Source organism: Flavobacterium frigoritolerans (assembly GCF_025847275.1).
GTDB classification, from domain to species: Bacteria; Bacteroidota; Bacteroidia; order Flavobacteriales; family Flavobacteriaceae; genus Flavobacterium; species Flavobacterium frigoritolerans.
Map to the genome: position 1 here is coordinate 1 of NZ_JAOZEV010000011.1, position 57,671 is coordinate 57,671.

Below are 57,671 nucleotides of genomic sequence, written 5' to 3' on the forward strand. Positions count from 1 at the left end.
CTATCATTTACTTGATAGGGATTTTTTTTTGCCTTATTTTTTGGATAATTAAGGAAAAAGATTTTATCGCAAAGGGCGCAAAGTTAAAAAAACGCAAAGCGCGCAAAACTTTGTAAACTTAGTGTAAATCTTAGCGCCCTTTGCGGTTAAAAATCTATGGAGTTACAAAAAAAGGATCAAACGCAAAAGTTGGGGATTATCCAAAAAGATTGGATAATTTGAATAAGAAGGAATCTACTTTTCGTACTCCTCTAAATTGACTTCTAAATCTAGTAATTAGGTATCGCCTATATTTGTTGTGATTAGTTATATTTTATTTTTATCAATTCGCTCAAAAAAAGCTTCTTTATATGTTGCCCCAATAGGCAATTCTTTAGTATTAATAAAAACAGAGAAGCTATCGGTAGATTCAATTTGTTTAAAAGCGACTACATAGGATTTATGAATTTGAATGAAATCATTTTGGGGTAAAGATTCAATTATATTTTTTAAAGAGGAATGTGTTATAATTTGTTGTTTTGCTGTATGAATGCAAACATAATTTTGTAGGCTTTCTATATACAAAATGTCATTTAAAAATAACTTATGAAATTTATTTTTACCGTCAGTTTTTATAAAAATAAAGTCAGATGAGTTATTATTTAAGGATTCTGTTTTCGAATCAGAATTTAATTTAGAAACTGCTTGATAAAAACGTTCAAAAGCAATAGGTTTCAGTAAATAATCAACCGCATTCAATTCAAATCCTTCTAATGCAAAGTCTGGATATGCAGTTGTAAAAATTATTTTAACATCTTTAGAAATGATTCGGGAAAGTTGCAATCCTGTGAGTTGAGGCATTTGTATATCTAAAAATATTACATCAACCTTATTTGAATTTAGGAACTCTAAAGCTTTTAAGGAATCATTAAAAACGCCTATTTCTTCGAGAAAAAATACTTTTTCAATATACTTTTTTAAAATACGAGTTGCTGGTGGTTCATCATCGACAATAAGGCATTTAAATATCATAAATTATTTTTTAAAGGTATTTTTAAGTAGGTTTTAAAGGTATTGTTTTCTGATGTTTTATTTAATGTGAAATTGTTATTATAAGTGTATTCTAATCGCTTGATTAGATTTTTAAAACCAATTCCAGTTGAAGAATAATTTTCGCCTTCTACGAAGTGATTAAAGGTAGAAATCTCTAGGTAATCATTATCAATATTTATTGAAATAATGGCTTTTTGATTTATATTGTTCATTTTTCCATGTTTAAAAACGTTTTCAATAAAATGAATTAAAACAGATGGAAGTATCTTTTCAATAGTACAATCTCCCTTTATAGAAAAATCTAAATGAAGCTGATCCTCAAATCTTTTTTGCTGTAAATGAATGTAGTTTTTGATAAATTGAATTTCTTTTGAAAGTAAAGCTTCGTCTTTATCCGTTTCGGTTATTACATAGCGAAGCAAATCAGACAATACTAAAATATCTGAAGCTATTTCGTCATCTTTACCTATTAACTGACTGTAAAATGAATTTAAAGTGTTAAATAGGAAATGCGGACTTACTTGAGATTTTAGCATTTGGAACTCTGCTTTTTTATTCTCTAAGAGCAATTGTTGGTTTTGTTTTTGTGTTTGTTGAAACTGCCAAATTAAAAAGATTAAAGAGCTCAGAATTACAGCTGGTAATCCAAAGAAAAAATTATCCCGAATGTAGTATGTTATTTCTCTTGTTGTTTCGGCATAATTATGAATTCCTGTAATTTGAAAAATAATGACTTCCTGTAGAAGATAGCGTACCCCTGCGAAGATTAGTAATGTAATAGGGATGCTTATTAAATACAGGAATATTTTTTTCTTATTCAAAAACCAATTGCAAAAGATGTAAAAATTTAGAAGATAAACGATGAAAATTGCTCCTATAAACCCCACATTAAATAAAAAATATATTTTATTGAAAATGAATTCTAATTTTTGGTTGTTTATTCCAAAATCCCATAGGTTAAAGAGTAGAAATAATCCTAAAAAAAGAATGATATGGTAGTAAAACGGAATCTTCAGCTTCATAGTTAGGGATTTGTTATTTCAAAAATACAACTATGGCTTTGAAAGATAATTATATTTATACAAAACCTTTATTTCTCAGGATGAACTGCTGAAAATAGTACATGAATATTTTTAAGGATAGATTCGAAACGTTTTGTAATCTGAAATTTACTGTTTGTCAAAAAATAAAAATTATTCTTAAACGCAACTCTATTTTTGTGATGAATTTAAAATAAATCATCATGAAAAAAATCTCTTTGTTGCTTGTCTTTTTAGTTGTATTCAGTAGTTCTTTTGCTCAAACTAAGAAGAAGCAAATCTTATTAATTGGAAGTTTCCATTTTGCAAATCCTGGACTAGACGTTGCCAAAGTCAATACTTTTAATGTTATGACAGATAAAAGTAAGAAGGAACTGGTAAGTATTACTGATAAAATTGTAGAGTTTGGTCCGAATAAAATTTTTGTAGAATGGAATTATAAGAAACAGGATAAGCTAGATAAGTTTTATGCAAAAAACACAGATAGTTTGCTAAATAATAAGGCTGATGAAATAGTGCAATTAGCATTAAGATCCGCTAAAAAATTGGGGCATAAGAAACTTTTTGCGATAGATTATAATCAGACTTCTTTTCCTTATGATAGTTTATTGAAAGGGATGAAAGAAGCAAATCAGTTGGATTTATTAAAAAGTAATGAAATAGAAATGGTAAACTATGAGAAAAGTCAAAATGAAAAAATTTCGAAATACACTTTAACTAAGCTTCTTTTGGATTTGAATTCAAAAGAATCGATCAAGATTGATCGAGAATGGTATTTAGGAATAGCTAATAGAGTTGGAGCAGTTGACAATTTTGTGGGTGCCTATTTGGTTTCAGAATGGTATCGAAGAAATCTTTATATGTATTCTTTAATTCAAAAGCTTACAGAAGCCAAGGATGATAAGATAATGGTTTTGTTGGGAGCAAGTCATGCTGCAATAATAAGAGAATTTGTTAAAAATGATCCTAATTTTGAAATAGTAGAGTTGGCTGCGATTTTAAAGTAGACGTAAGTTTAAAGTAAAAAAAAATCCTAAGCATAAGCTTAGGATTTTTTGTATATAATTGTTTTCTTAGATAATTAAGAAAGTGCAGCTTTAACTTGGTCAGCAGCTTCTTGAAATTCTACAGCTGATAAAATTGGCATACCAGAATTGTCAATTAGTTCTTTTGCAATAGCAGCATTTGTACCTTGTAAACGAACAATGATTGGCACTTTAATAGCGTCTCCCATGTTTTTGTAAGCATCTACAACTCCTTGAGCTACACGGTCACAACGAACGATTCCTCCAAAGATGTTAATCAAGATAGCTTTTACGTTAGGATCTTTTAAGATGATACGGAAAGCAGTTTCAACACGCTTAGCATCAGCAGTACCACCTACGTCAAGGAAGTTTGCAGGTTCGAAACCAGCATACTTAATTAAATCCATAGTTGCCATTGCTAATCCTGCACCATTTACCATACATCCTACAGTACCGTCAAGATCTACATAGTTTAAACCTACTTCTTTTGCTTCAACTTCGATTGGGTTCTCCTCACGAATATCGCGCATTTCAGCATATTTTGGTTGTCTGTATAAAGCATTATCGTCAATATTTACTTTAGCATCAACAGCCATGATTTTATTATCAGATGTTTTTAATACTGGGTTGATTTCAAACATAGAAGCATCAGAACCAATATATGCATTGTATAATGAGTCAATGAATTTAACCATTTCTTTAAAAGCATTTCCAGAAAGACCTAAGTTAAAGGCAATTCTTCTTGCTTGAAAACCTTGTAATCCTACAGATGGATCAACCTCTTCTGTAAAAATTAAATGTGGTGTATGTTCAGCAACTTCTTCAATATCCATTCCTCCTTCAGTAGAATACATAATCATGTTACGACCTGTACCTCTATTCAATAAAACAGAAACGTAGAATTCAGAAGTTTCGCTTTCACCAGGATAGTAAACATCTTCAGCAACTAAAATTTTATTTACTTTTTTACCCTCAGCAGAAGTTTGAGGTGTAATCAATTGCATTCCGATGATTTGTTCAGCTATTTCTTCAACTTGTTGTAAGTTTTTAGCTAACTTAACTCCACCACCTTTTCCACGTCCACCTGCGTGAATTTGTGCTTTAATAACGTGCCATCCTGTACCAGTCTCAGCAGTTAATTGTTTTGCAGCAGCCACAGCTTCAACCGCATTATTAGCCACAATTCCGCGTTGAATGCGTACTCCGTAACTAGCTAAAATTTCTTTTCCTTGATATTCGTGTATGTTCATAATATAGAATTTGTCTGGTTCTGAATTAATTTCAGAATAAAAGTGGGACAAAAATAACAAAAATCAACTTTAAAAAGAAATCTTTTTAGAATAAAAAGCAAGACTTATTTTGCTTTACGATTTCTTTAAAATTAATTAGAATTTTGAGTTAAATAATTGTGTAAGGAATGTTAATTTAAAGACACTATATCGTTTGAGGTTTAACATAAAATAGTGCATATTTTGATGCATAATGTGGATTTTGTTTCTAAAAATGAAATTTGAATTATGATTTTGTCAATTCGGGGTGGGTTAAATAATGTTATTGACAATTTAGGATTGTTTTTCTAATATTACTATAAAAATGTAAGCGATACGGTTTGTTTGATACATTATGTTTAACGGAATCTTTATTTTTGTAAAAAAAATATCAAGAATGAAAGTTAAAGAACAAGGGCTATATCTGCCCGAATTTGAACACGACAATTGTGGTGCAGGATTTATTTGTAATTTGAATGGTATTAAGTCTAATGACATCATTCATAAAGCATTGGATATCTTAATAAAATTGGAACATCGTGGTGCAGTTAGTTCTGATGGAAGAACTGGAGACGGTGCTGGAATTTTATTTGATATCCCACATGATTTTTTTAAAAAAGTTTGTGATTTTGAAATCCCTGAAACACGTGAGTATGGAGTAGGAATGGTTTTTTTACCTAAAAGTAAAAACCAAGTTGCATTTTGTATTAATGCATTTGAAACAACCATAAAAGAACAAAACCTGACTATACTTGGCTGGAGAGACGTCCCAGTTGATGTTAATAGTTTAGGAGAGATTGCGGCAGAAAAAGAACCGACTGTTAAACAGGTTTTTGTTGGTAAAAATGGACAGGAGCTAACAGAACAACAATTTAATGCGAAGTTATTTGCAGCACGTAAAATAGCAGAACATGCTGTCAGAAATTCTAAAACTTCTGAGAGTCATATGTTTTATTTTTCTAGTTTATCTACAACAACCATTATATATAAAGGTTTATTGATGCCAGAAGATATTAGTGGTTATTTTATCGATTTAAAAGATACCGATTTAGTAACACGTTTAGCATTAGTGCACCAACGTTTCTCTACAAATACTTTCCCTTCTTGGGAGTTGGCTCAGCCATTTAGATACATGTGTCACAATGGAGAAATCAATACGCTTCGTGGTAACATTAGCAGAATGAGAGCTCGTGAAGAATTGATGCAAAGTGATATTTTTGGAGATGATATTAAAAGGTTATTCCCTATTATATTAGAAGGAAAATCAGATTCAGCTTCTATGGATATGGTGGTTGAATTACTGTTAATGACAGGAAGATCGCTACCAGAAGCAATGATGATGGTTGTGCCAGAGGCTTGGGAGAAACATCAAACAATGTCAGAAGATAAAAAAGCATTTTATGAATATAATGCTTGCATTATGGAACCTTGGGATGGACCGGCTTCAATTCCGTTTACTGATGGAAACGTAATTGGTGCTTTACTTGATAGAAATGGATTACGACCTTCTCGTTATACATTAACAAAAAGTGGTTTTGTAATCATGTCATCAGAGATTGGGGTTCTTGATGTTAATCCTGAAGATGTAGTACAACACGGTCGTTTAGAGCCAGGGAAAATGTTCTTGGTTGATATGAACGCAGGTCGTATTATTGAGGATGAAGAGATTAAAAATTCTATTGTAACAAAACGACCTTATAAAGAATGGCTTAATGAAAATTTGTTGCCATTAGCAAAAGTACCATATACTAATAATCCAACTCCTGTAGAAAGTATTGATTTTGAAACAAGACAACGATTATTTGGTTATACAATCGAAGATTTAAAAACAATAATCAATCCAATGGGATCTCAGGGTGCCGAAGCGATTAGCTCAATGGGTAATGATACGCCATTGGCAGTTTTATCGGAGCAACCGCAATTATTGTATAATTATTTCAAACAATTATTTGCTCAGGTAACTAATCCGCCTTTGGATGGTATTCGTGAAGAGATTATTACAGATATCAGTTTAGCGGTAGGAGGCGATTTTAATATTTTCGAAATTGAATCAAAGCAATGCAAAAAATTAAAAATCCAAAATCCAGTTATCTCTAAAGAGGATTTAGATAAAATTAAAAATATAGATCACGCCGATTTTAAAACAGCAACTATTTCTACTTTATATAAAATAGAAAAAGGAGTAAATGGGTTAGAACGTGCTTTAGAAAAATGTGTTCAGGCAACTTACAAAGCTGTAAACGAAGGACATAATATTATTATTCTTTCAGATAGAGGAGTAAGCAAAGAATTGGCGCCAATACCAATGTTGTTGGCTTGTTCTTATGTTCACCATTCATTGAATATTTTACAGGTTCGTTCTAAATTCGGAATTATAATCGAATCGGCAGAACCTCGTGAACCACATCATTTCGCCTTATTATTTGGTTATGGCGCTAGTGCTATCAATCCATATATGGTAAATGAAATTATTCATAATCAGGTTGAGCAAGGTTTTATTACTGGAATAAAAGCCGATTATGCGATTGCAAATTATAATAAAGCTATTGCAAAAGGGATTCTTAAGATTATGAACAAAATTGGTATCTCTACATTACATTCGTATAGAGCAGCACAAATTTTTGAAATCTTAGGATTAAATAAGACATTTTCAACTAAATATTTTCCATACACACCATCTCGAATTGAAGGAATTGGTTTGATGGAAATTGAAAAAGAAGTTAAGAAAAGATATCAAAAAGCATTTCCAAATTCTAAAATTGCTAATTTATTGCCATTAGAAATTGGAGGAATTTACAGATGGAGAAGGTCAGGTGAAAAACACATGTTTAATCCAACTACAATTGCGAAATTGCAACAAGCAGTTCGATTAAACAGCCCTGAAAGTTATAAAGAATACTCTGACATGGTCAATGAGCAAAGCTCGAATCTTATGACAATTAGAGGTTTGTTTGAATTCAATAATTTGGATCCAATTTCTATTGATGAAGTAGAACCTTGGACAGAAATTGTGAAAAAATTCAAAACAGGAGCAATGTCTTATGGATCTATCAGTAGAGAGGCACATGAGAATTTAGCGATTGCAATGAACAGAATTGGAGGAAAAAGTAATTCTGGTGAAGGAGGAGAAGATCCAAAACGTTTCCAGAAAGAAATTAACGGAGATTCTAGAAATAGTGCTATTAAGCAAGTTGCTTCAGGAAGATTTGGTGTTTCAATCAATTACTTGACAAATGCTAAAGAGATTCAAATTAAAATGGCTCAAGGTGCAAAACCTGGAGAAGGAGGACAATTACCAGGTGAAAAAGTAGTGCCTTGGATTGCAGAAACTAGAAATTCAACACCTTATGTTGGTCTTATTTCTCCACCACCTCACCACGATATTTATTCTATTGAAGATTTATCTCAATTGATTTTCGATTTAAAAAATGCCAATCGTGAAGCACGTGTAAATGTGAAATTAGTTTCAGAAGTTGGAGTTGGAACAATCGCTGCCGGTGTTGCAAAAGCAAAAGCCGATGTGATCTTGATTTCTGGTTATGATGGAGGAACTGGAGCTGCACCATTAACATCTTTACAACATACGGGTATTCCTTGGGAACTTGGTTTGGCCGAAGCACAACAAACTTTAATCTTAAATGATTTAAGAAGTCGTGTTGTTTTAGAGTGTGATGGTCAGTTAAAAACAGGTCGTGATGTAGCCATTGCAGCTTTATTAGGAGCAGAAGAATTTGGTTTTGCGACTGCGCCGCTTGTAGCTTCAGGATGTATCATGATGAGGGCTTGTCACTTAAATACTTGCCCAGTTGGTATTGCAACTCAGGATCCGGAATTAAGAAAAAATTTCAAAGGAACGCCAGAGCATGTAATCAACTTCATGTATTTTATTGCAGAGGAGTTAAGAGAAATCATGGCACAATTAGGATTCAGAACTTTAAAAGAAATGGTAGGGCAATCACAAAAATTAAATGTGAATAAAGCGATCAAGCATTATAAAGCAAATGGATTAGACTTGTCTTCGATTCTTTACAAACCAGAAAAGGCAAAAACAGTTCCGAATCACAATACAACTACACAAGATCACGCTTTAGAAAACGTATTGGATTTTGCAATTATAAAAGAAGCAATTCCTTCTATTTATAGAAAAGAAAAAACAAGAGTTAATTTCAAGATTAAGAATACAGACCGTTCAGTAGGTGCAATTTTAAGTAATGAAATTTCAAAAATATATGGTGCACAAGGATTACCTGAAGATACTATATTAGTCGATTTTGAAGGCTCTGCAGGACAAAGTTTTGGAGCATTTGCTACAAATGGATTGTCATTTAAAATTCACGGAAACTGTAATGATTATTTAGGGAAAGGACTTTCTGGAGGAAAACTTATTATTAAAGTTCCACCAACGGCAACTTTCAAACCTGAGGAAAATATTATTATTGGTAACGTTGCTCTTTACGGAGCTATTACTGGTGAAGCTTACATTAATGGTATGGCCGGAGAACGTTTTTGTGTGAGAAATTCTGGAGCAACAGCAGTTGTAGAAGGAATTGGAGATCACGGTTGCGAATACATGACTGGAGGAACGGTTGTTATTTTGGGTAAAACCGGAAGAAATTTTGCTGCAGGAATGAGTGGTGGTGTTGCTTACGTTTACGACAAGAATAAAAAATTTGATTCTACTTTATGTAACATGGAAATGGTTGCATTCGACCCAATGGAAGAGGATGATGTTATTAAGTTGAGACGTTTAATCAAGAATCACTCGTTGTACACCAATAGTCCATTAGCAAAAAGACTTTTGGCTGACTGGGAAAACGAACAGGAACATTTCATCAAAGTAATGCCAACAGATTATAAAAAGGCATTACAAAGAATAGCAGAAGAAAAGAAAATCGAAGAACTAATAGCTGATTAAAAGGTTCTGAGTTACAAAGGTGCAGAGGTACTAAGTTTGAGTTTTTCAACTTAGTTCTCACATCTAATATCTCACAACTAAATTTAATAAAAATGACATGGGTAAGATAGGTGGATTTAAAGAATATAATAGAGCAGACGAAAGTAATATTGCTGTTAAGGAGCGTGTCTCAAACTATAATGAGTTTACGATAACCTTAGAAAAAGATAAGATTAAAGAACAAGGTTCAAGATGTATGGATTGCGGTATCCCATTTTGCCACAGTGCATGTCCGTTAGGAAATTTAATTCCAGATTTTAACGACATGGTACATCAGGAAGAGTGGGAGAGTGCTTTAAAGATTTTGCAATCAACAAATAACTTTCCAGAATTTACAGGTCGTTTATGTCCGGCTCCATGTGAGAAATCATGTGTGTTAGGAATTATTAAAGAACCTGTTGCGATTGAAAATATCGAAAAAAACATTATCGAAAGAGGTTTTGCTGAAGGTTGGATTAAACCACAACCACCAAAAAAGAGAACTGGAAAAACAGTTGCAGTTATTGGTTCAGGTCCTGCAGGTTTGGCAGCGGCACAACAATTAAACAGAGCTGGACATACCGTTACCGTTTTTGAAAGAGACAATGCAATTGGTGGATTACTACGTTACGGAATTCCTAATTTTAAATTAGAAAAAGGAATAATCGACAGACGTGTGGTAATCTTAGAAGCTGAAGGGATTGTATTTAAAACCAATGTAAATGTTGGAGTAAATTACAGTATCGAAGAACTAAATACATTTGACTCAATTGTTTTATGTGGAGGAGCGACTGAAAGAAGAAGCTTGCCGACAAAAGGAATCGAAAGCAAAGGAGTTGTTCAGGCAATGGATTTTTTAACACAACAAACAAAAGTTTTATTTGGGGAAGAAATTCCTAATCAAATAAAAGCAACTGGTAAAGATGTTATTGTTATTGGAGGAGGGGATACAGGATCAGATTGTATCGGAACTTCAAACAGACATGGAGCAAAATCGGTTACTAATTTTGAGATTTTGCCTAAACCACCAGTTGGAAGAAGCGAATCTACACCTTGGCCATTTTGGCCGTTGCAACTTAAAACATCATCTTCACACGAAGAAGGTTGTGACAGAAACTGGTTAATTAATACCAAAGAGTTTCTTGCAAACGAAAAAGGAGAATTAGTAGGTTTAAAAACCGTTGAAGTAGCTTGGAAAATGACACCAGGACAACGACCAGAACTTATAGAAAAAGAAGGTTCAGAGAAAATTTGGCCATGTGATTTAGCATTATTGGCACTTGGATTTACTGGACCAGAAAAAACTTTAAGCGATCAATTAGGTTTACAGTTGGATATGAGAAGCAATTACAAAGCGACAAATTATCAAACAAATGTGCCACATATTTTTACAGCTGGTGATATGCGAAGAGGGCAATCCTTAATTGTTTGGGCAATTTCAGAAGGCCGTGAGGCTGCAAGAGAAGTAGATTTATATTTAATGGGATCTACAAATTTACCAACAAAAGGAAGCGGGGACTTACCAAGTCTATAATTTTTAAAGGTTCTAAGATACTAAGTCGCTAAGGTTCTAAGTTTTATTTTAAACACAAGAATCTTAGCGACTTTTTTATGTAATTCGTGGCAAAAAACTTAGTATCTTAGAATATTAGCGACTTAGTACCTAAAGAGGATTTTATATAAATTTAAAATAACGCATAAATTGTTTGATTTTAAACAAATTGTTATAATTTGTTATTATTTTACATTTTATTGGTGGGTATACAAAAGAGTAATAAATTTGTCAAAAATAGTTTAACAATGCAATCAAAAGATTTACTGCAATTAGCAGACCAATTTGGAAGTCCATTATATGTGTATGATGCTGAAAAAATCCAATCACAATACAACAGGTTAACTAAAGCGTTCTCTAAAGTAGAACATCTTAGAATTAACTATGCCATGAAGGCTTTGTCTAATGTTGCCATACTTCAGTTGTTAAAGGATATGGGGTCTGGATTAGACACAGTATCTATTCAAGAAGTATTACTAGGACTTCACGCTGGATATGAGCCTGAAAGAATTTTTTATACACCAAATGGAGTTTCTTTAGAAGAAATTGAAGAAGTTGCTGCAATGGGTGTACAAATAAACATCGACAATTTATCTATTCTGGAGCAATTCGGAACTAAATATCCAAATACACCAGTTTGTATTCGTATTAATCCGCATGTAATGGCAGGAGGAAATGCAAATATTTCTGTAGGACATATTGATAGCAAATTCGGAATTTCGGTACATCAAATACCACATTTATTGCGAATTGTTGAAAATACAAAAATGAGCATTGTGGGAATTCACATGCACACAGGATCTGATATTTTGGATATTGAAGTATTCTTGTATGCTGCAGAAATCTTATTCGATACAGCTAAAAACTTCAAAAATTTAGAGTTTTTAGATTTTGGAAGTGGTTTTAAAGTACCATACAAAAAAGATGATATCGAAACTGATATCGAAGAATTAGGTAAAAAATTATCAAAAAGATTCAATTCTTTCTGTGCAGAATATGGTAAAGATTTAACCTTGATTTTCGAACCAGGTAAATTTTTAGTGAGTGAAGCAGGATTCTTTTTAGCAAAAGTAAATGTTGTAAAACAAACAACATCAACTGTTTTTGCTGGAATCGATAGTGGTTTTAATCACTTAATTCGTCCAATGTTATATGGCTCTTCACATCATATCGAAAACATCTCAAACCCAAAAGGGAAAGAGCGTTTTTACTCTGTAGTAGGGTACATTTGCGAAACTGATACATTTGCGAATAACCGTAGAATTGCACAAATTACCGAAGGTGATATTTTATCTTTCAGAAATGCAGGTGCATATTGTTTCTCAATGGCCTCAAACTACAATTCAAGATACAAACCAGCCGAAGTTTTATGGATGAACGGTCAAGGAATATTAATTCGCCAAGCCGAAACATTCGAAGATCTTCTTAAAAATCAAATTCCGTTGCCACAAGAAGTTGCTGCAGCAGTTTAAAATAAAAAAAATGTCAATTATAGAAATTCCAATTTAGAAATAGATTGGGATTTTTTGTTTTATATTGACTCCAACTGTCAGGCAGAGCGGAGTCGAAGCCTCAGTGCAATCTTTAATCAACTAGTTTAACTTCCGAAACTTTTAATACTTCGTTCGTGTTCCTTCGGGTCAGGCTTCCAGCTTTATCTTTTACTCCGTCCCGATAACTAATTTATAAAAAAAGCATGCCAATTTTAAAAATCTTATTCCTTATAGAGTTTTTGCACAAACTTGTCATAAATGACAGGATTGTGGATATTGGGACTTGAAATTTTCACCAACTACTATTTTTTTAAAGAATTTTAAATACCTTTGAATTATGAGCACAGCAACTAAACCAAAACACATTGGCAGAAATATAAGCCGAATTAGAGAGCTTCGTGGTATTAAACAAGAAATGCTTGCGGATGCTATTGGAGTGAGTCAGCAATCAGTTTCTAATATTGAAGCAAGCGAGACAATTGATAAAGACAAACTTATTGAAATTGCAAAAGCACTTGGAGTAACTGTAGAAGCTATTGAAAATTTTTCTGATGAAGGTGTTATAAATTATTTCAATACTTTTAATGAAGCTGTTTCACATAGTTTTGTAAATAATACTGCTTGTACATTTAACCCTTTAGATAAAGTTGTTGAACTTTACGAACGTTTGGTTCAGGCTGAAAAGGAAAAAGTAGAGTATTTAGAAAAATTACTAAAAGAGAAATAATAGTCTCTAAAGAGAGTTTTTTATAAAGAAAAATGCGCAAATGTCTTTTTAGATTTTGCGCATTTTTTTGTCGATATCAAAGCCAACCTAATCAAAGCTTCATTTTTAATTTGTATTTTCGGCGAACTAAAAAAATAAAAAATGAAATTACAAATCCGTATTCTTGCTTATTCAATATTATTCTTTACCTATAGCTTTTCAACTTCATATTTATTGGCATTAGGCGAAAAATTAAAAGATCATAGATTTATAACTTTAGGTTGTGGTTTTCTTCTTATCAATCTTATTTTCTCTTTCTTGGTATTAAAATGGAAACCTTTATTAAATATAGTGTACTCTGCTATAATTGCATTTTTAGCTTTATACGTAGCACTGAAGTTTGGAGATTTACATCTATTTCCAAAATATGATGCTCACGGAATCAAAACTGCATTAATGGCGAATGCTGTTTTATCTATACTGTTTTGGGAAGCTGCTTATCAAATAAGAAGTAGAAAAAAATTAAAATAGTAACTATTTGTTAGACGTACAGCAGTGCATCTCCATTTTTATGTCAGTTAGATTGTATTAGCAAGGTAAATTCAGTTGAAAGTTTTTACTTCTTAAATTTAAAATTGAGTTACTACTTATCTGAATCAATCTAAAACTGATATATTTGCACTTTAAAATTTATAAAATGAAAAAGATTACTCTACTTTTTTCAATATTGTTCTTAGCACTTTCTTCATGTGGTGTAAAAAGCACTCAATCAATGCTAAGTGATGGTAATTATGATGGGGCTATTGATCGTGCGGTTGAAGGATTAAGAACCAAAAAAGATTCTAAAGGAAAACAAGATTATGTTTACTTGTTGGAAGAAGCTTTTGCTAAAGCTAAAGACAGAGATTTACGCAGTCTAGATTTGATGGCAAAAGAGGCTAATCCAGCTAACATTGAGCGTGTTTACAATACGTACATGCAATTAAATAACCGTCAGGAAAAAATACGACCATTGTTGCCATTGCAATTAATGAAACAAGGAAAGAATGCCTATTTTCCGTTTGATAATTATTCTTCGCAAATTGTAAGCAGCAAAAATGCATTGTCAAAATATTTATATGAAAATGCTTCGGCACTTTTAAAATCCAAAAACAAGCTTGATTTTAGAAAGGCATACGATGATTTTGCTTATCTGGAAAGTATCAATCCGGGATATAAAAACACAAAAAAATTAATGGATGAAGCTCTTTTTAAAGGTACCGATTTTGTGGATGTTTATGCTAAAAACGAAACGAACATGGTTATTCCAAAACAGCTTCAAAATGATTTATTAGATTTTAGTACGTACGGATTGAATGATAAATGGACGGTTTACCATAGTGTTAGACAAAAAAGTGTTGTTTACGACTATAGTTTAATTTTGAATTTTAGAGAGATATTTATTTCGCCAGAGCAAATTAAAGAAAAAGAGTTTATTAAAGAAAGACAGGTTAAAGATGGTGTAAGAACTCTTTTGGATGGTAGAGGTAAGCCAGTTAAAGACAGTTTAGGCCGAGAAATAAAGGTTGATAATTATAGAACGCTTCGAGCTAATATATATGAGTTCAGACAATTTAAATCTTGTCAGGTAACTGCAAAGGTAGATTACGTTGATTTAAAGACCAATCAGTTAATGCAATCGTTTCCTGTAACCAGCGAATTCATCTTTGATTATGTTTATGCTACTTACAAAGGGGATAAGAGTGCTTGCGAGGATAGTTATATGACTTATTTTAATAAACGTGCTGTGCCATTTCCTAATAATGAACAAATGGTTTATGACACTGGCGAAGATTTAAAAGCTAAACTTAAAGATATTATTGTAAGAAATAGATTTAGAGGATAAACTCTATATTAGGATGTTTTAAAAACAGACTGTTCGGAAAGTATTTTTCGGACAGTTTTTTTTTAGGGCAGTTTAGAAAAGAAGATTGATAATTGCTCCAGCGGAGCATCCTATTTATAGCAAATTAAAAGGGGGTTGGATTGAAGCTACAACGTAGCGATATTTTGGTTTTTCTTCAGATTCCTATATATATATCATCCCAATGGGGTTTTGTAAAATGGTTTTATGAATTGCTATAAATATATCGCCCTCTGGGACTTAGAAAGGCATCAACTTGATGTCTGATTATCGAAATGGAGTTATGGGTACGGAAAGTATTTCCGCACTATCGTTATAGCTATTAGAGCAATTTGAATAAGATTGTTTAAATAAAAAGAGGATGCCTGAAAATTACTTTTCGGACATCCTCTTTATGTGTGTTAAGAAGAAATTATTTTTTATCTAAAACTTCTTCAAGAACATTTGCTTCTGTTCCGTTCGGGAACGTTACTTTTATTTTTTGTGCAATTGTTGGAGCAATTTGAGTAATCACTTTTTTATTATATGATTCTCCTTTTTTAATATTCCATCCGTAAAAAATTGCTGGTACGTGTGTGTCATAAGTATAAGGCGTTCCATGAGAAGTTCCTGTTCCCATATATTCGATATAACCAGGTTTGTCCAGAACAATTAAATCTCCGTTTTGAGTCACATCGTATCCTTTAACAATGAAATTTAAATAGTAATCATTACCAGTAGCATTCAAAATGTCTTCTTCAGTATATACTCTTTTTACGTAATCCTGAGCCATTAAATAGTCTTTGAAAGCTTGTTTTACTTTAGTTAATTCCAGTTTTTTAGTTTTGATGATTTCTTTATTCAAAAATAAATTGAAGCTTGAATAATTTAAAACCAAATCGGCACCAAAAGTTTTTACTGAAAAATCTTTTAAGTTTTTGCGGATATCTTTAGGGCTAATACTATTTACATTGTATTTATTGTCTTTAAGATAATTTACATTCTCAGCTCCAGCATGATCAGCAGTTAAGAAAAGTAAGTAATTATCTTTACCAACAGTTTTGTCAAGGTAAGCTAAGAAATCGGCAATAGTTTGATCTAAGCGTAAATAAGTATCTTGTAACTCCATAGAACGTGGTCCTAATAAATGTCCAACGTAATCTGTAGAAGAAAAACTAACCGTTAAGAAGTCAGTAATATTATCTTTTCCTAATTCTTCTTTTTCGATTGCTTTCATAGCAAACTCAGCTAATAAATCATTTCCGAATGGAGTAGAACGGATAATTCCAGCATCATTTTTATCATACATATCTTTTAAGTTGTATGGAAAAACTGGAGCTTCACTATTGTATAATTTTCCTTCGTATGGATTGTTGTCTGGTAAACTTTTGTTGTAAGTAGCAACTGGTTTATATAAATCCCAACCTTTGTTTATGTATGGTAAATAGTGTTTTTCGCTATTAAATTGAGTTACCCAATCAGGTAATTTATCTCCATAGAATGTACTAGAAATAAATGATCCAGTTTTGCTGTACCAAAATGCCCAATTAGCAAAGTGTCCTGCTGGCAAAATTGCACCACGATCTTTAAGACTTACTCCAATTACTTTTCCTTTAAAATTGGTTGCCATTCTTAACTCGTCAGTAATAGTTGTACTTAATAAGTTTTTTGGAGACATTTCGCCTTCTTCTTTAGTACCATCACCTACTGTTACTACATTAGCATCATCAGTGCAATACATTTGTTTTCCTAATTTTCGGCTAAACCATTCGTTACTTACAATTCCATGTGTTGCAGGAGTTGTTCCTGTGTAAATGGATGCATGACCTGGTGCAGTGTAGGTAGGCATGTAATTGTAATGCATGTTTTGAAACGTGTATCCGTTATTCATAAGCTTTTTGAAACCATTTGCTGTAAAATCATCTGAGAAACGATAGAGATATTCCATCTTCATTTGATCCACAACAATTCCAACTACTAGTTTTGGACGTTCTTGTGCATTTATTTGAGTAATGAATACAAGCGCTAAAAATAAAATAATTTTTTTCATGTTTTAAAATCTAAATTTATACAAAAATACAGATTCGAATTCAAAAAGAATTCAGAATTGAGATTGAAAACACAAAAATGATTTGACTTTAACATATCGGGTAAAAAAAAATCCTAAGTGTGAGCTTAGGATTTTTTGTTTTTACCGAAGTTGAATTTTACTTTTTCAACTATTTGTATTTTTGGAGCAGATTTACTGTTGTTCTTTTTGAAAGGTTTTTTTGCAGCAGTTCCAGATTTAGAAGGAGCTTGATCTCCTCTTGATCTTTCCTCATCTTTTGATTTGGCTTTAAACTCTGGTCTTTCCTTTGTGCTATCTTTAGCAGGTATTTCTGCTTTGTGTTTTGCTAAAACATCATTAGGATTCTTAGGGTTTTCTTTTGTTCCTCTTAAATGAATTACTAATCCGTTTAGGAAGTTACGTAATACTTGATCCCCGCATTCCATATAGTTTTCATGGTCTTCGGCTCTGAAAAAAGCACCCAACTCTGATTTTGAAATTCTAAAATCTACCAATTCTAATATTTCAACTATTTGGTCGTCACGGAGCATTAAGGCTACGCGTAGTTTTTTTAGGATATCGTTATTTGTCATCGTTTAATTTTTTACAAAGGTACGTTTTAAAAGTAATTGAATTGTCACTTTCCTTATATTGAAATTGTGATTAATACAAGATAACTCCAGTTCCGTTACCTTTGGCGTATTTTATGGCTCCATTTTGTATGATAACGCCACTTGCAATATCTTTTTCTAATAGTAAGGGACCATCCATATCAACATAATCTAGTTCTGGTAATAAATGAGCAATTGCAGAAATTCCAACTGTAGATTCAGTCATGCAGCCTATCATTGTTTTTAATCCCAATTGCTTAGCTTCCTGTAGCATTCGTCGTCCGGGAGTGATACCGCCACATTTCATTAATTTTATATTTACACCGTGAAAATGATTGTGACATTTGGCAATATCGCTTTCTATAATACAACTTTCGTCTGCCACAATAGGTAAAACGGAATGTTTAAAGACTTCACGATGTCCTTCCCAGTCATCTGCTTTGAGCGGTTGTTCTAGAAATTCGACTCCAAGTTTTTTTAGTTCAATAGCATTTTTAATTGTTTCATCGACATTCCAACCACAATTGGCGTCAATCCTAAAAACAGCATTACTGTGTTTTCTTAATTCGGTTACAATGGCTATGTCTTCGGGCGTTCCTAGTTTTATTTTATAAATTGGCCATGGTAATTCTTCCATTTTAGAAACCATTTTTTCGATAGAATCAATTCCGATGGTATAATTAGTTAATGGATTATTTTGAATAGAATAATTCCATAGCTGATATAGTTTTATATTCTTTTTTCTTGCATACCAATCATTGTAAGCATTATCTAAGGCACATAGCGCAAATTTATTTTCTTGTAATAATGGATTTATTTTTGCCCAAAATTCTTCAGGAGTTTCATGTTCGACAGCTTCTATTATTGGACGAATTTTTTCGATATCATTTTCTAGTATTGGGATAGTGATATTATAATATGGATTGGATGTTGCCTCACCAAAACCCGAATATCCATCCTTTTTTAATTCGACAATTACCGTAGGTTGAAAATCAATTGTTTTTCTTGAAATCCTAAAAGTGTGTTTTAATTTTAGATTGTATGCTCTGATAATTAATTGCATAGCTGCCGTTTTTGTATTTTAAATTTAAAAGCAATATTTTAGCTAAAAATATGAATTTGATGAATACTAATACAGAAAAAATAAGTTTACTTTTAGAGCTAATATCTTTCTCAACTGTTGATGGAGAATTACATAAGAGAGAGTATGATTTTTTGTCATTGGTTGCTAATGAATTGCGTATTGACAAAGTAACGTTTCAGGATTTATTTCATCAGGAAGCTCCTTCATTGGTGATTAAATCGGAGTTTCAGCGTATTCAGCAATTTTACAGGCTGGCTTTAATTATGCATTGCGATGGTATACTGCATGTTAAAGAAGCGGCTGCAATACAGCAAATTGCTATCGATATGGGATTAAATCCTATAGCTACTAAGCGTATTCTTAATTTAATGAAGAATGCTCCAAACGCAATGATTGATCCTGAGAAATTATTGAAGATTTTTCAAGAGCAACATAATTAAGTCAATTGTTCTTGTAGCTTTTTAATATCATCACGCAATTTTGCTGCCTGAAGAAAGTCTAATTCTTTTGCAGCTTTTTCCATTGATTTGCGTTTCTCACGAATCATTTTCTCTAATTCAGCTTTAGAAAGGTAAGCTGTATCTGGCTCGGCTGCTTCACTCAAAGTATGACCTAATTCATATTCTACCAATGGATTTTTGATAAATGCACTGTCGATTTTTTTATTTAATGCCTGTGGAACTTGATTGTGTTCGAGATTGAAATTAATTTGTTTTGTACGGCGATAATTGGTTTCATCAATGGTTTTTTGCATACTTGCTGTGATTTTGTCAGCATACATAATTGCTTTTCCGTTGAGGTTTCTCGCTGCACGACCAATAGTTTGAGTTAATGATCTATGGCTACGCAAAAATCCTTCTTTATCGGCATCAAGAATTGCTACTAGTGAAACTTCTGGTAAATCTAAACCTTCACGAAGTAAGTTTACTCCAATTAAAACATCAAAAATTCCTTTTCGTAAATCCTGCATAATTTCTATACGTTCCAGAGTATCTACATCAGAGTGAATATAACGGCAACGAATATTAACTTTGGTTAAATATTTGGCTAATTCCTCGGCCATTCTTTTGGTTAAAGTGGTTACCAAAACACGTTCGTCTAATTCGCAACGTATCTGAATTTCTTCGATTAAATCATCAATTTGATTCAAACTTGGGCGTACTTCGATAATTGGATCTAATAATCCTGTTGGACGAATTACCTGTTCTACATATACACCGTCTGTTTTTTGTAATTCATAATCTGCTGGAGTAGCCGATACATAAATTACTTGGTTTTGCATGGCTTCGAATTCTTCGAACTTTAAAGGACGATTATCCATTGCAGCAGGTAAGCGGAAACCATACTCAACAAGATTTTCTTTACGGCTTCTGTCTCCTCCATACATAGCATGAACTTGTGATAAGGTTACGTGACTTTCATCGACTACCATTAAATAATCATCTGGAAAATAATCAAGTAAACAGAATGGTCTTGTTCCTGCTTCTCTTCCATCAAGATAGCGAGAATAGTTTTCAATACCTGAGCAATAACCTAGTTCGCGAATCATTTCTAAATCAAAATTGGTACGTTCTTCTAGTCGTTTGGCTTCTAGATGCTTTCCTATTTCTTTAAAATAGTCTACTTGTTTTACCAAGTCTTGTTGTATTTGCCATATTGCTCCTTGCAGTACATCTGGTGATGTAACAAACATATTGGCAGGGTAAATAGTAAGTTTATTAAATTTCTCGATTACCTGAGAAGTTTTTATATCAAAGGATTCAATTTCTTCGATTTCATCTCCAAAAAAATGAATTCGGTATCCATCATCTGCATAACTAGGATATACCTCAACAGTATCGCCTTTTATTCTAAAACTTCCGGGATTAAAATCGGCTTCGGTTCTTGAATACAAACTTTGTACTAGGCTATGTAATAATTTGGTTCTCGAAATAACTTGATCTTTTTCTATAGCAATAACATTCTTCTGGAATTCTACAGGATTTCCGATACCGTATAAACAAGAAACGGAAGCTACCACTAATATATCGCGTCGTCCTGAAAGTAGGGAAGATGTTGTGCTTAAACGCATTTTTTCCAACTCTTCGTTAATAGATAAATCTTTCTCTATAAATACTCCAGTTACTGGCATAAATGCTTCTGGCTGGTAGTAATCATAGTATGAAACGAAATATTCTACGGCGTTGTTTGGGAAAAATTGTTTGAATTCTGAATATAATTGTGCTGCCAATGTTTTATTGTGTGCCAAAACCAATGTTGGTCTTTGCACTTCCTGAATGACATTAGCAACTGTAAATGTTTTTCCTGACCCTGTAACTCCAAGAAGAGTTTGGTATTTTTCACCATCAATTATACCTTGGGTTAATTTTTCAATTGCTTGCGGTTGATCTCCTTTTGGACTATAATCTGAGGCTACTTGAAAATTCATTTATTGATATTAGAATTGTTGGGATTGTAAAGTTACAAAACAAAAATAGAAATTATGATTCTTGTTTTTGATTTACAACTTAAAACAGGATTAAAATTGATCTAATATATCGCTCCGCTAGAGCTGATAGGAAAAATATATTGTATTGGCTATAAATATTATGCTCCGCTGGAGCTTTTGATGCTATTTTATAGCCAATATGATTTTCTTTTAATTTATTTGTTGAAATTTTAAAGAATAGTTCGCTAGCTACTCTTTGTCAAAATCTCAAAAATGTTTCCTTGACTCAAGGCTAAAAGTCGAATAGAGGGAGTAAATCGATGTTTCTGTGTGTTAGAATTAATTAAGGCAACAGATTGCAATAATTTAATTTTCGCTTTTAAAACTCCATTTTCCTTGTTGTGCTTCGGTAAGGAAAGACCATGCTACAATACGGCTCGTTTTTTGACCTTGCGCCATATCGATTGTTTTTACGATTGAAGCATTTACTTTGTTTAATGTCTTATAGATACTTGATAAGTTTTCTCTTTTGGATACTAATGTAGTAAACCATAAACATTGCATTGGGTATTTGGCACTTTCATAAATCATTTGTGTTATAAATCCAATTTCTCCACCATCGCACCATAGTTCGGCATTATGACCTCCGAAGTTTAAAACGGGCGCTGCTTTTCTATTTGCTTTTGGATTTAGATTTGTCACTTTTCGAACGGCACTTTTATTAGCTTCTTCTGACGAAGAATGAAAAGGCGGATTGCAAATCGTGAATGTGAATTTATCTTCGGGTGTAATTATATTTTTGAATATAAAACGTGATTCTGTTTGTTGTTGTAAACTAATAACGTCAATTAGTTTAGGATTGGCTTCGATGATCTTACTGCAGTTTTCAATTGCTTTTTCATCGATATCTGTTCCTACAAAACTCCATCCATAGGCTGCATTTCCTAATATTGGATAAATACAATTGGCACCTACACCAATGTCTAAACCTAACACTGCTTCGCCTTCTGGAATAACACCATTATTTGTTGTAGCTAATAAATCGGCTAGGTAATGAATATAATCGGCTCTTCCTGGAATTGGAGGGCAAAGATAATTCTTAGGAATGTCCCAGTTTTGTATGTCGTAATAATGAATTAATAAGGCTTTATTAAGTGCCTTTACTGCTTCGGGATTACTAAAATCAATTGTCTCGATTCCATGTTCGTTTATGGCCACGTGTTTCTTTAATTCGGAACAATCTGTGATTAGTTGTTCAAAATCGTAACGGGAACGATGCGGGTTTCTAGGATGTAGACTTGTTTTCTCGGAGTTATTTGTAGCTTTCATTATTCTTAATTTCCGTGCAAAGGTACGCATTCCTAATTTGGAAATAAGTTATATTAGTATTATGAAATTATTTGGTTTAGCCCCGATTGAGCTGGTATCCTTTTTTGGCTTTTCTTACCCAAAAAGATTGAGGCGAAAGCGGGAAATAGCTCATGAAAAAGGAATTAATCAAAACATTCCATTAACAATAAATCGCCATCAGTATGTGTAATTGTAACGATTCCATCTTTGGAAACAGCATTGCTACTACTAGTTCTGTAGCCTATAGTAAGTGTGTCATTATGCAAAGGATATACTAAATTATCTGAAAAAATACCGTTTACGACTCCAATCGGGATGAGTGAAATGGGGGTGTTTTCGGTGTACCATTTCTCGAATTTATTTGGTAATAAAAATATTTTGGAATGATCGTCGAGGATTACAATCTTTAATAAATTTCGATATCGAACAATGTTAGTAAGGTTTGTAATGGTATGATCGGCTCTTTTTCCGGTTGCCCAAATTACATTTACGGCAGGTATTTTTCGTTCGATTAAATAATCGAATGCTTTTTCTAGGTCAGTTTTGTCCTGATCTGGAGTATGTACAATCTCTATTGGGTATTGTGTAGTTTTGTATATTTCTGGGTCGAATCCACGATCGAAATCACCAAGTAAGACATCGACTTTTATACCTAAATCGACTACGCGCTCAATTGCCGAATCTAATACGATTACCAAAGGAGACCATTCTAATAATTGTCCTAATAATTCGGGATTGCAGGCAGCTCCGTTGGCTATGATTAATGCTGGTTCTTGGTCGTCGCGTACGATATGGTGTGAGGACATTTATATTCTAGATTTAAAATGTGCTGTAAATGTACGAAAGTAAAAAGTAAATGTTTTTCTGCCATTAAGGAAAATAAAGTTTTTTAACTACTCTCGACAACTCTCGGGATATAAAGATTAATGAGGTTATTTGTGTTTGTTTAAAAAATAAAAGGGAATAGACTTTTGAGATGATATTTTACCATTAAGGGATTAAGAAAAATTAAGTCTTTTTCTGCCACAGATTATGAAGATTTGAAAGCTTTGCGGTTAATTGTTTCTTAATGAAACTTAATCTCTTAATGATTTTATTTTTTTGAGAAGTTTTATTTTTTTGCTTTAAAAGCAACTGCGTCAACTTCTATTAACATTCCGTCTATGGCTAATCTTGGAACGGGAATTAATGTGCTAGCAGGAAATGGTTTGTTTTTCCATACTTTATTAATTTCTTCATTCCATATTTTTAGTTTTTCTTGCGAATGATCTACTATTAAAATGGTGATTTTCATGACGTTCTGCGGTTTTAGATTATAGCTATCCAGAACTGTTACAATGTTTTGTAATGCTACTTGTGTTTGTTCTCGAAAGTCATTACTTAAAAGATGCTCTTTGCCTAAACCACCGCTTTGTCCGGAAATGTAAACAAATTCTCCAGGTGCAGTAACCGATGATGCATGACTAAAACCATAAGGTGTTGGGTCGAATAAAGATTCTGGGTTTTTGAAAGTTTGTGCTTTTATATTAAATGCAAATAGAGTAAATAAGCTAAGAAGTAAGTGTCTCATGATTTTAATTTTTGAATTAATTATTTGCAAAGGTTGCTTAATTCTAATTCTTAAATATTTACATATGTTGAGACTTGATAGATTTTTGTTTAAAAATAAGATATAAAAAAAATGCTCTCAATTAGGAGAGCATTTTCGGAATATTAATTTTTGTGTTTAATCGGAATCCAAATTTCTTCTTCAGATGTTGGATCTTCATGTTTGTATTTTTCGCCCATTATGGCAAAATGAGGTCTGTTCTCTAATACGTATTCAGATTTAGGCAACCAATCACTGAAAATATATTGATATGTTTCGTTTCCATTGCTCGCTGGCCCTTTGTGAATAAAAACTGCGTATAGTCCGTTTGGAATTACGATAGTTTCCATATCAAGAGGAACCGAAAGAAAATCTGTCACTTCTATACCAGCCCATTTTTCGAATTGATTGCTTGGGCTAAAATTAGTAAAATGTGATTCTGGATATACTTCAATAGAATATAGCTCTGAACCGATATTATTTTTTATTTCTTTTCGGTTTGGCATAAAACCTTGCCAAAGTTCTTTTGTTCTATTGGCAGAAAAAGAGGTTGTAACTCGTTTTCCAATAATTTTCTTTTCGGTTAAATTTTCTATTCTAGGTTCCATATTAAAAATTACTCGATTGTATATTTTTTAGTATCTATTTCTCCAAGTGAAAAATAACCTAAAGGATAGTCACTTACATTTGTTGTATTTATAACATTACCTCTTACTGTTGCAGGAGGAGATTGAAATGGTCCGCCACCATTATCACCAGCAACACTGATTAAGATATTCATGTAATTGTAATAACTTTTAGAGATGCCTATATGACTTATCTCAACTTTATCACCAGGTTTTAAATCATCGTTATTTGAAGTGCTAAAAAACTCATTTCCGTTAAAGAATCTATCCTCTACAGCCGAATAACTTGATAGTATTTTATTAGAGTACGTGTAGTGGTATAAATAATAGTTTGCTTCATTAGCAGGATCATTATAATACGCTTTTACTTCTACTTCATCTTTAGTAATCCCACCATCATTTTTTTGTTCTATTCTTGTAATTGGTGCTACCGATTTTAAAGTTTCGGTTGCAGTATAGGTATTTCCTCCGCTAACAATTGTTAAGACGTAGGTTTCGTTAATGACAGGCTCGAAATTTGTACAAACGTATTGACCTGTTTGAGGAATTTCTATAAAAGTAAATACTTTATTAGTGCTGTTTTTTATAGATACTGTAGCTCCTGAAACAACTGGAATTATGGGATTGTAATAATCGGCTGTTGTAGTTAATTTTATCATTTGTTGGTTTCCTGTTGTTCCTTTATTCCAATTAATGACAGCTTCTACTACCAATTTTGGTGGTTGTGTTTTTAAATCAACTTCTACAACTTCTTCGCAACTTGTAAAAAAGAGCGCTGTGAAAAATAGAATTAATAGGCTTATTTTTTTCATGTGAATATATTTTTATTTCTCTTTTAGGAGAGGTGAATTAAAATTTAAAATTATAGCTGACAGCAGGAACCATTCCGAAAATAGAAGTTTTTACAGCTTCATTATATCCTGTATCTTCATTTTGTCTGAAATTAATTGAAGCTGCATTTCGTCTGTTATAAAGATTATAAATGCTAAAAACCCATTCGCCTTTCCAGTTTCTGTCCTTGTTTGATCTTGGAGTTAATGTTGCCGAAATATCTAAGTGATGATAAGCTGGTAATCTGTTTTCATTTCGTAAACCATAATGAGGAACTTTAACGCCAAGATATTCATAGTATCCAGTTGGATAAGTTACTGGTTGTCCAGATTGCAATGCGAAATTAGCACCAAAAGACCATTTGTCATTTAGTGAATATGCAGTCGTTACAGCTAAATTATGTAGTTTATCGTAAACCGAATTATACCATTGTCCGTTATTAATTCCTGTTTCTTCAGGAGTTCTTCCTGGAGTTTGCTGTTCTGATTTGGATATCGTGTATGAAACCCATCCAGTTAGTTTTCCAGTATTCTTCTTGAACATTAATTCTACACCGTAAGAACGCATACGTCCATTTAAAAGTACTTGTTCAATAGCGTTATTCGCTATTAAATCTGCACCATCAATATAATCAAGTCTATTTTTAATTTTCTTATAGTATGTTTCGGCTTCAAGTGAGTAATCCCCATCCTGGAAATTTCTGAAATAACCTAAAGCTACCTGATCAGCAATTTGAGGTTTAATAAATTGGTCGCTAGGCATCCAGACATCAAGAGGAGTAGGAGATGAGGTATTTGATATTAATTGTAAGTATTGCGCCATTCTGTTATAGCTGGCTTTAACAGCTTGGTCTTCATTGATTTGGTATCCAATAGAAAAGCGAGGTTCTAAATTATTATAATCATAAATAGATTTGTTCTTGCCATAATATTGAGTTCCTATTGGGGTTGCCTTTTCGTAAATTTGTCTAACAGGATCAAAAACGACAGGATTATCATTCTCATATAAGTTAACTGACGAACCTCCTAAGCGATAAAACATGCTAAAACGAAGTCCGTATGAAAGCGTTAATTTTTTTGCAATTTGATTTTCTGCCTCAATATAAATTGCAGGCTCAAATGCATATTTCTTGTCTAATTGCTCTGAGTTGATTCTAATTTCTTCACCTGTTGGTTTAATAGTTCCCGGATTAAAATCATAGTAAATACCATTTATACCATAATTTAACTTGAATTTGTCTGAGATATAATTTTTGAAATCGTATTTGATATTGTAATTCTTGATACCAGAATCCCATTTGAATCCTACTAAATCTAAATCAAGTCCGTAATAATAATCACTGTAAATTAAAGATAGATTTGTAAAAAGTTTATCTGAAAATAAATGATTCCAACGTAAGTTTAAAGTAGTATTTCCGTAAGTATTTGCAAAGCTATTGGCTATGCTAAATACATCACGTCCAAAATAACCTGATAGATACAAACTGTTGTTGTCGTTTAATTTATAACTAAATTTAGCATTTAAGTCATAAAAATAAACAGAGTTATCTTTCATGTCTTCAGTTAGTTTTAGGAATAGATGCCCGTAAGAAGCTCTTCCTCCAATTAAGAATGATCCTTTATCTTTTACTAGCGGACCTTCAGCAAGAAGTCGGCTTGAAATTAATCCGATTCCACCATTCATATGGAAATCTTTACTATTTCCGTCTTTTTGATATATATCCAAAACTGAGGACGCTCTACCGCCGTAACGAGCAGGAATTCCTCCTTTATATAGTTTTAAATCTTTAATGGCATCTGGGTTAAATACAGAGAAGAATCCAAAAACGTGTGAAGAATTAAAAATAGTGGCTTCATCAAGAAGTATTAAATTTTGATCGGCACCACCTCCACGTACGTTAAATCCAGATGCACCTTCACCAGCATTAGTTACACCAGGAAGTAATAAAATTGATTTTAAGACATCAACTTCTCCCATCACAACAGGCATTTTTTTTATGGATGTAATAGAAAGTTTGTTTACACTCATTTCAGGAGTACGAGTATTGGCTCTTCCTCGATTATCAGTGATGACAACTTCTTGAAGTTCTTCGCCACCTTCTTTTAGTGAAAAATTGCTTTTAATATTTTTTGTCAAAGAAATGGTTTGTTCAAAAGATTGATATCCGACGTAACTTATTTCTATCTGATATTCTCCTTTTGGAGCTGTAATAGAGTAAAAACCATATTCGTTGGTTGTAGTACCTGTCTTTAATGAAGGAATGTATATGTTGACTCCGATTAGGGTTTCGTTATTTTTAGAGTCAGAAATTGTACCACTTAGGGTGAATTTTTCTTGCGCAATTGAAGAAAAAGAAACGAGAAATAGAATAAGTAATGAGCTAACTTTTTTTGAAATCATTGTTTAAATTTTGAATTACTTTATAAGACGTTATAAGGTAAAAATTATTACAAAATAAATGTTAAATGTGAGTTAAAAAAAAGACAACCGTTTCGGGTTGTCTTTTAGATATTGATTTGTAGAGAGGCACTGTACAGTGTGTCTCCATAATAAATTTTAATAGTTAAGCTATTTTAGCTAAAATTGAATTAAATGTTGGGCTTGGGCGCATTGCTTTGCTAGTTAATTCAGGATTTGGTTGGTAATAACCACCAATGTCTTGAGGTTTTCCTTGAGCAGCAATTAATTCAGCATTTATTTTAGCTTCATTTTCTGCAAATTCAGCGGCGATAGGAGTGAAGATCGCTTTTAATTCAGCATCTTTATTTTGAGCAGCCAAAGCTTGAGCCCAATAGAACGCTAAATAAAAGTGAGAACCACGGTTGTCTATTTGTCCAATTTTACGAGCTGGAGATTTATCGGTTGCAAGGAATTTGTCATTTGCCTCATCTAGAGTTTCAGCAAGAACAATTGCTTTAGAGTTGTTTAAGGTTTGACCTAAATGCTCTAAAGAAGCACCAAGAGCCAAAAATTCACCTAATGAATCCCAACGTAAATATCCTTCTTGTGTAAATTGCTCAACGTGTTTAGGAGCAGAACCTCCAGCACCTGTTTCAAACAATCCACCACCATTCATTAAAGGAACGATAGAAAGCATTTTAGCAGAAGTTCCAACTTCAAGAATTGGGAACAAATCTGTAAGGTAATCACGCAATACGTTTCCAGTTACAGAGATAGTATCTAATCCTTTAATTATTCTTTCAAGAGTAAAGTTTGTAGCATCAATTGGATTCATGATGCGGATATCTAAACCTGTAGTATCATAATCTTTAAGGTAAGTTTTTACTTTTTCGATTAATTCTCTATCGTGTGCTCTGTTTTCGTCTAACCAAAAAACTGCAGGAGTACTAGATAAACGAGCTCTGTTTACAGCTAATTTTACCCAGTCTTGAATAGGAGCGTCTTTTGCCTGACACATTCTAAAGATATCTTTATCTTCAACAGCTTGTTCCATTAATACAGTTCCGTTAGTATCAACAACACGAACAACACCATCACCTTTTACTTGGAAAGTTTTGTCATGAGATCCGTATTCTTCTGCTTTTTGAGCCATTAAGCCCACGTTTGGTACGCTTCCCATTGTAGTAGGATCAAAAGCACCATGTTTTTTACAAAAATCTATTGTTGCAGTATAAACACCAGCATAAGCACGGTCTGGAATAATAGCAACAGTATCTTGTTGGTTACCTTCTTTATTATACATCTGTCCAGAAGTACGAATCATAGCAGGCATAGAAGCATCAACAATTACATCCGATGGAACGTGTAAGTTTGTAATCCCTTTATCAGAGTTTACCATTGCAAGTGCTGGACCGTTAGCAATAGCTGCATCTAGTGCTGCTTCAACTTCGGCTTGTTGAGGTGTTCCTGCAATTTTTGCGTAAACATCACCCAATCCATTTCTTGTATCAATATTTAGTTCGCTAAATAAAGTAGCGTATTTTTCGAATACATCTTTAAAGTAAACTTCTACAATTGCACCAAAAATAATTGGATCAGAAACTTTCATCATTGTAGCTTTCAGGTGAACTGAAAGTAATATGTTTTCTTTTCTTGCTTCTTCGATAGTTGTAGCAACAAAGCTTTTTAAAGCATTTAAGTTTAATACAGCAGTATCAATAATTTCTCCTGCTTTTAGAGGAGTACTTTCTTTTAAAACAGTAGTAGTTCCGTCTTTAGCAATGAATTCAATTTTTACATCAGTAGGATTAGGAACAGTAAGTGATTTTTCACTTCCGTAAAAGTCACCATTTGGCATAGATGCAACATGAGTTTTTGAGTCAGGTGACCAAGCTCCCATTGAGTGTGGATTTGCTTTTGCAAAATTCTTCACAGCTCTTGGTGCTCTACGATCAGAGTTACCTTCACGTAAAACTGGGTTTACTGCAGAACCTAATACTTTAGAGTATTTAGCTTTAATTTCTTTTTCAGTATCGTTTTGAGGATCTTCAGGGAAATTTGGAATTTTATATCCATGAGATTGTAATTCGGCAATGGCAGCTTTTAATTGCGGAACCGAAGCCGAGATGTTTGGTAACTTAATGATGTTTGCTTCCGGTTTAGTAGCAAGTTGTCCTAACTCAGCCAAGGCGTCCCCTGTTTTTTGAGAATCGGTCAAGTACTCCGGGAAATTAGATAAAATTCGAGACACTAACGAAATGTCTCTAGTTTCAATAGCAATACCCGCTGTAGCAGTAAATTCTTGTACAATAGGCAAGAAAGAATAAGTCGCTAATAATGGCGCCTCATCAGTTAAGGTGTAAACAATTTTTGAATTCTGTGTCATTTTTTTTTCTTTTTTAATATAATCGTATCGTCAAAAAAATGACGATGTAAAAGGTATGATTGGCTCAAAATGAGCGAAGCAAATATAAGAAAAACAGTCCGAAAACGGTTGCGTTTTTTTTAGAATTCCTTAAATTAACAGATTGCCATTTTAAGTAGTTATAATTGACAATTCGATGGTTTTCAAGCCAAAGAACTACTGTTTTGATATTTTGTTTAGAACAAAAAAAATCCCGATTCATAAATAATGAATCGGGATCTTTATGGTAAAGAGATAATAAATTATCTTCTTCTGTCTCTAATCTTAGCTTTTTTACCAGTAAGTTCTCTGAAGTAGAAAATTCTAGCTCTACGTACAGCTCCTCTTTTGTTAACTTCAACTTTTTGTAAAGCTGGCAAGTTAACTGGGAAGATACGCTCTACACCAATAGCACCAGACATTTTACGAATAGTAAAAGTCTCTGTGTTACCAGAACCTCTTCTTTGAATAACAACTCCTTTAAAAAACTGAGTTCTTGTTTTTTCACCCTCTCTAATTTCGTAGTAAACTGTGATAGTATCTCCAGCTCCGAAAACAGGGAAATCTTTTTTTGCAACAAATTCGGTTTGAACGAATTTCATTAAATCTGCCATGATATCTTTAATTATGGTTTTGTAATAGAGCAACATACACGGATTTCGCCAGAGGTTGGTCTAATTTGGGTGCAAAAATACAACTTTAGTTTTAATTTGCAACTTTTTTTATTAGTACCAGTTTTTGGTGCCGGTTTTAAGTTACAGTACTCAGTATCAGTTTATAGGTAATAAGTTTATATAATATACTGTTGCAGTATTCAGCTTGGAGTATTTACTCTCAATTTTTAATATGCCAGTTTGTAAACTGTAACTGCATACTGTAAACTGAGACTAAAAACTTATTTCTCTTCTAGCAAGTCAGGGCGTCTGTTTTTAGTATGTTCATAAGCCATATCTTCTCTCCATTTATCAATTTTGGCAAAGTGACCGCTAGTTAAAACATCAGGAACTTTCCATCCTTTATAATCAGCAGGGCGAGTATATATAGGTCCAGACAATAAATTATCTTGAAAACTATCCGTTAAGGCAGAAGTTTCATCGCTTAAAACGCCTGGAATCAAACGAATCAAAGCATCCGATAAAACTAAAGCGCCTAATTCACCACCAGATAAAACATAATCGCCAATCGAAATTTCCTTAGTAATAAAATGATCACGCACACGCTGATCTACACCTTTATAATGACCACACAAAATGATAATGTTTTCAAGCATCGACATCGTGTTAGCCATTTTCTGGTTTAGCGTTTCTCCGTCAGGCGACATATATATAATCTCGTCGTACTCTCTTTCGCTTTTTAAATGTGTGATGCAAGCATCAATAGGCTGAACAGTCATTACCATTCCAGCGCCACCACCAAAAGGATAATCATCAACACTCTTCTGTTTATTGGTTGTATAGTCACGTAAATTATGAAAATGAACCTCGACAATACCTTTGTCAATAGCACGTTTCATAATCGAAGCTTCAAACGGGCTTCGCAATAATTCAGGTAAAACAGTAATAATATCTATGCGCATTTTTTCTTTTCAAAAGGTTCAAGGGTGCAAAGATACAAAGTTTTTTTCGCGAAGTAGAGAATCAAAGATTTTAGAAAGAAAGAGACAAGATTTAGAGAACGAAGAGAAGAGATTTAAAGAGTCAAGATATTTAATATTTAAACGAATTACGAATTAACATCTCACAATTAACCATTACTAATTCACAATTAGAATGCTAGGCTAGACACATCAGAAATCATGATTTTTGAAAGGGTATATTGTTTTTAATTGTATTTTCGGCTAAAGAAAATGGCTATAGTATATTGAAAATAAAAATGAACAGAGATTATACAAAAGATTATATAGAGCTGTCTAAAGAGTTTAGAAAATCCGATGCATCAACAGAAAGTATCGAGAAGCTTTATGATTTACTTTATGAATTAGAAAACGCCAACAGAACAAAACAGGATGATTTAGTACGTTCAAATACTTATGCTTTGTTAGGATTTCATAAATCCGCTTACGAAGTTTTTAAGACCGTTGCCGATTTAACCAATAGAAAAGAGGCAACCAAAATGTATGTAATGGAAGAAAAAGCCAAATCACACAAAGACAACTTCATTATAAAAGACATCAGGAAATATAGGGAAAAGAAAGAACAACCCAAACTAGAGTTGAGCGATTTTGTAGCATCAAAGAAGACTAAAAATAAATTTAAAATTGCCAATAAGAATATAGTTATATTTAATAAATTAACTGAAAAAGAGAAGGTTTCGGTTTATCTGCCTAATGAACATATTGAGGGTTATTTAGATAAAATTATCGACTATATTAATTGGTTGAGTAATTGTAAGACCGAGTTAATCGATTTTTATAATAATGAATGTAATGAAGATACAGCAAATGAAAACTGGTATGATACATTGGAAGTCTATAGTACAAGAATAATAATAGAAGATTCAAGGGATATTTTTTGTTCCATTTCAGGAGGAGATGATTTTTATCAAGACCATTTGTTGGATATTGAAATAACAAACAGTACAATAACGTCAATGATTTATAATGGGTAGAAGAATTATGAATTGATTTTAATTGCGCGCACGAGCATTGTCTCGTCCTAAAAAAAAATTACAATTAGAAATTCATAAAAAATAAAACAAACCAAAATGAAAACCCTTACACAAATATTATCTCTTTTTTTATTGATAAACCTAAACGTAAGTTGTCAATCTAAAAACAAAGAAACTAAGACTGAAACCAAAAAAGAAACAGGAAAAGACAAAGAAGTAATTGTTGCAGAGTTTGGTAAAATACTTGATAGTTTAAAAGTAAAAGGTTCAATATTAGTTTACGATAGTAGTAAAAAGACCTATTATTCTAATGATTTTGTTTGGGCAAAAAAAGGAAATATTCCAGCATCGACATTTAAAATTCCTAATTCGATTATTGCACTTGAGACAGGAGTTGTAAAAAGCGACTCGACAGTTTTTAAATGGAATGGAGAAAAACGATGGATGAAAGCTTGGGAACAAGATTTAACACTCAAGCAAGCGTTTCGAGTTTCGTGTGTACCATGTTATCAGGAAATCGCAAGAAAAGTTGGAGTGAAACGAATGAGAGCCTATCTAAAAAAGCTAGATTACAATACAATGGTTTTTGATACCCTGACGATTGATAATTTTTGGTTAGAAGGAAAGTCCAGAATTTCTCAATTCCAACAAATTGATTTCTTAAAAAGATTGTATCTGTCAGAATTACCTATTTCTAAAAGAACAGAATTGATAATGAAAGATATCATGGAAATTGAAAAGACTAATGATTATGTTTTAAGAGGAAAGACAGGTTTGTCTAATAGTGATGGAATCAAGAACGGTTGGTTTGTAGGTTATTTGGAAAACAAGAATGGAGTTTACTTTTTTGCAACAAATATAGAACCAACTAAAGAAACGAATCAAGATGATTTTATAGCAATCCGACTTAATGCAACCAAAGCGGCATTAAAAAATCTTCAAAAAAGATAAGTTTTTGGTCTTCTTTTTGCTAAACATTCATAATTAACAACTGAATTTTAGAAGGATTTATTATTTAAAAATAATTTTGTTTTATTAAATAAAATACTACTATTTTAGCGAAAAATTAGAAAATTAACTAACCACACAAACCACATTGAAAAAAGCCCTTAGAATTATTGGTAAAATACTACTTGCATTCGTAGCATTTATTTTATTGTACGTCGTTCTCGCCTATTCTGTTTCGAGAATTACGGTCGAAAGAGAACCAAATACCAAGGAAGAAGTTACTATTTATATCATGACAAATGGAGTTCATACTGATATTGTAGTTCCAACTCGTAATGAATTTATGGACTGGAGCAAAGAGATAAAGTATGAAAACACGATTTCTAAAGATACAACCTATCAATATCTAGCGATGGGATGGGGTGATAAAGGATTTTATCTAGAAACTCCAAATTGGTCAGATCTTAGAGCGTCTACAGCTCTTAAAGCAGCATCTGGATTAAGCAATACAGCAATACACGCAACCTATTTTTCGAATATTAAAGAAAACGAAAGCTGTAAAAAAATTATAATCAGTAAGGAGCAATACGTTCGCTTAACAGATTATATAAAAAACAGTTTCAAAAAAGATGAAAAAGGGCAATTTATACACATAAAAACAGATCAAAACTACGGTAAAAGAGATGCTTTTTATGAAGGAGCCGGAAGTTATAGTTTGCTTCATACTTGTAATACTTGGGCGAATAATGCGCTAAAAGCAAGTGGGCAAAGGTGTTGTTTTTGGACACCAATAGACTCAGCGATATTTTCGAAATATGAAGCCAAATAAAAAGAACCAACTGCTAAGAAGTATTTGCAAATAGTAATATTTCTAAAAATAAATTAACTCAACTATAAATTAAATTAAAAAAATGGTACAAAAAACGTCGAATGCATTTGTTGCAGCATCTTGGATTGCTATGGGAGCAGGAATTATTGGTTATTTAGTAGGGCTTGCCAGAGCTGAAATGTTATTAAATGAGAAAGGATATTATTTCACCGTTTTAATGTTCGGATTGTTCGCGGTAATTTCGTTGCAAAAAAGTGTAAGAGATAGATTAGAAGGGTTTCCTGTAACTGATATTTATTATGGAATTTGCTGGTTTGGAACAATTTTGGCAATTGCTTTATTAACGATAGGACTTTGGAATGCTACGATTTTGCCTAGCGAAAAAGGATTTTATGCTTTTGCATTTTTATTAGGGATTTTTGGAGCCATTGCAGTTCAAAAAAATACCAGAGATAACTTAGCTATTAAAGAATAAAAAAATACTTTTACAATAACGGTTTCAAACGATTTGAGTCACAGACTTATTTTATAATCGTTTGAAACCGTTTTGCTTTAGTGAAAGTTTGAAAATCAGTAAAAAAACTTAGTTATGAAAAAAATTGGGCTTGTAGGAGGTATTAGTTGGGTTTCGACAATAGACTATTATCGTTTTATAAATGAGGGAATAAATGAAAAATTAGGAGGTCTTAATTTTGCGGAATGTATTATTTACTCTTTAAATTTTGATGATTTTCAAAGAAATAATACAGAAAATAACTGGGATGTAACATTTGAACTGATAGCGAATGCTTGTAAGAGTCTAGAGAAAAGCGGAGCCGAAGCAATTATTTTATGTGCAAATACAGCACATGCAGTTGTAGAAAGAGTCGAAAAAGAGATTTCGTTGCCAATCATCCATATTGCAACAGCTACAGCAAATGAAATAAATAAAAAAGGATTAAAAAAAGTGGGGTTGTTGGGTACAAAATTCACGATGGAAATGGATTTTTACAAAGACAAACTTGCCGAACACAATATTGAGACAATTGTTCCTTTCCTTCAAGATGAGCGAGATTATATTCAGAAAACATTAAAAGAAGAATTAGGAAGAGGAATCATAAATGAGCAGACTAAAAGAGCTTATATTATGGTGATTAATAAATTGATAGAAAATGGTGCCGAAGGAATTATTCTTGGTTGTACCGAAATACCAATGATTATAAGTCAGGATGATGTTTCAGTTCCAGTTTTTGATACAACAAAAATTCATTCAGATGCAGCAGTAAAATTTGCTTTGTCATTAGATTAACGAATTTAATGATGATGAGGTAGAAAAAATAAATAGAAATGTTAAACTAAAAGTACTATGGAAAGTTTTGGAGCAAGCGAAAAATTCCTTTTTAATGATGAAATAGAATGGGAAGTTGTAGGAGAAGGAATCAAACGTAAGATAATGGCTTACGACGATAACGTAATGTTGGTAAATGTTCATTTTGAAAAAGGAGGCATTGGAGTGTTACACGAACACTATCATTCGCAAGTTACATATGTAACGAGTGGAATATTTGATGTGACCATTGATAATGAAACAAAAACATTAAAAGGAGGAGATAGTTTTTATATTCCGCCACATGCAATACATGGAGTAGTTTGTTTAGAAAGCGGACTTTTAACAGATGTTTTTAGCCCAATTCGTGAAGACTTTATGAAAAAGTAAAATAGTATTAAATTTATGGTATCAAGAAGAAGCTTCGTAATCAATGCAAGTATGGCAGCAGCTACGGTTTGTTTAATTCCATCATTTGCTTTTACTTTCAATAAAAAAACAATTGGATTGCAGTTGTATACTTTAAGGGATGAACTGCCCAAAGATGTGAAAGGAACTCTGGAGAAAGTAGCAGAAGCTGGATATACTGAAGTTGAATTGTATGGATTTTCAATTAAAGATAAGTTTTGGGGATTGTCAGCTCAAGAGTTAAAGAAATTACTAGACGCAAATGGGTTAAAAGCAGTGAGTGGTCATTACGGATTAGGAACGTATTTATCCGACGGAAATACTACGGAGCTTGAAGTAGCGATAAAAGCGGCTAAAGTTTTAAATAGCGAGTATATAACGGTGCCTTGGCTGGATGAAAGTTTAAGGAAAAGTGCCGATGATTACAAAAGAATAGCTTCGTTATTAAATAAAGCTGGAGAAATGTGTAAAGAAGCAGGATTAAAATTAGCGTATCATAATCATGATTTTGAGTTTAAGAAATACAATGGTGTGACAGGATATGAAATTTTGCTAAAAGAGACGGATAAAAATTTAGTCTATTTTGAAATGGATCTATATTGGATGGCATATTCTAAAAATGACCCCATAGAATTGTTTAAACAAAATGAGGGACGTTTTACGATGTGGCATGTAAAAGACATGGATAAAAATAATGCCACTTTAAATGCAGAGATCGGCTCAGGTAGTATAGATTTCAAATCTATTTTTGCAGAAGCGAAACGATCAGGAATGAAATATTTATTCGTAGAACAAGAAACTAATTATAAATCGAATGCTATTGAATCGATAAAAACTAGTTGTAGATTCATTGAAAAAGAACTGATTTAGTCTGTTGGTGTAATTTTATTCTAACACATAGAATCATAGTTTGCTAAGTGTGAAAAAAGGATGTTTCACTCAAAATAAAACGCATAGTTCTATGCGGAAAAAAAATATAATTTTCTAGGAAATTCGTTCAGGTTTAGTTTTAAATCTATGTTTCTATGTATATGTAATTACTTAGTTTAGTCTATTGGTTTGTAAAAGATTAAAATGTAGTTGAGGTTTGTTAGGAAAAAATTATACTTTATTTTAAGTTTAGATAAAAAGGAGAATAGTATTTTTGCAAAATGAATTTATCCAAAACTAGTGTCATGTTTATGGCAGTTTGCACTGGACTTATAGTTGCAAACCTTTATTATTGTCAGCCTTTAATTGTTTTAATTGCCAATGAATTTAAGATTCCCGAAGCTGATGCGGGAACAATCACCTATCTTACTCAAGCAGGTTATGCCATCGGACTTTTCTTTATGGTGCCGCTTGGAGACAAAATCGAAAGAAAAAAACAAATTTTGATAACCACGCTTGCAACAGTAGTTGCTTTGGTTATAGCAGCTACAGCCCAAAGTTTTTTAGTTTTAGAAATTGCATCGCTTCTTATCGGAATCACCTCCATAGTTCCTCAGTTAATTTTGCCTTTGGCAGCTTCTTTGAGTGATCCTAGTGAGCGAGGTAAAGTTGTAGGAACAATTATGAGTGGTTTGCTTGTTGGGATTTTATTATCAAGAACTTTAAGCGGAATTATAGGAGATATTTGGGGTTGGAGATCTATGTTTTGGATTGCGGCAGGGATATGTTTACTTATCTTTTTTGTTATGCAAAAACAATTCCCGTATAATAAACCAGTATTTCATGGCTCATATGGACAATTATTACAGTCGCTTTTTACACTTATAAAAACACAGCCATTATTAAGAGAAGCTACCTTGATCAACGCATTTTGTTTTGCACAGTTTGGGGCTTTCTGGACAACAATGGTATTGTTATTATCAGATGCTCCTTTTCATTTTACCAGTTCAACAATTGGTCTTTTTGGAATAGTTGGTGCTACAGGAGCTTTAGCAGCTCCATTAGTGGGAAGGCTAGGAGATAAAGGAAATTCAAGAATAGCAGTAGGATATGGTTGTTTAATGATGTTAATTAGTTTTATTGTTTTCTACTTTTCAGGAAATAGTATAGTAGGAATAATTATCGGAATAGTTTGTATTGATATAGGGATTCAAGGAGTTCATATTTCTAACCAAACCAGAGTTTATTCGTTATTACCAGAAGCTAGAAATAGATTAAATACAGTATTTATGTCATTCAGCTTTTTAGGAACAGCAGCAGGTTCAGCTTACGGATTGTTTTTATGGAAAGTAGGAGGATGGCATGCAGTAACTATAGGATGTGCTGTTTTGGCATTATTGGCATTAACAGTTTATGGATTAACATATAAAAAAACGAATTCGAAAGGATAAGATTTTAAGATGAAAAAGATAATGGTTCTCATTAGTTTTCTTTTATTAAGCCAGTGGTGTGTAAGCTGTAAAAAGACGCTTACTGATGAGCAGATAAAAGGCTATTTTTGGAAATGTGGAGAACCTTGCGGACTGGGAGATGTTATAGTATTTAATGAAAATACACTTCTTAGAAACGATACCATATTTTTGAATCAGATTCCCTATGGGAAAATTGTAAAGAGAACTAATAAATTTGATGAGGATACTAAAATATCAGTTGTCAATCTTGAAAATCCAGTTATTAAAGATACTTGTATTTTTCACGCAAAATGATATAGAATTAATTCGTAAATTTGCACATCAATAAAAAATATATACAATGGAAAACGGAATATACGCTAAATTCAATACCACTAAAGGTTCGATTTTAGTAAAATTAGCTCACGATTTAACACCAGGAACAGTTGGTAACTTCGTTGGATTAGCAGAAGGAAATTTAGAAAATAAAATTAAACCACAAGGAAATAAATATTACGACGGATTGAAATTTCACCGTGTAATTCCTGATTTCATGATTCAAGGTGGATGTCCACAAGGAACAGGAACAGGTGGTCCTGGTTATAGCTTTGATGATGAATTTCACCCAAGTTTAAAACATGATAAACCAGGAGTTTTAGCAATGGCAAATTCAGGACCAGCAAGTAATGGTTCTCAATTTTACATTACACACGTTCCGACAAGTTGGTTAGACGGAAAACATACTGTTTTTGGTCACGTTGTAGAAGGACAGGATATTGTTGATTCAATTGCTCAAGGAGATGATTTAACTAGTGTTGAAATTGTAAGAGTAGGAGAAGAAGCTGAAAAATGGAATGCTATCGAAGCTTTTATTACTTTTAAAGGAGAGCGTAACAAGCGTGATGCTGCTATGAAAGCAGAAGCAGAAGCTGCAATAGAAAAACTTGCTGCAGGTTTTGAAAAAACAGAAAGCGGTTTACGTTACCAATTTATCCAAAGAGGTGATGGTAAAAAAGCTGAGAATGGAAAGACAGTTGCAGTTCACTATGAAGGTTCATTAGATAACGGTAAAGTATTTGATTCTTCTTATCCAAGAAAAAAACCAATCGAATTTAAATTAGGTCAAGGTCAGGTTATCGAAGGTTGGGATGAAGGAATTGCTTTGTTGAAAGTTGGAGATAAAGCACGTTTCGTAATTCCATCGCACTTAGGATATGGTCCATCTGGAGCAGGAGGAGTTATTCCACCAAACGCAAACTTAATTTTCGACGTTGAATTAATGGACGTTAAATAATAAAAAAATAAGCAAAATTATATTTTGTAATATTTGAATCCCAAAGCGAGAGTTTTGGGATTTTTTTTATATTTACTCCAAAAAAAACTAAAAATGAAATCAAGAATCTTAACCATAGCAGCACTAGCTGTGATTGTTTTTTCGTGTGCTACTAAAAAAGAAGTTGCAAAAGTTGTAGAAACTGCTGAGTCAGTAAAAGTGGCTGAAATTACTCCAGCAGTTGCCGGAGGACAGAATTTGTATGATAATAATTGTGGCAAATGCCATAAATTATTTAAAGCAACTGATTTTACAAAAGAAGACTGGAAACCTATCTTGGTGCGTATGCAAAAGAAAGCACATCTTGATGATACACAAATGGCTTCGATTTCAGATTATATTACTTCGCAATTGTAGAAGTATTTATATATAATCAGTATCATGAAACTATTCGGTGGGATATCTGGATAGTTTTTTTTGTTTTAAATCAGGCATAAAAAAACACCTTCACAAGTGAGGTGTTTAAAAAATTATTGATTGCTTACAGGCAGTACATTAGATACAGCAATTATTTTTAAAGTTTTTATTCCAGCAGGTAATTCCCAATCAACTTCATCATTTTCTTTAAAGCCAATTATAGCAACACTTAAAGGTGCCAGAATAGAAATTTTTCCTTGTTTTACGTCAGCATTTGAAGGTAAGACAATTTGAATTTTCATTTGTTTCTTAGCTTTAACATCTTCAATGGTAACGTGAGAATTGATTCTTACAATTGAATCGTCCAGGATGTCTCCTTTGCTAATAATAGCTCGATCCAATTCTTGAGCAAGTTGCCCAACTTCTTTAGAGTTTGTAGCGTTTTTACTCTTTAGGATTAATTCCCTCAAGAGTTGATAATCTGTTGTACAGAAAGTGGGTGTTGGTTTCATATCTATTGTGTTTTTTTATTTGAATGAGATTTTTTGTTTTAGGCAATCTCAAAAACCTTGTATTTGAGTTAAATTAAAATACAGATTAATGTTTATTTGTAAATGTGAAATTTATGAAATTGTAAAATGCGTAGAAATTATAATGCAAAGAGAGAATTCTTTGTAAATAAAATAAAATAACTAAATTTTAAAATGTAATCCTCCGCCTGAAAGAAGAAATTGAAATAGACGGAGGCCTAATTAACGAAGGCCTTGGTGTGCGAATTTAATACAACGACACGTGGTTTTCTTGTATAAGAAAACAACAACGAAATAACCGTCAATTGTATAATGCTCAACATGAGATGATTTATTATGATTTGCAAAGTTAATCAAACTTATTTAATGAATAGTCTTTATTTCCATTTAATATTGCACCCCATACTTGGTTTCTGTGGGTTTTTGATATTTCGGTTATAAATTAAGGAATCTATAGCATTTCTTAAATCACTTCCACTAAGAGTAATTCCGTTTCCAGGTCTTGAATCATCTAGTTGTCCGCGATAAAATAATTTATCCTGATTGTCAAATAAGAAAAAATCAGGCGTACAAGCAGCGTCATAAGCTTTGGCAACTTCTTGGGTTTCATCATATAGATATGGGAAGTCTATTTTATGAGTAAACGCAAATTCGGTCATAAAATCAGGTCCATCCTGAGGATATTGAATAACATCATTGCTAGAAATTGCTATAACCCCTATTCCTTGCACACGATAATCATTAGCAATCATAACAACCTCCTCGATTACGTGAAGCACAAATGGGCAATGATTACATATAAACATAACAAGAGTTCCCTTCGTGCCTTTTAAGTCGTCATAAGAGTACTCAAAATTAGAATTGGTATCTTTTAGTTTAAACTTTGGAGCCAGAGTACCAAGTGGTAACATGTTTGAAGTAGTTCGTGCCATTATTGTAGAATAATTAATTTATTCAAATTTAACTTTAAAATTCTGCATAAGAGGGCATAAATATCAAAAAAATATCCAAAGAAGCTTTTATTTGTTAGTAATTAGCTCTTTGGATATTTATACGTTTTTTATGAATTTAAAAAACTCAGTAAATCTGAATTTAGTTTGTCTCTTTCTGTGTAAAATAAGCCATGTGGGGCGCCTTCATAAATAATATATGTGTTATCATTAATTGCTTCGGCAGCTTTTTTAGATGTAAGTTCAATAGGAACTATTTTATCGGCATCACCATGAATAATTAAGGTCGGTACATTTATGGAGTCAAGTTCATCTCTAAAATCAGTTGTCGAAAAAGATTCAGCACATTTTAATGTAGCTCTTGGAGAAGCAAAAGAACATAACATTCTGTAATATTCTAATAACACAGTGCTTAATGGGCGGTTAATGATTGTAACTCCAAAAAATGTTTTTCCAAAATTATCCAAAAATTCTATTCTGTCCTCTTTGATGGCGTTTGCTGTTGCGTCACTTTTTTCTTTTGGGCGGCCTTCTGGATTATCATCTGTTTTTGGTAAATAAGGTATAACTGACGAAATAAGAGCTGCTTTTGTAACTCCTTTTCCGTTATGACGGCTAAAATAGCGTACTACTTCGCCACCACCCATAGAAAAACCTACCAGAGTTGCATCTTCTAACTCTAGTTGCTCGATAATTTCTTTTAAGTCATCGGTTAAGCTATCATAGTCATATCCGTCCCAAGGTTGTGAAGATTTACCAAAACCGCGACGATCATAGGCGATTACTCTATAGTTATTTTGAACTAAAAAGTCTATTTGATATTCCCACATTTCATTAGAAAGAGGCCAGCCATGAATAAGTATAACGGGTTTTCCTTGTCCATAATCTTTTACATATAGTTTTACATTTGATGCTGTTTCTATATATTTGTCTGTAGATGGTTGCAATAAGTTAAACTTAGAATCTCTTAGAGATTGGCTGGTATTAATTTGAAGATTTTCCATTTTTTTATTTTTTAATTAAAGGGTATTAAATTACTTCTGTATAAGTAAAAGTAAAAGCTATAAAAAAATATACGTTATATAATTAACTGCAATGCTTACAATATTAATAGGTTGCGAAATAATAATTTAGTAAAAATAAAATATGGATTTAACTTGGTCAGAATTTGAAAGAGTAGAAATGAGAGTGGGAACAATTATACAAGTAGATGATTTTCCAGAGGCTCGTAAACCCGCTTATCAACTTACAATAGATTTTGGAACAGAAATCGGAATCCGAAAATCATCAGCACAAATTACCAAGCGATATACTAAAGAAGAATTAAAAGACAGACAGATTGTTGGGGTTGTTAATTTTCCTAAAAAGCAAATAGGAAGATTTATGAGTGAGTGTCTTGTAATTGGAGCAGTAGGAGAGGAAGGCGACGTTGTTTTATTAGCACCGGATTTTAAAATCGAAAACGGATTGCGAATAGGATAATTAGTTTTTAGCCTCGGTTTATAGTTTACGGTAGCTACTGGATACAGGGACTGAATAATTAAAGCATGTCAATCTTCAAGATCAATTGTTTCAATATTTCTTGTCCTTCTTCCCAGTATTTCAAATCTGAATCGGAGTTGATGTGTCCTTTTTGTCCAATATTTACAAAGTCACTTCCCCACATTTTGGCAAAATATTCTTTTCTTTCAAAGGATGCATAGGGATCGTTTTCACTAGCTACAACTATTGACGGAAATGGTAATTTGACAATTGGCATTGGCGAAAAGTTTCTTATACATTCAGGAGTGTGTTGAGGGGAGTCTACATCGGCAGGGGCTACTAATAAAGCTCCAATGATATTTTTGTTGGTATTAGATATTGTCCAGTGTAGTACCAAAGAAACGGCTAGGCTATGTGCTATTAAAATGGTTGGTTTGTCTAGTTTTGTAATTTCTTCGTTTAATCTTTTAATCCATTCCCCACGAACAGGTTCATCCCAATTGTCTTGAACTAAACGAATTGAATTTTTAAATTTCTTGTGCCAATACGTTTGCCAGTGTTTATCTCCAGAATTTCCTAAACCTGGTAATATTAATAAATTTGCTTCCATTATTGGTGTTTTTTGAAATTTAAAAGATATAAAAAAAGTCCAAAAATTGACTAGATTTTGGACTTTCTACTTCTTAACAGTAAATTGATTAGATGTCGTCAAAATCAATATCTGTAAAACTCGACCTGTGAGATACAAGCTCTTCTTTATCAGAACTGTATTCTTTCTTGAAATCTTTCTGATGTCTTTCGGAGATTACTTCTTCTCCTTTGTGGTTTAAAACATAAGAAGTCATTTCTCCTAAAATTTCAGCAAAAGCACTAAAATCTTCTTTGTACAAGTAAATCTTATGTTTCTTAAAATGGAAAGAGCCATCTTCTTCTGTGAATTTTTTGCTTTCGGTAATCGTGATATAGTAATCGTCTGCTTTTGTAGCTCTTACATCAAAGAAATAGGTCCTTCTTCCTGCTCGTAGTACTTTAGAAAAAATCTCTTCTTTTTCTAACATGTCATTTTCTCTCATAATCCGTTCTATCGATTTTTTATTTAATAGCAATCAAAAATCTTAAAAAAATATCTATTATACAACAATTAAAGTAATTCTTTTTCGGAAAGTTGTTTTATATATAATGATGAATAATACCCTTCTTGATTTATCAATTGATTATGAGAACCTTGTTGGATGATTTTTCCTTCCTCGAGTATAATAATTTTATCTGCATTTTTAGCAGATGATACACGATGGCTCACAATTATGGTGGTTTTGTCTTTGCAAATTTCAAATAAGTTATTTAAAATCGTTTCTTCAGTTTCTGTATCCACAGCAGATAAGCAGTCATCAAATAGCAAAATTGCAGGGTTTTTTATTATTGCTCTAGCGATAGAAACACGCTGTTTTTGTCCTCCCGAAAGAGTAATTCCTCTTTCTCCTAATACGGTGTCGTACTGTTTGTTAAAGCCAATGATGTTGTCGTGTACGACAGCATTTTTTGCAGCTTCAATGACTTCTTCGTCAGTTGCGTTTTGGTTGCCAAACTTAATGTTGTTTTTAATGCTGTCAGAGAATAAGAAAGCATCTTGGGGTACAATACCAATGTTGTTGCGTAAATCGTTGAGGTTTAATTTGCTTATTTCATTACCGTCAATTGTGATTTGTCCTTGAGGGACATCGTATAAGCGTGAAATTAAAGAAAGGATTGTTGATTTTCCAGAACCAGTTTTTCCTAAAATAGCTAGGGTTTCCCCTTTCTTAACAGTAAATGTTACATTATTAAGAGCAGTTATATTAGTGTCTTCGTAAGTATAGGTTACATTTTCAAAAGAAATTGTTCCGTCGATAGTAGAGTGGTCTGGGTTGTTGTTTTTAATTTCAGGCTCGATTTTTAAGAATTCATTTAGTCTTTTTTGTGATGCTTCGGCTTCTTGTACCATAGATGAAACCCAACCTAGAGAAGCAACTGGCCATGTAAGCATATTTACATAAAGAATAAATTCGGCTATTGTTCCTAAGCTTTTGATACTGCCGTTAATATACATTACACCACCAAAATAAATTACTACAAGGTTACTGATTCCGATTAAGGCAATCATTAGCGGGCCAAATAATGATTGAACTTTGGCAAGGTTTAAGCTTTTGCTTTTACTTTCATTTGCTAGATCAATCATATTGTTTTGATGTTGATTTTCTAAAGAATAAGCCTTAATAACTCGAATTCCAGAAAAAATTTCTTGTGTAAAACTCGAAACCTTTGATAAATATTGTTGAAAAACAGTGCTTCGTTTATTTATTTCGGTACTTAATTTAAAAATACAATAAGATAATATCGGTAATGGCAATATGGTATATAAGGTTAAAAGAGGAGAAACATTATACATATATATGATCACGATGGCAAATCGAATAAAAGTATTAATGGTGTACATTACTGCCGGACCTACATACATACGTACTTTAGAAACATCTTCACTAATACGGTTCATTAGATCACCAGTACGATTTTGTTTATAAAAGTTTTGAGAAAGGTTTTCGTATTGTTGAAAAACTTCATTTTTTAAGTCAAATTCAATATGACGAGACATTACAATTAAGGTTTGTCTCATTAAAAAAGTAAGGAAACCTGCTACGATGGTTGTAGCAATAATTAGTAAAACATTGTGTACGAGTTCTTCTCTGTAAAAAGATAATACTGCCTCTGATGCTTTTTCTGCTTCTGGTAGTTTATCAAACTTTTCAATAGCACTTAATGATTTACTTATTAGTTTTGGAGTAAATAGCGAAAATATTTGTGCGATTATTGTTATGAAAATACCTAAGGAAAAACTGTATTTGTATTTAATAAAATATTTGTTTAAATAACGTAATTCTTTCATCTTTTTATGATATTCTGTGTTGAAATGAGCTTATTTTGATGGATATTGTTGGTTTTGGACAATACTTAATATGTTTATTGAAAAATATTCAATTACTGGATTGTTATTTTTTAATTAAAAAAATGCTGTATGTATATTTTTTGTATAAATTTGAAATGTCTTTTTGACAAATTCGTAATTTTAACTAACAAAAATTATTTGCTATGAATGCAGCTTTTGCAACTGGAAAGGAACTTCAAAAAATGGATCCCGTTTTTGGTCAACTATCGTTTGATGATCACGAACAAATTGTATTTTGTAATGACAAAGATACAGGTTTAAAAGCAATTATTGGTATTCATAATTCAGTTATGGGACCTGCTTTAGGGGGAACAAGGATGTTTAATTATGCTAACGAATGGGAAGCATTAAATGATGTTTTGCGTCTTTCTAGAGGGATGACATACAAAGCAGCAATTACGGGATTAAATATTGGTGGAGGTAAAGCCGTTATTATTGGTGATGCCAAGACTCAAAAAACACCTGAATTGATGCGTAAGTTTGGAGAATTTGTACATTCTTTAAGCGGAAGATATATTACTGCCGAAGATGTTGGTATGGAAACCAGAGATATGGACATTGTAAGAGATGTTACTCCTTATGTTACTGGTATTTCTGAAGAAAGAGGTGGTTCAGGTAATCCTTCTCCTGTTACAGCTTATGGTGTGTTTTTAGGAATGAAAGCTGCTGTGAAACAACAATTTGGTTCTGATAGTGTAGCTGGTAAAAAAGTTTTGGTACAAGGAATTGGACACGTAGGAGAAACTTTGGTAGATTATTTAACTAAAGAAGGTGCTATCGTTACTATTACTGATATCAACGAAGAAAAATTGTATGAAGTAGCGGCAAAATACGGTGCTACTATTTTTGCAGGGGATGATATATATAGTGCAGATGTTGATGTTTATGCGCCATGTGCAATGGGAGCAACGTTAAATGATGATACTGTAAATAAAATAAAAGCTAAAGTTATTGCTGGTGCAGCAAATAATCAATTGGCAAACGAGAATGTTCACGGTCTGATATTACAAGAAAGAGGGATACTTTATGCTCCGGATTTCTTGATTAATGCTGGTGGAATTATCAATGTTTACGCAGAATTAGAGCATTATGACAAAGCTGAAATCATGCGTAAGACAGAAAATATCTACAATACAACACTTGAGATTTTTGATTATGCTATTAAAAACGGTATAACGACACATCAAGCAGCATTAACAATTGCTCAAAATCGTATCGATTTAAGAAAAATTGAGAACGCTAAAAAATAAAAACTAGTTTAGTTTAAATGTTTAAAGTCTCAGTCTCAGTCAGAGTTTTCAGCTAGTATGAAACCGTGACTGAAAACTGGGATTTTTTTATTGTTGTAAACTGCGATTGCGACTGAAAACTATTCTTAAATAAAGTAACTATAAATTTTATTATAAAGCTTGAAATTCTTATTTTTGCAAACTAATTTTTAAAATGTTCTTACAAGGTGGTAAATAGAAGACACATACGCGTTAAAGTAATGCAGTCCATTTATGCGATGCATCAAAACGGTTCTGATAATCTTGAAAAAGAAGAAAAATTTCTTTTTTATAGTATTGATAATATTCAGGATTTATATCTTGTGATGGTTTCTTCGTTAATCGAAATTTGTAAAAAAGAGACAATCTATTTACACTTATCAAGCAAAAAACATCTTGCGACTCCTCAAGAGCGTAATCCAAACGAAAAATTTGTTAAAAATGCCATTTTTCAGATTCTAGCTGAAAATAATTCGCTAAGTATAGCATTAGAAAATCGTAAAATCAATAATTGGACACTAAATGACGATTATATTTTACTACTTCTTAATGACATTAAAGCGAGTAAGCAGTACGCAAAATACATGAGTAATGCAGTGAATACGTTTGAAGAAGACAAGCAGTTTATTGTTGATTTATTTACTGAAGTAATAGTTCCTAATGAAAAATTATATGAGTATCTAGAAGACGATAAGCTTACTTGGGTAGATGATATTCCTGTAGTAAATACACATATTATCAAACAATTAAAAGCTATTACAGCTGGAGAAGATGATAATTTTAGAGTTCCAAAATTGTATAAAGACAATGAGGATAGAGATTTTGTAAAAGACTTGTTTAGAAAAACAGTTTTAAATGAATCGGAATTTGCTAAAGAATATGTGGATAAAACACCAAATTGGGATAGTGATCGTATTGCTGAGATAGATACAATTATTTTAAAAATGGCAATTTGTGAGTTTTTAAAATTCCCTTCAATTCCTGTAAAAGTAACTCTTAACGAATATTTAGAAATAGCAAAAGAGTATTCTACGCCAAAAAGTAGTATTTTTATCAACGGGATTTTAGACAATCTTGTAAAAGAACTAGAGGCTAGCAAAAAGTTGATTAAAGCTGGTCGTGGTTTAATGTAATAATTATTAAATAAAAACTGAATTTAAATTATGGAACAATTAACTCAATTTGCACCGTTTCTATTAATGTTTGTGGTGATCTATTTCTTTATGATTAGACCACAACAAAAACGTGCAAAAAATGAAAAAGAATTTGAAAGTAGCCTAAAAGTAGGTGATAAAATTATAACAAAAAGCGGTCTTCACGGAAAAGTTTCAGAGCTTGCAGAAACAACTGTAGTTATCGAAACAATGTCTGGAAAATTAAAGATGGAGCGTTCTGCGATTTCTATGGAAATGAGTGCAGCTTTAGCTAAGAAATAGTAAGCTTTAAGTAAAAATTATTAAAGCCCCAATCCGAATTCGGATTGGGGCTTTTTTTTGCTTATACAATATGATAGTGCTTCTTTCTGATGGTTCTTTTCTACGAAGTTTCTTTCTCTTTAAAACTGTTTTAATAAAGTGTTCTTTTAATTCGGAATAGAGGGTATTGTTGTTAGATGTGTCAATGATTTTTTGGTTATGGTGTAATTTTTAGTTTGGATGTGTTAGGGTGAAAATAGGTAGGTTTTTTTTCTTTTTTAAACTGTAGTGTTTTGTTTGTTTTAAGTAGTTATTAAAAGGAGTGGTTGTGTATTTTTAAAATATATTTTTGTAAGAATTTAATAAAGATGTTTACTTCTTGTTGATTGGTTTTGGTTTTTAACTCTTTTTTTTATTTTTTGTTTTTATTTTTTATTTTTTATTTTTTGTATTTTTTAATAGGGGGTGTTGTGTTTTTAAATGTGTTATTTTTGAATGCAACCCATTTATTTTTAGGGCTATGTTGTTTATTTTGATATTTATTTTTATTTTTTGGATTTTAAAGCTTGTCAAATTTTTTAAAAACATGCCTTTAAAATGTAAAATAATGATAATTGGCTATTGTAATTTTTGTAATCCGTAATTCTTTCCAAAAGAAGCCAAAAAAAATAATTTTATGAGATTATCTAATGTAAAAGTTGATAAATTCGCCTCAGAAACATGTTTTAGCGATGTGTAATGAAGAAAAGTGTTTTTTAAAAATAGATGATTTTAAATGTATCAATGACTTTATTTCTGTGATTATTTTTAAAGCTGTGTTTTTTTTACATATTGGCAGTGCGTATTTTGAGTTTAATAATAGTTTAAAGATTTTCTTTCCATGTTTAGTCTTTTTAGCTACGCATTTTGACTCATTAGTAATTGTTTTTTGGATCTATTGTTTTGGTTTGTAGCTGTTTGTTTTTTAAAAAATAATGAGTAGATGTGCGTAGTAGTTTTCTTTATTTTCAGTTTTTTTAGTGTCTACTTTGCGTAATCAAGTTTGTGTTAAAATTGTATTTGTAATAGTAAACTATAAATATTGAATCAACGAAAAAGGCTATTTATTAGTGTAAATCCTTACTGCAGTTCTTTGATGTTATATAGAATATAAATGCATTTATAAAAAATAACCAAACCAATTATCAACTAAAACCATTTAAATATGAAAAAAGTAATACATATTTTAGCTTTGATGTTATCGAGTTCTTTTGCTTTTGCTCAAGAACAAAAAGAAACGACTGATCCAGCGACAACATTTGGGGGTTCAGCAGACGTTTATTATAAATATGATTTTTCTAAACAACAAAACGGTTTAACCAGTTTTGCAAATTCACAAGATTCATTTGAATTAGGGTTGGTATCTATTACAGCTTCACATAAATTTGGAAAAGCCTCAGCTTTTGTAGATGTAGGATTTGGGACAAGAATGATAGAGTTCTCTTATAATGAGTATAATGGTAATAATGAGGCTTCTTTTTTAATTAAACAGTTATTACTTAAATATGATTTATCAGATGATTTCTCTGTAACTGTAGGTAGTTTTGGAACGCATTTTGGATATGAAGTATTGGATGCTGTAGGTAATAAAAATTATAGTACATCGTATGCATTTTCATATGGGCCTTTCTTTAATACAGGAGTAAAGGCACAATATACCAATGGGAAATTTAGTGCTATGTTTGGGATTACCAACCCTACTGATTTTAAATCTGCGATGGATGCTGGTTCTAGTCAAAAAACATATATAGGGCAGTTAGGTTATATTGCGGATACTGGAAGTGCTTATTTTAATTTCACATCAGGAAGTACAAACCCTGCTCCTGGATCTACGATTGTGCCGACAGGTGATAATAAAATGCATTTTGATTTTGTGGGAACAAAGGCGATTAATGATGCGTTTTCTTTAGGATTTAATGCCGCTTATGCTAAAACAACAAACGATTATGATAGTAATCTTGGTGGAGAATGGTTCTCACTGGTTGGGTATGCTTATTATAAATTTAAAGATAATCTTGGGTTAGCTTATAGAGTGGAATATCTTGATGCAAAAGACGCTGCTGCTAGTTTAGGCGAAGTAGCAGGTTCAAGTGTTTTTGCAAATACGGTATCACTTAATTATAAAGTTGGAAATATGACGATAATTCCAGAAATACGATTAGATAGTGCTTCTGAAGATGTTTTCCTTGACAGTAATTCTCTTCCAACTGGTAAGATGGTCTTTGCATTAGTTGGTGCCACTTATTCTTTTTAAGATTTTATATTGATTTTTTTTTTTTTTTTTTTTAAACTGTTAAAACATTTTAATGTTTTAACAGTTTTTTATTTAAACTTGTTTTTCTAGTAAAAAAAAACACGCTTTAGGCAATTCTAAAGCGTGTGTTATATATGAAGTTTGGTAACTTCTATTGTTTTTTATAAATAGAATAAATAGTATTTATTGTTTTTCTATCTAATACTCCATCAACTTCAGTTTGAATATAATGTAGTTTAAAAGCTGTAATTGCAGCAGTAAGATTTTTAGTATTGTATCCAATAATTCGTAAAGCAGGCTCAATTTTAAAATCAAATGGAGCTTCTTCAAGTATTTCATCTTGCCAAATTCCAAATCCTAGTCCAGCTAGTGTTTTCCATGGAAACAATTTACTTGGATCTTGTTTTCTTCCTGGAGCAATATCGGCGTGACCTAAGATGTTTTGCGTTGGTACATTGTATTCTTTTTTTAATCTCGTTAAAAGCGCGATTAAACTATTCATTTGTGTTTCAGAGAAAGGTTCTATTCCGTTGTTATCAAGTTCAATACCTAATGAAGATGAATTAAGATCAGTATTTTTTCCCCAAGTAGAATTACCAGCATGCCAAGCACGTAGATAATCGTTTAGCATTTGAACAACTTTACCATCTCTAGATATAATGTAATGGGCACTTACTTGCGTTTTTGTTTTAGTAAATGTATTTACAGTTTGTTGTAAAGAGTCTTGTGCGGTATGATGGATAATGATAAAGTTCGGCTTACGTAAATTAAAGTTTACAGTACCTATCCATTGCGTATTAATACCATTTTCTAACGATGTAGATCCTGTTTGGGAAAGCGAGTCTTTATAAATGTGTAACTGATTAGCGTAAGAGGTATCTATACTTATAGTTGTACTAGGTGGGGGTATAGGTTGTGCTTCTTTACTCGTAATCTTATCTTCAAGAGACTTAAGTTGCTGATCATATACTTTTTCGCTAGATTTATACGGATTCGTTGAGCAAGAAGTAATTACAATCGCTATAGCCAAACAGTAAAAATACTTTTTCATATCTTAAAATTGTCTTTATGTTTTTTGAAAACAATTACTTTTTCTTTTTCTTCGATTTTTTAGACCCGCCTTGAGTTTTCAGTTGTTCCATGTAAAGTGTATATTTTTCCTTTTGATCTTTGTTTAAAAAATCGGATACTCTTTTGTTTGTAACTTCAGAAAGTGCTTGAATTTGTTTTATTTTTTCATCTTGGCTGCTGCTTTCGTTTTTCATAAGTATGCCTTGTTCTTTGATACTTTCAATAAGAACATTCGATACTGCGATTTCCTGAAGGGCATCAAGATTAAGTTCAGGCTTCATGTTTTCCATTATTCTGGCAACAGTTTCCTCAACAGGAATTTCTTTTGGTTTAGATGTGTTGGCAGATGGGCCTATGCTTCCCATTCCTTGACTCATCCCGCCATTCATTCTGCCTCCTCCGTAGCCACCGCCACCATAGCCATTACCGTAGCCGTTTCCATAACCATTTCCGTACTGTGCAGAAACTGGGTTGGCGAAAAATAACATAAATGCAAATACTATTGCTGCTTGAATTGTTTTCATATTTTATATTTTAGAATAAAAAATCAAAAAATGTATTGTAAATTTAAACAGGTTCACCGTATAAATCAAATTCTGTAGCTTCTATTATTTTAATATTAACAAATTCTCCAGTTTTTACATAATGTTTAGATGCATCGATCAATACTTCATTATCTACATCTGGACTGTCAAATTCAGTTCTTCCAACAAAATGAGCACCTTCTTTTCTGTCGATAATACATTTAAAGGTTTGTCCTACTTTTTCTTGGTTTAAATCCCATGAAATCTGAGATTGTAATTCCATGATTTCGTTAGCACGATCTTGTTTTACTTGGTCTGGAACATCATCTTCTAGTAAATAGGCATGTGTATTTTCTTCGTGTGAATAAGCAAAACAGCCCATTCTGTCGAACTTCATTTCCTGAACGAAGTCTTTAAGAATGTTAAAATCTTCTTGTGTCTCTCCTGGATAACCTACAATTAGCGTAGTTCTAATAGCCATTCCGGGAACAGCTTTACGGAAATCTTTTAGTAATTGAGTTGTTTTTGCCTGAGTTGTACCACGACGCATCGATTTTAAGATTGAGTCCGAAATGTGTTGTAACGGAATATCAATATAATTACAAATCTTAGGTTCACGTTTCATGACCTCAAGAACATCCATTGGGAAACCAGTAGGGAAGGCGTAATGTAAACGAATCCATTCAATACCTTCTACTTTTACTAAAGCCTCAAGTAATTCGGCTAGATTTCTTTTCTTGTATATGTCAAGACCATAGTAAGTTAAATCCTGAGCAATTAAAATCAATTCTTTTACGCCATTTTTAGCTAATCCTTCAGCTTCTTTTACCAGTTTTTCAATGGTTTGTGATACGTGTTTTCCACGCATAAGAGGGATGGCACAAAAACTACAAGGTCTGTCGCAGCCTTCAGCAATTTTTAAATAAGCATAATTTTTTGGAGTAGTTGTCAAACGCTCTCCTAATAATTCATGTTTGTAATCAGCGCCCAATGCTTTTAGTAATTGAGGCAATTCGGTTGTACCAAAAAACTGATCTACATTTGGAATTTCTTTTTCTAAATCAGGTCTGTATCGTTCAGACAGGCATCCTGTCACAAAAACTTTATCTACTAATCCTTTTTCTTTTTTGTCAGCATACTCTAAAATCATGTTTACTGACTCAGCTTTAGCGTTGTCAATAAATCCACAGGTATTTATAACAATAATATTGCCTTCTTCGGCAGCAGGAGCTTCATGTGTTACTTCTTTTCCGTTAGCGCGAAGTTGACCCATAAGTACTTCACTGTCATATACATTTTTCGAACACCCAAGAGTGATTACGTTGATTTTATTCTTTTTTAAAGACTTGGTTCTCATACTTTTATAAATTGGAGTGCAAAATTACATTTTTTATTCCTAGAAACACCATGATTCCTCCTTTTTTCTGAAGTTGTCATTGTTAGACTTGGGAGTATTTACCTTCTGTGTATTGTATCTTTTTCTGTCTGGCGGTAACCCAAAAAAGGATATTCCTCCTTCTGATGATTATCGGAATAGGGTTAAAAAAAAATCCGTCTTGATTAGAACCAGACGGATTTATATAAGTTTGTGTTGCTATTTGATTATAATTCAAATAACATTGTCAATGAAACATTGTTAAATTTTGTATTGATATTAGCGCCATCTGTAAATCCTTGATTAAAGAATGCTTGGTGAGAATTTCTCTTGGCATAAGAATAGGCTAAATCTACTTTTGTTGCTCCAAAATTATATCCTAAACCTCCAGAGTAGCCGTTTAAGTCGCCAATTGTAGTGCTGTTTTTGTACGGGCTTTGCTCGTATCTATAACCAGCTCTTAAGCTAAGTAGTTTGATTTTGTATTCAGCACCAACTCGTACTTCGCTACTGCTGGTTAATTGGTTGCTCATAGTATTGTTTACACCTCTAAAGTGGCTATCATTTGTAGGCTTGAATTTGGTGTTACCATAATCTTTGATGGCATAATCAACACTTAATAATCCAGTTTTTCCAAAAACGTATGCAAAACTGGCAGTCCATTTTCCTGGAGTCTGTAGTTTGTATGACTCATATACATTAATAATTTGTGGGTCAACTATAGTTGGAGGTAATTCTCCGACGTTATTGCTTCTTACAGTTACTAATTTCTGTGTAGTTTCATCATAAAGCTTGTACCAAGTGTTTGATTCGTATGCAAGACCTAATCGTACCTGATCAGTTACTTTTGCAATAGCACCCACTTGAAAAGAAAAACCATTTCCGTAAGTGTATAATTGATTGTCAAAACGTAATCTGTTTATTTGATCAACTGCACTTGTATTGTTAGCATTGTCTTCGTAAAAACTAGTGTTTCTAGTGTAATCTGCAAAATGAGAATTTAAATTTATTCCTATGAATAATTTATCTTTATAAGATGTAGCAGCATTAAAGGATAGTTTTCCATTATAACCATTAGAGTGAATCTCATTTTCCTGATAATAATTTCCTCCAGCGGGAACAAGCGGGTAGTATGAACTATTTGGATTGGTTTCATCTGTTGGCTCAACTATGAATCCTTGGTATCCTAGCATTGCTTGTTGAGCTGAGTGACCAGTTAATCCAGGGTATTGAAAATTTGGTAAGCTATTGCCTAGATAGCGATATAGGTTACTTATGTTTTCTCCTTTATTCGTTCTAACAAATTCTTGAGGCACAGGAGCACCACCATTACCAGTATTGGCGTAGCTTAAAAAATATTGATCTATAGAGTTTGTTGGATTTACTCCCATAGAAAAAACATCATTATTATAGTTGTTCGTGTTTTCGTAATTAACAGCTACGGATAATTTTTTCCAGTTGCTCTTTTGATCATAGTTTTTAAAAACCATAACACCACCAGCTTGATTTAGTATGAATGAGTTGTCGCTATCTTTGGATTTTGTTCCAAAATAATTAGAATTATTCTTAGTGTTATAATTGCTCAATGTTACGCCAAATTGATTGTTTGCGAATATTGCAGAACCAGCTGGGTTAATATTTAGTGAAGATAAATCACCACCCAGTGCTCCAAATGCACCTCCCATAGCACGGAAACGAGCAGTTCCGTTTAGGTTGTCTTGTGAATAGCGCATTGCATCAGTGATGTCTTGAGCTTGTATTGCGCTAATAGATAGTCCAGTAAGGATTAGGAATATATACTTTTTCATAATTGTAATTCAGGTAAATTTTAATTTAATTAAAGAAGAAGTGGATTATCTTCTTCCTCCGCCAGAAGATCTTCCTCCTCCGCCGCCGCCAGAAGTTCTTCCACCACCACCGGCATCGTATGAACGACCTGATGAACTAGGTGTGTAAGATCTTGTAGGTGCGCTGTTTGAGCTGCTAGGGTTGTAAGTTCTAGTAGGCGCAGTGTTACTGCTGTTGTCTCTACGTGTTGGAGTATAAGTATTATTTTGTGAACCCGATGATTGATTTCTTCGTGTTGGGGCGTAAGTGCTATTTGAGGATTGATCTCTTCTGGTGTAATTAGAATTACCGTTGTTTCTGGTTGTATTGTAAGAGTCGTTTCTTCTGTAATCTGTGTAATTAGTGTTACTGCTTCCTCTTCTGGTAGTAAAGTTTGAGTTTTGAGAATTAGTTCTTCTATCTGTGTAGTTATTGTTGTTACTACCTCTTCTGTTTACAGAGTAATCTGAGTTTCTATTAGAGTAACTTCTATTAGAGTAGTTTCTGTTAGAATAATAATTATTACGATTTATGCCGTTGTCATACATAGCTCCTCTTCGGCCAGTATTGTATGAGTAGTTGTAGTTGTTGCGGTATCCGTAATAAGGTCTGTATCCATAATAAGGATAGTATGAAGGGTAACCCCAACCTAATCCACCACCATAATAAGGGTAGCCCCATCCGTAACCATACCCGTATCCGTATCCAAAACCTCCGTAATAAGGATAGCCCAATCCTAGGCCAAAAGATAATCCCCAAGTATTTGGGTATATGTTTACAGATACATCTTGAACATTGCTTCCCCAGCCAGCATAACTAATGCTTGAGTTCGCTATACTGTCATCAGATTCATTATAAGAACCGTAATTGTCAACATTTGTAAAGATTTCAGTAGGCTCGTCATTGTTTTGTAAGGAGCTAAAATATTCTTTATATTGATTATTAGTACCGGTTGTTGTAACTCTTTCTGTGTAATTATTAGATGATGTTCCATATATTCCGTCATTGTCGTAATAAGAACTATTTTGATAAGAACCACACGAAGTTACTAGTAAACACAGTAAACCTGTAATTGAAAAAAGCGCTGTGTTTTTTTGGAAAAAAATATTAGTTTTCATATCTGTGGGTTTTTTATTGTTGGACAATACAAAAATAGTTAGTTTTGTGAAACTATTTAGTTAAAATAAGTTAAACAAAATTTGTGCCAAACTATTCAATATGAGTAAGAACCTTACTACAAGATCAGAAGATTATTCAAAATGGTATAACGAGCTGGTTGTAAAAGCGGATTTAGCCGAGAATTCAGGAGTTAGAGGATGTATGGTTATTAAGCCGTACGGATATGCTATTTGGGAAAAAATGCAAGCTGAATTAGATCGAAAATTTAAAGAAACAGGACATCAAAACGCCTATTTTCCCTTATTTGTTCCTAAGAGCATGTTTGAGGCAGAGGAGAAAAATGCCGAAGGATTCGCAAAAGAGTGTGCTATTGTAACGCATTATAGATTAAAGAATGATCCGGATAAACCCGGAAAGTTAATGGT

At 32.6% G+C, this 57,671-nt stretch carries 52 protein-coding genes (1 of these 52 running past the window's edge); 25 read left to right on the plus strand and 27 right to left on the minus strand.

Features of this window, described 5'->3' with window-relative positions; translation table 11 throughout:
- Positions 1-306 precede the first annotated feature (306 nt).
- Both OIU80_RS13755 and OIU80_RS13760 read right to left on the minus strand, forming a co-directional pair.
- Complete coding sequence (locus OIU80_RS13755; RefSeq protein ID WP_264287579.1) at positions 307-1,011, minus strand: LytR/AlgR family response regulator transcription factor; 705 nt, start codon at positions 1,009-1,011, stop codon at positions 307-309.
- Positions 1,008-1,853, minus strand: a complete 846-nt coding sequence (locus tag OIU80_RS13760) for a sensor histidine kinase (RefSeq protein WP_264287580.1) — start codon at positions 1,851-1,853, stop codon at positions 1,008-1,010. Before OIU80_RS13760 ends, OIU80_RS13755 begins: the two co-directional genes overlap by 4 nt.
- A 422-nt stretch (positions 1,854-2,275) precedes the next feature.
- Here OIU80_RS13760 and OIU80_RS13765 point away from each other — a divergent pair, with 422 nt between their 5' ends.
- The gene (locus tag OIU80_RS13765; RefSeq protein WP_264287581.1) at positions 2,276-3,079 is read left to right on the plus strand and encodes a DUF5694 domain-containing protein; all 804 of its coding nucleotides are present in this window, start codon (positions 2,276-2,278) and stop codon (positions 3,077-3,079) included.
- Between the two features lie 74 nt (positions 3,080-3,153).
- On the opposite strand, the gene sucC is transcribed toward OIU80_RS13765, so the two are convergent.
- Positions 3,154-4,347 carry an ADP-forming succinate--CoA ligase subunit beta gene (sucC, locus tag OIU80_RS13770; protein WP_195735871.1) on the minus strand — a complete coding sequence of 398 codons (1,194 nt, stop codon included), beginning with the start codon at positions 4,345-4,347 and terminating at the stop codon, positions 3,154-3,156.
- Between the two features lie 415 nt (positions 4,348-4,762).
- On the opposite strand from sucC, the gene gltB reads away from it, so the two are divergent.
- The 6 genes from gltB (at position 4,763) to OIU80_RS13800 (ending at position 14,934) form a co-directional block, all read left to right on the plus strand.
- Complete coding sequence (gene gltB, locus OIU80_RS13775) at positions 4,763-9,280, plus strand: glutamate synthase large subunit (RefSeq protein ID WP_264287582.1); 4,518 nt, start codon at positions 4,763-4,765, stop codon at positions 9,278-9,280.
- A gap of 97 nt (positions 9,281-9,377) precedes the next feature.
- Complete coding sequence (locus OIU80_RS13780; RefSeq protein ID WP_264287583.1) at positions 9,378-10,832, plus strand: glutamate synthase subunit beta; 1,455 nt, start codon at positions 9,378-9,380, stop codon at positions 10,830-10,832.
- A 266-nt stretch (positions 10,833-11,098) separates the two neighbouring features.
- On the plus strand, positions 11,099-12,322 hold the full coding sequence (lysA, locus tag OIU80_RS13785) for a diaminopimelate decarboxylase (RefSeq protein WP_129539505.1): 1,224 nt from the start codon (positions 11,099-11,101) through the stop codon (positions 12,320-12,322).
- A 358-nt stretch (positions 12,323-12,680) separates the two neighbouring features.
- Complete coding sequence (locus tag OIU80_RS13790) at positions 12,681-13,070, plus strand: helix-turn-helix domain-containing protein (protein ID WP_264287584.1); 390 nt, start codon at positions 12,681-12,683, stop codon at positions 13,068-13,070.
- 141 nt (positions 13,071-13,211) lie between these two features.
- The gene (locus OIU80_RS13795; protein ID WP_264287585.1) at positions 13,212-13,580 is read left to right on the plus strand and encodes a hypothetical protein; all 369 of its coding nucleotides are present in this window, start codon (positions 13,212-13,214) and stop codon (positions 13,578-13,580) included.
- 166 nt (positions 13,581-13,746) lie between these two features.
- Positions 13,747-14,934, plus strand: coding sequence for a hypothetical protein (locus OIU80_RS13800; protein WP_264287586.1), 1,188 nt, complete (start codon positions 13,747-13,749; stop codon positions 14,932-14,934).
- Positions 14,935-15,364: 430 nt separating this feature from the next.
- On the opposite strand, the gene pafA is transcribed toward OIU80_RS13800, so the two are convergent.
- The 3 genes from pafA to OIU80_RS13815 form a co-directional block, all read right to left on the minus strand.
- Positions 15,365-16,981: an alkaline phosphatase PafA gene (gene pafA, locus OIU80_RS13805; protein WP_264287587.1), complete on the minus strand. Its 1,617-nt coding sequence runs from the start codon at positions 16,979-16,981 to the stop codon at positions 15,365-15,367.
- Between the two features lie 125 nt (positions 16,982-17,106).
- Positions 17,107-17,574, minus strand: coding sequence for a DUF1456 family protein (locus OIU80_RS13810; protein ID WP_264287588.1), 468 nt, complete (start codon positions 17,572-17,574; stop codon positions 17,107-17,109).
- Positions 17,575-17,644: 70 nt separating this feature from the next.
- A complete protein-coding gene (locus OIU80_RS13815) occupies positions 17,645-18,655 on the minus strand; it encodes a dipeptide epimerase (RefSeq protein WP_264287589.1) in 1,011 nt (336 codons plus the stop codon).
- Between the two features lie 59 nt (positions 18,656-18,714).
- Between OIU80_RS13815 and OIU80_RS13820 the strand changes: the two genes are divergently transcribed.
- Positions 18,715-19,116, plus strand: coding sequence for an excinuclease ABC subunit B (locus OIU80_RS13820; protein WP_264287590.1), 402 nt, complete (start codon positions 18,715-18,717; stop codon positions 19,114-19,116).
- Here the strand turns inward: OIU80_RS13820 and uvrB are convergent.
- The 10 genes from uvrB to trmD form a co-directional block, all read right to left on the minus strand.
- Positions 19,113-21,104 carry an excinuclease ABC subunit UvrB gene (gene uvrB / locus OIU80_RS13825; RefSeq protein ID WP_264287591.1) on the minus strand — a complete coding sequence of 664 codons (1,992 nt, stop codon included), beginning with the start codon at positions 21,102-21,104 and terminating at the stop codon, positions 19,113-19,115. The genes OIU80_RS13820 and uvrB overlap by 4 nt on opposite strands.
- A 366-nt stretch (positions 21,105-21,470) precedes the next feature.
- Positions 21,471-22,433, minus strand: a complete 963-nt coding sequence (gene rlmF / locus OIU80_RS13830) for a 23S rRNA (adenine(1618)-N(6))-methyltransferase RlmF (RefSeq protein ID WP_264287592.1) — start codon at positions 22,431-22,433, stop codon at positions 21,471-21,473.
- A gap of 164 nt (positions 22,434-22,597) precedes the next feature.
- Positions 22,598-23,260, minus strand: coding sequence for a thiamine diphosphokinase (locus tag OIU80_RS13835; RefSeq protein ID WP_264287593.1), 663 nt, complete (start codon positions 23,258-23,260; stop codon positions 22,598-22,600).
- A gap of 305 nt (positions 23,261-23,565) precedes the next feature.
- Complete coding sequence (locus OIU80_RS13840) at positions 23,566-24,024, minus strand: RidA family protein (RefSeq protein WP_264287594.1); 459 nt, start codon at positions 24,022-24,024, stop codon at positions 23,566-23,568.
- 143 nt (positions 24,025-24,167) lie between these two features.
- Positions 24,168-24,650, minus strand: coding sequence for a GyrI-like domain-containing protein (locus OIU80_RS13845; RefSeq protein ID WP_264287595.1), 483 nt, complete (start codon positions 24,648-24,650; stop codon positions 24,168-24,170).
- Between the two features lie 8 nt (positions 24,651-24,658).
- Positions 24,659-25,480, minus strand: a complete 822-nt coding sequence (locus OIU80_RS13850) for a DUF4249 domain-containing protein (protein WP_264287596.1) — start codon at positions 25,478-25,480, stop codon at positions 24,659-24,661.
- 37 nt (positions 25,481-25,517) lie between these two features.
- Entirely contained in the window at positions 25,518-27,899 is a 2,382-nt protein-coding gene (locus OIU80_RS13855) for a TonB-dependent receptor (RefSeq protein ID WP_264287597.1), read from the minus strand.
- A gap of 163 nt (positions 27,900-28,062) precedes the next feature.
- Positions 28,063-30,285, minus strand: coding sequence for an NADP-dependent isocitrate dehydrogenase (locus tag OIU80_RS13860; RefSeq protein ID WP_264287598.1), 2,223 nt, complete (start codon positions 30,283-30,285; stop codon positions 28,063-28,065).
- A gap of 281 nt (positions 30,286-30,566) precedes the next feature.
- Complete coding sequence (gene rplS, locus OIU80_RS13865) at positions 30,567-30,917, minus strand: 50S ribosomal protein L19 (protein WP_264287599.1); 351 nt, start codon at positions 30,915-30,917, stop codon at positions 30,567-30,569.
- 281 nt (positions 30,918-31,198) lie between these two features.
- On the minus strand, positions 31,199-31,879 hold the full coding sequence (gene trmD / locus OIU80_RS13870; RefSeq protein WP_035622360.1) for a tRNA (guanosine(37)-N1)-methyltransferase TrmD: 681 nt from the start codon (positions 31,877-31,879) through the stop codon (positions 31,199-31,201).
- Between the two features lie 296 nt (positions 31,880-32,175).
- Between trmD and OIU80_RS13875 the strand changes: the two genes are divergently transcribed.
- The 11 genes from OIU80_RS13875 to OIU80_RS13925 all read left to right on the plus strand — a co-directional run bounded on the left by OIU80_RS13875 (position 32,176) and on the right by OIU80_RS13925 (position 40,412).
- Entirely contained in the window at positions 32,176-32,910 is a 735-nt protein-coding gene (locus OIU80_RS13875) for a hypothetical protein (RefSeq protein WP_264287600.1), read from the plus strand.
- A 96-nt stretch (positions 32,911-33,006) separates the two neighbouring features.
- Positions 33,007-33,861: a class D beta-lactamase gene (gene blaOXA / locus OIU80_RS13880; protein ID WP_264287601.1), complete on the plus strand. Its 855-nt coding sequence runs from the start codon at positions 33,007-33,009 to the stop codon at positions 33,859-33,861.
- 145 nt (positions 33,862-34,006) lie between these two features.
- Positions 34,007-34,687, plus strand: coding sequence for a TIGR02117 family protein (locus tag OIU80_RS13885; RefSeq protein WP_264287602.1), 681 nt, complete (start codon positions 34,007-34,009; stop codon positions 34,685-34,687).
- Positions 34,688-34,769: 82 nt separating this feature from the next.
- Positions 34,770-35,162 (plus strand): inner membrane protein YiaA, encoded by a 393-nt coding sequence (gene yiaA, locus OIU80_RS13890; RefSeq protein ID WP_129539474.1) that lies wholly within the window; start codon positions 34,770-34,772, stop codon positions 35,160-35,162.
- A 114-nt stretch (positions 35,163-35,276) separates the two neighbouring features.
- Positions 35,277-35,975: an aspartate/glutamate racemase family protein gene (locus OIU80_RS13895; RefSeq protein WP_264287603.1), complete on the plus strand. Its 699-nt coding sequence runs from the start codon at positions 35,277-35,279 to the stop codon at positions 35,973-35,975.
- Positions 35,976-36,032: 57 nt separating this feature from the next.
- Complete coding sequence (locus OIU80_RS13900) at positions 36,033-36,383, plus strand: cupin domain-containing protein (protein WP_264287604.1); 351 nt, start codon at positions 36,033-36,035, stop codon at positions 36,381-36,383.
- A gap of 15 nt (positions 36,384-36,398) precedes the next feature.
- Positions 36,399-37,271 (plus strand): sugar phosphate isomerase/epimerase family protein, encoded by an 873-nt coding sequence (locus OIU80_RS13905; RefSeq protein WP_264287605.1) that lies wholly within the window; start codon positions 36,399-36,401, stop codon positions 37,269-37,271.
- Positions 37,272-37,582: 311 nt separating this feature from the next.
- Complete coding sequence (locus tag OIU80_RS13910; protein WP_264287606.1) at positions 37,583-38,722, plus strand: MFS transporter; 1,140 nt, start codon at positions 37,583-37,585, stop codon at positions 38,720-38,722.
- 9 nt (positions 38,723-38,731) lie between these two features.
- Entirely contained in the window at positions 38,732-39,037 is a 306-nt protein-coding gene (locus OIU80_RS13915) for a hypothetical protein (RefSeq protein ID WP_264287607.1), read from the plus strand.
- A 46-nt stretch (positions 39,038-39,083) separates the two neighbouring features.
- Complete coding sequence (locus OIU80_RS13920) at positions 39,084-40,016, plus strand: peptidylprolyl isomerase (protein WP_264287608.1); 933 nt, start codon at positions 39,084-39,086, stop codon at positions 40,014-40,016.
- Positions 40,017-40,109: 93 nt separating this feature from the next.
- Positions 40,110-40,412 carry a cytochrome c gene (locus tag OIU80_RS13925; protein WP_264287609.1) on the plus strand — a complete coding sequence of 101 codons (303 nt, stop codon included), beginning with the start codon at positions 40,110-40,112 and terminating at the stop codon, positions 40,410-40,412.
- Between the two features lie 113 nt (positions 40,413-40,525).
- Here OIU80_RS13925 and OIU80_RS13930 read toward each other — a convergent pair whose 3' ends face one another.
- From OIU80_RS13930 to OIU80_RS13940, 3 genes are all read right to left on the minus strand, one after another.
- On the minus strand, positions 40,526-40,924 hold the full coding sequence (locus tag OIU80_RS13930; protein ID WP_264287610.1) for a GreA/GreB family elongation factor: 399 nt from the start codon (positions 40,922-40,924) through the stop codon (positions 40,526-40,528).
- 395 nt (positions 40,925-41,319) lie between these two features.
- A complete protein-coding gene (locus OIU80_RS13935; RefSeq protein ID WP_264287611.1) occupies positions 41,320-41,874 on the minus strand; it encodes a thioredoxin family protein in 555 nt (184 codons plus the stop codon).
- Positions 41,875-42,002: 128 nt separating this feature from the next.
- Positions 42,003-42,896 (minus strand): alpha/beta fold hydrolase, encoded by an 894-nt coding sequence (locus tag OIU80_RS13940; protein ID WP_264287612.1) that lies wholly within the window; start codon positions 42,894-42,896, stop codon positions 42,003-42,005.
- Between the two features lie 142 nt (positions 42,897-43,038).
- Between OIU80_RS13940 and OIU80_RS13945 the strand changes: the two genes are divergently transcribed.
- The gene (locus OIU80_RS13945; RefSeq protein ID WP_264287613.1) at positions 43,039-43,374 is read left to right on the plus strand and encodes a tRNA-binding protein; all 336 of its coding nucleotides are present in this window, start codon (positions 43,039-43,041) and stop codon (positions 43,372-43,374) included.
- A 58-nt stretch (positions 43,375-43,432) separates the two neighbouring features.
- Here OIU80_RS13945 and OIU80_RS13950 read toward each other — a convergent pair whose 3' ends face one another.
- From OIU80_RS13950 to OIU80_RS13960, 3 genes are all read right to left on the minus strand, one after another.
- Complete coding sequence (locus tag OIU80_RS13950; RefSeq protein ID WP_264287614.1) at positions 43,433-43,984, minus strand: RBBP9/YdeN family alpha/beta hydrolase; 552 nt, start codon at positions 43,982-43,984, stop codon at positions 43,433-43,435.
- Positions 43,985-44,072: 88 nt separating this feature from the next.
- The gene (locus OIU80_RS13955) at positions 44,073-44,447 is read right to left on the minus strand and encodes a PUR family DNA/RNA-binding protein (protein WP_264287615.1); all 375 of its coding nucleotides are present in this window, start codon (positions 44,445-44,447) and stop codon (positions 44,073-44,075) included.
- Between the two features lie 68 nt (positions 44,448-44,515).
- Complete coding sequence (locus OIU80_RS13960; RefSeq protein WP_264287616.1) at positions 44,516-46,294, minus strand: ABC transporter ATP-binding protein; 1,779 nt, start codon at positions 46,292-46,294, stop codon at positions 44,516-44,518.
- A 203-nt stretch (positions 46,295-46,497) separates the two neighbouring features.
- Here OIU80_RS13960 and OIU80_RS13965 point away from each other — a divergent pair, with 203 nt between their 5' ends.
- The 4 genes from OIU80_RS13965 to OIU80_RS13980 all read left to right on the plus strand — a co-directional run bounded on the left by OIU80_RS13965 (position 46,498) and on the right by OIU80_RS13980 (position 51,330).
- Positions 46,498-47,604 (plus strand): Glu/Leu/Phe/Val family dehydrogenase, encoded by a 1,107-nt coding sequence (locus tag OIU80_RS13965; RefSeq protein WP_319004969.1) that lies wholly within the window; start codon positions 46,498-46,500, stop codon positions 47,602-47,604.
- A gap of 239 nt (positions 47,605-47,843) precedes the next feature.
- Positions 47,844-48,755: a transcription antitermination factor NusB gene (gene nusB / locus OIU80_RS13970; RefSeq protein ID WP_264287711.1), complete on the plus strand. Its 912-nt coding sequence runs from the start codon at positions 47,844-47,846 to the stop codon at positions 48,753-48,755.
- A gap of 30 nt (positions 48,756-48,785) precedes the next feature.
- Positions 48,786-49,058, plus strand: a complete 273-nt coding sequence (yajC, locus tag OIU80_RS13975) for a preprotein translocase subunit YajC (protein WP_039115484.1) — start codon at positions 48,786-48,788, stop codon at positions 49,056-49,058.
- Between the two features lie 1,183 nt (positions 49,059-50,241).
- Positions 50,242-51,330, plus strand: coding sequence for a porin (locus OIU80_RS13980; RefSeq protein ID WP_264287617.1), 1,089 nt, complete (start codon positions 50,242-50,244; stop codon positions 51,328-51,330).
- Positions 51,331-51,481: 151 nt separating this feature from the next.
- On the opposite strand, the gene OIU80_RS13985 is transcribed toward OIU80_RS13980, so the two are convergent.
- From OIU80_RS13985 to OIU80_RS14005, 5 genes are all read right to left on the minus strand, one after another.
- Entirely contained in the window at positions 51,482-52,381 is a 900-nt protein-coding gene (locus OIU80_RS13985) for an N-acetylmuramoyl-L-alanine amidase (protein WP_264287618.1), read from the minus strand.
- Between the two features lie 34 nt (positions 52,382-52,415).
- A complete protein-coding gene (locus tag OIU80_RS13990; protein WP_264287619.1) occupies positions 52,416-52,925 on the minus strand; it encodes a hypothetical protein in 510 nt (169 codons plus the stop codon).
- Between the two features lie 43 nt (positions 52,926-52,968).
- Positions 52,969-54,282: a 30S ribosomal protein S12 methylthiotransferase RimO gene (rimO, locus tag OIU80_RS13995; protein ID WP_264287620.1), complete on the minus strand. Its 1,314-nt coding sequence runs from the start codon at positions 54,280-54,282 to the stop codon at positions 52,969-52,971.
- A gap of 245 nt (positions 54,283-54,527) precedes the next feature.
- On the minus strand, positions 54,528-56,108 hold the full coding sequence (locus tag OIU80_RS14000) for an OmpP1/FadL family transporter (protein WP_264287621.1): 1,581 nt from the start codon (positions 56,106-56,108) through the stop codon (positions 54,528-54,530).
- A gap of 45 nt (positions 56,109-56,153) precedes the next feature.
- Positions 56,154-57,245: a hypothetical protein gene (locus OIU80_RS14005; protein WP_264287622.1), complete on the minus strand. Its 1,092-nt coding sequence runs from the start codon at positions 57,243-57,245 to the stop codon at positions 56,154-56,156.
- A gap of 100 nt (positions 57,246-57,345) precedes the next feature.
- On the opposite strand from OIU80_RS14005, the gene proS reads away from it, so the two are divergent.
- Positions 57,346-57,671: the beginning of a proline--tRNA ligase gene (gene proS / locus OIU80_RS14010; protein ID WP_264287623.1), read on the plus strand. 1,153 nt of this gene lie beyond the right edge of the window; the window shows 326 of its 1,479 coding nt (coding positions 1-326); its start codon is at positions 57,346-57,348; its stop codon lies off the right edge, out of view.

Excerpts from the sequence above, each read along its gene's own strand:
- OIU80_RS13755 (WP_264287579.1), bottom strand. The coding sequence starts at position 1,011 with ATGATATTTAAATGCCTTATTGTCGATGATGAACCACCAGCAACTCGT.
- OIU80_RS13765 (WP_264287581.1), top strand. The coding sequence starts at position 2,276 with ATGAAAAAAATCTCTTTGTTGCTTGTCTTTTTAGTTGTATTCAGTAGT.
- sucC (WP_195735871.1), bottom strand. The coding sequence starts at position 4,347 with ATGAACATACACGAATATCAAGGAAAAGAAATTTTAGCTAGTTACGGA.
- gltB (WP_264287582.1), top strand. The coding sequence starts at position 4,763 with ATGAAAGTTAAAGAACAAGGGCTATATCTGCCCGAATTTGAACACGAC.
- OIU80_RS13780 (WP_264287583.1), top strand. The coding sequence starts at position 9,378 with ATGGGTAAGATAGGTGGATTTAAAGAATATAATAGAGCAGACGAAAGT.
- lysA (WP_129539505.1), top strand. The coding sequence starts at position 11,099 with ATGCAATCAAAAGATTTACTGCAATTAGCAGACCAATTTGGAAGTCCA.
- OIU80_RS13790 (WP_264287584.1), top strand. The coding sequence starts at position 12,681 with ATGAGCACAGCAACTAAACCAAAACACATTGGCAGAAATATAAGCCGA.
- OIU80_RS13795 (WP_264287585.1), top strand. The coding sequence starts at position 13,212 with ATGAAATTACAAATCCGTATTCTTGCTTATTCAATATTATTCTTTACC.
- OIU80_RS13800 (WP_264287586.1), top strand. The coding sequence starts at position 13,747 with ATGAAAAAGATTACTCTACTTTTTTCAATATTGTTCTTAGCACTTTCT.
- pafA (WP_264287587.1), bottom strand. The coding sequence starts at position 16,981 with ATGAAAAAAATTATTTTATTTTTAGCGCTTGTATTCATTACTCAAATA.
- OIU80_RS13810 (WP_264287588.1), bottom strand. The coding sequence starts at position 17,574 with ATGACAAATAACGATATCCTAAAAAAACTACGCGTAGCCTTAATGCTC.
- OIU80_RS13815 (WP_264287589.1), bottom strand. The coding sequence starts at position 18,655 with ATGCAATTAATTATCAGAGCATACAATCTAAAATTAAAACACACTTTT.
- OIU80_RS13820 (WP_264287590.1), top strand. The coding sequence starts at position 18,715 with ATGAATACTAATACAGAAAAAATAAGTTTACTTTTAGAGCTAATATCT.
- uvrB (WP_264287591.1), bottom strand. The coding sequence starts at position 21,104 with ATGAATTTTCAAGTAGCCTCAGATTATAGTCCAAAAGGAGATCAACCG.
- rlmF (WP_264287592.1), bottom strand. The coding sequence starts at position 22,433 with ATGAAAGCTACAAATAACTCCGAGAAAACAAGTCTACATCCTAGAAAC.
- OIU80_RS13835 (WP_264287593.1), bottom strand. The coding sequence starts at position 23,260 with ATGTCCTCACACCATATCGTACGCGACGACCAAGAACCAGCATTAATC.
- OIU80_RS13840 (WP_264287594.1), bottom strand. The coding sequence starts at position 24,024 with ATGAGACACTTACTTCTTAGCTTATTTACTCTATTTGCATTTAATATA.
- OIU80_RS13845 (WP_264287595.1), bottom strand. The coding sequence starts at position 24,650 with ATGGAACCTAGAATAGAAAATTTAACCGAAAAGAAAATTATTGGAAAA.
- OIU80_RS13850 (WP_264287596.1), bottom strand. The coding sequence starts at position 25,480 with ATGAAAAAAATAAGCCTATTAATTCTATTTTTCACAGCGCTCTTTTTT.
- OIU80_RS13855 (WP_264287597.1), bottom strand. The coding sequence starts at position 27,899 with ATGATTTCAAAAAAAGTTAGCTCATTACTTATTCTATTTCTCGTTTCT.
- OIU80_RS13860 (WP_264287598.1), bottom strand. The coding sequence starts at position 30,285 with ATGACACAGAATTCAAAAATTGTTTACACCTTAACTGATGAGGCGCCA.
- rplS (WP_264287599.1), bottom strand. The coding sequence starts at position 30,917 with ATGGCAGATTTAATGAAATTCGTTCAAACCGAATTTGTTGCAAAAAAA.
- trmD (WP_035622360.1), bottom strand. The coding sequence starts at position 31,879 with ATGCGCATAGATATTATTACTGTTTTACCTGAATTATTGCGAAGCCCG.
- OIU80_RS13875 (WP_264287600.1), top strand. The coding sequence starts at position 32,176 with ATGAACAGAGATTATACAAAAGATTATATAGAGCTGTCTAAAGAGTTT.
- blaOXA (WP_264287601.1), top strand. The coding sequence starts at position 33,007 with ATGAAAACCCTTACACAAATATTATCTCTTTTTTTATTGATAAACCTA.
- yiaA (WP_129539474.1), top strand. The coding sequence starts at position 34,770 with ATGGTACAAAAAACGTCGAATGCATTTGTTGCAGCATCTTGGATTGCT.
- OIU80_RS13895 (WP_264287603.1), top strand. The coding sequence starts at position 35,277 with ATGAAAAAAATTGGGCTTGTAGGAGGTATTAGTTGGGTTTCGACAATA.
- OIU80_RS13900 (WP_264287604.1), top strand. The coding sequence starts at position 36,033 with ATGGAAAGTTTTGGAGCAAGCGAAAAATTCCTTTTTAATGATGAAATA.
- OIU80_RS13905 (WP_264287605.1), top strand. The coding sequence starts at position 36,399 with ATGGTATCAAGAAGAAGCTTCGTAATCAATGCAAGTATGGCAGCAGCT.
- OIU80_RS13910 (WP_264287606.1), top strand. The coding sequence starts at position 37,583 with ATGGCAGTTTGCACTGGACTTATAGTTGCAAACCTTTATTATTGTCAG.
- OIU80_RS13915 (WP_264287607.1), top strand. The coding sequence starts at position 38,732 with ATGAAAAAGATAATGGTTCTCATTAGTTTTCTTTTATTAAGCCAGTGG.
- OIU80_RS13920 (WP_264287608.1), top strand. The coding sequence starts at position 39,084 with ATGGAAAACGGAATATACGCTAAATTCAATACCACTAAAGGTTCGATT.
- OIU80_RS13925 (WP_264287609.1), top strand. The coding sequence starts at position 40,110 with ATGAAATCAAGAATCTTAACCATAGCAGCACTAGCTGTGATTGTTTTT.
- OIU80_RS13930 (WP_264287610.1), bottom strand. The coding sequence starts at position 40,924 with ATGAAACCAACACCCACTTTCTGTACAACAGATTATCAACTCTTGAGG.
- OIU80_RS13935 (WP_264287611.1), bottom strand. The coding sequence starts at position 41,874 with ATGGCACGAACTACTTCAAACATGTTACCACTTGGTACTCTGGCTCCA.
- OIU80_RS13940 (WP_264287612.1), bottom strand. The coding sequence starts at position 42,896 with ATGGAAAATCTTCAAATTAATACCAGCCAATCTCTAAGAGATTCTAAG.
- OIU80_RS13945 (WP_264287613.1), top strand. The coding sequence starts at position 43,039 with ATGGATTTAACTTGGTCAGAATTTGAAAGAGTAGAAATGAGAGTGGGA.
- OIU80_RS13950 (WP_264287614.1), bottom strand. The coding sequence starts at position 43,984 with ATGGAAGCAAATTTATTAATATTACCAGGTTTAGGAAATTCTGGAGAT.
- OIU80_RS13955 (WP_264287615.1), bottom strand. The coding sequence starts at position 44,447 with ATGAGAGAAAATGACATGTTAGAAAAAGAAGAGATTTTTTCTAAAGTA.
- OIU80_RS13960 (WP_264287616.1), bottom strand. The coding sequence starts at position 46,294 with ATGAAAGAATTACGTTATTTAAACAAATATTTTATTAAATACAAATAC.
- OIU80_RS13965 (WP_319004969.1), top strand. The coding sequence starts at position 46,498 with ATGAATGCAGCTTTTGCAACTGGAAAGGAACTTCAAAAAATGGATCCC.
- nusB (WP_264287711.1), top strand. The coding sequence starts at position 47,844 with ATGCAGTCCATTTATGCGATGCATCAAAACGGTTCTGATAATCTTGAA.
- yajC (WP_039115484.1), top strand. The coding sequence starts at position 48,786 with ATGGAACAATTAACTCAATTTGCACCGTTTCTATTAATGTTTGTGGTG.
- OIU80_RS13980 (WP_264287617.1), top strand. The coding sequence starts at position 50,242 with ATGAAAAAAGTAATACATATTTTAGCTTTGATGTTATCGAGTTCTTTT.
- OIU80_RS13985 (WP_264287618.1), bottom strand. The coding sequence starts at position 52,381 with ATGAAAAAGTATTTTTACTGTTTGGCTATAGCGATTGTAATTACTTCT.
- OIU80_RS13990 (WP_264287619.1), bottom strand. The coding sequence starts at position 52,925 with ATGAAAACAATTCAAGCAGCAATAGTATTTGCATTTATGTTATTTTTC.
- rimO (WP_264287620.1), bottom strand. The coding sequence starts at position 54,282 with ATGAGAACCAAGTCTTTAAAAAAGAATAAAATCAACGTAATCACTCTT.
- OIU80_RS14000 (WP_264287621.1), bottom strand. The coding sequence starts at position 56,108 with ATGAAAAAGTATATATTCCTAATCCTTACTGGACTATCTATTAGCGCA.
- OIU80_RS14005 (WP_264287622.1), bottom strand. The coding sequence starts at position 57,245 with ATGAAAACTAATATTTTTTTCCAAAAAAACACAGCGCTTTTTTCAATT.